The organism is Bacteroides sp. OM08-11 (assembly GCF_003438665.1).
GTDB lineage: Bacteria > Bacteroidota > Bacteroidia > Bacteroidales > Bacteroidaceae > Bacteroides > Bacteroides cutis.
The window spans coordinates 57,672-115,342 of the sequence record NZ_QSTJ01000009.1; the positions used below are offsets into that span (position 1 = coordinate 57,672).

General features: G+C 40.3%; 47 protein-coding genes and 1 pseudogene (2 of these 48 cut by a window edge). 15 read left to right on the plus strand and 33 right to left on the minus strand.

Translation table 11 applies throughout. The annotated features are described in order from the left end of the window. Positions 1–3,659: the 5' portion of a DUF5113 domain-containing protein gene (locus DXC10_RS14570; RefSeq protein ID WP_233519983.1), read on the minus strand. It extends 658 nt beyond the left edge of the window; only the first 3,659 of its 4,317 coding nucleotides appear in the window; its start codon is at positions 3,657–3,659; its stop codon lies beyond the left edge, outside the window. 171 nt (positions 3,660–3,830) lie between these two features. Here DXC10_RS14570 and DXC10_RS14575 point away from each other — a divergent pair, with 171 nt between their 5' ends. After that, positions 3,831–4,769 (plus strand): ribose-phosphate pyrophosphokinase, encoded by a 939-nt coding sequence (locus tag DXC10_RS14575; protein ID WP_180949180.1) that lies wholly within the window; start codon positions 3,831–3,833, stop codon positions 4,767–4,769. Between the two features lie 101 nt (positions 4,770–4,870). Here DXC10_RS14575 and DXC10_RS14580 read toward each other — a convergent pair whose 3' ends face one another. From DXC10_RS14580 to DXC10_RS14600, 5 genes are all read right to left on the minus strand, one after another. Further along, positions 4,871–6,034, minus strand: coding sequence for a phosphatidylinositol-4-phosphate 5-kinase (locus DXC10_RS14580; protein WP_117738208.1), 1,164 nt, complete (start codon positions 6,032–6,034; stop codon positions 4,871–4,873). 80 nt (positions 6,035–6,114) lie between these two features. Then, the gene (locus DXC10_RS14585; protein ID WP_117738210.1) at positions 6,115–7,410 is read right to left on the minus strand and encodes a pitrilysin family protein; all 1,296 of its coding nucleotides are present in this window, start codon (positions 7,408–7,410) and stop codon (positions 6,115–6,117) included. Between the two features lie 16 nt (positions 7,411–7,426). Beyond that, complete coding sequence (gene kdsB, locus DXC10_RS14590) at positions 7,427–8,182, minus strand: 3-deoxy-manno-octulosonate cytidylyltransferase (RefSeq protein WP_101542695.1); 756 nt, start codon at positions 8,180–8,182, stop codon at positions 7,427–7,429. After that, positions 8,182–8,547: a 2-amino-4-hydroxy-6-hydroxymethyldihydropteridine diphosphokinase gene (locus tag DXC10_RS14595; RefSeq protein ID WP_101542694.1), complete on the minus strand. Its 366-nt coding sequence runs from the start codon at positions 8,545–8,547 to the stop codon at positions 8,182–8,184. The genes kdsB and DXC10_RS14595 overlap by 1 nt, the downstream gene beginning before the upstream one ends. Positions 8,548–8,572: 25 nt before the next feature. Beyond that, the gene (locus DXC10_RS14600) at positions 8,573–10,894 is read right to left on the minus strand and encodes a transglycosylase domain-containing protein (protein ID WP_117738314.1); all 2,322 of its coding nucleotides are present in this window, start codon (positions 10,892–10,894) and stop codon (positions 8,573–8,575) included. Between the two features lie 482 nt (positions 10,895–11,376). On the opposite strand from DXC10_RS14600, the gene pyrB reads away from it, so the two are divergent. From pyrB to glyA, 5 genes are all read left to right on the plus strand, one after another. Continuing rightward, positions 11,377–12,318 (plus strand): aspartate carbamoyltransferase, encoded by a 942-nt coding sequence (pyrB, locus tag DXC10_RS14605; protein WP_117738212.1) that lies wholly within the window; start codon positions 11,377–11,379, stop codon positions 12,316–12,318. Between the two features lie 60 nt (positions 12,319–12,378). Further along, positions 12,379–12,849, plus strand: coding sequence for an aspartate carbamoyltransferase regulatory subunit (gene pyrI, locus DXC10_RS14610; protein ID WP_101542692.1), 471 nt, complete (start codon positions 12,379–12,381; stop codon positions 12,847–12,849). 51 nt (positions 12,850–12,900) lie between these two features. Further along, positions 12,901–13,467, plus strand: a complete 567-nt coding sequence (locus tag DXC10_RS14615; protein ID WP_101542691.1) for a flavin reductase family protein — start codon at positions 12,901–12,903, stop codon at positions 13,465–13,467. 5 nt (positions 13,468–13,472) lie between these two features. After that, positions 13,473–14,246, plus strand: coding sequence for a porin family protein (locus DXC10_RS14620; protein WP_370448242.1), 774 nt, complete (start codon positions 13,473–13,475; stop codon positions 14,244–14,246). Positions 14,247–14,349: 103 nt separating this feature from the next. Continuing rightward, entirely contained in the window at positions 14,350–15,630 is a 1,281-nt protein-coding gene (glyA, locus tag DXC10_RS14625; protein ID WP_117738214.1) for a serine hydroxymethyltransferase, read from the plus strand. 85 nt (positions 15,631–15,715) lie between these two features. Here glyA and DXC10_RS14630 read toward each other — a convergent pair whose 3' ends face one another. From DXC10_RS14630 to DXC10_RS14640, 3 genes are all read right to left on the minus strand, one after another. Then, the gene (locus tag DXC10_RS14630; protein ID WP_101542688.1) at positions 15,716–17,386 is read right to left on the minus strand and encodes a formate--tetrahydrofolate ligase; all 1,671 of its coding nucleotides are present in this window, start codon (positions 17,384–17,386) and stop codon (positions 15,716–15,718) included. A gap of 66 nt (positions 17,387–17,452) precedes the next feature. Further along, entirely contained in the window at positions 17,453–18,637 is a 1,185-nt protein-coding gene (locus DXC10_RS14635; protein ID WP_101542687.1) for a TlpA disulfide reductase family protein, read from the minus strand. A 174-nt stretch (positions 18,638–18,811) separates the two neighbouring features. Next, positions 18,812–20,938, minus strand: a complete 2,127-nt coding sequence (locus DXC10_RS14640; RefSeq protein ID WP_117738316.1) for an outer membrane beta-barrel protein — start codon at positions 20,936–20,938, stop codon at positions 18,812–18,814. A 190-nt stretch (positions 20,939–21,128) separates the two neighbouring features. Here DXC10_RS14640 and DXC10_RS14645 point away from each other — a divergent pair, with 190 nt between their 5' ends. The 4 genes and pseudogenes from DXC10_RS14645 (at position 21,129) to DXC10_RS14660 (ending at position 25,067) form a co-directional block, all read left to right on the plus strand. Next, positions 21,129–22,700 (plus strand): sensor histidine kinase KdpD, encoded by a 1,572-nt coding sequence (locus DXC10_RS14645; protein WP_117738216.1) that lies wholly within the window; start codon positions 21,129–21,131, stop codon positions 22,698–22,700. A gap of 6 nt (positions 22,701–22,706) precedes the next feature. Next, positions 22,707–23,431 (plus strand): annotated as a pseudogene (locus DXC10_RS14650) (response regulator transcription factor). Between the two features lie 101 nt (positions 23,432–23,532). Further along, on the plus strand, positions 23,533–24,114 hold the full coding sequence (locus DXC10_RS14655) for an occludin (protein WP_101542684.1): 582 nt from the start codon (positions 23,533–23,535) through the stop codon (positions 24,112–24,114). A gap of 56 nt (positions 24,115–24,170) precedes the next feature. After that, positions 24,171–25,067, plus strand: coding sequence for an NAD(P)-dependent oxidoreductase (locus DXC10_RS14660; protein ID WP_180949179.1), 897 nt, complete (start codon positions 24,171–24,173; stop codon positions 25,065–25,067). Positions 25,068–25,108: 41 nt separating this feature from the next. Here the strand turns inward: DXC10_RS14660 and DXC10_RS14665 are convergent, their stop codons facing one another. The 10 genes from DXC10_RS14665 to atpD all read right to left on the minus strand — a co-directional run bounded on the left by DXC10_RS14665 (position 25,109) and on the right by atpD (position 35,052). After that, positions 25,109–27,328: an HRDC domain-containing protein gene (locus DXC10_RS14665; RefSeq protein WP_101542683.1), complete on the minus strand. Its 2,220-nt coding sequence runs from the start codon at positions 27,326–27,328 to the stop codon at positions 25,109–25,111. Positions 27,329–27,527: 199 nt separating this feature from the next. Next, the gene (locus DXC10_RS14670; protein ID WP_101542682.1) at positions 27,528–28,415 is read right to left on the minus strand and encodes a F0F1 ATP synthase subunit gamma; all 888 of its coding nucleotides are present in this window, start codon (positions 28,413–28,415) and stop codon (positions 27,528–27,530) included. A 114-nt stretch (positions 28,416–28,529) separates the two neighbouring features. Beyond that, positions 28,530–30,113 carry a F0F1 ATP synthase subunit alpha gene (atpA, locus tag DXC10_RS14675; protein WP_101542981.1) on the minus strand — a complete coding sequence of 528 codons (1,584 nt, stop codon included), beginning with the start codon at positions 30,111–30,113 and terminating at the stop codon, positions 28,530–28,532. A gap of 119 nt (positions 30,114–30,232) precedes the next feature. Next, the gene (locus tag DXC10_RS14680) at positions 30,233–30,793 is read right to left on the minus strand and encodes a F0F1 ATP synthase subunit delta (protein WP_101542681.1); all 561 of its coding nucleotides are present in this window, start codon (positions 30,791–30,793) and stop codon (positions 30,233–30,235) included. A 25-nt stretch (positions 30,794–30,818) separates the two neighbouring features. Continuing rightward, a complete protein-coding gene (gene atpF / locus DXC10_RS14685) occupies positions 30,819–31,325 on the minus strand; it encodes a F0F1 ATP synthase subunit B (protein ID WP_101542680.1) in 507 nt (168 codons plus the stop codon). Between the two features lie 9 nt (positions 31,326–31,334). Next, positions 31,335–31,592, minus strand: a complete 258-nt coding sequence (gene atpE / locus DXC10_RS14690) for an ATP synthase F0 subunit C (RefSeq protein ID WP_004290887.1) — start codon at positions 31,590–31,592, stop codon at positions 31,335–31,337. 51 nt (positions 31,593–31,643) lie between these two features. Beyond that, on the minus strand, positions 31,644–32,831 hold the full coding sequence (gene atpB, locus DXC10_RS14695; protein WP_101542679.1) for a F0F1 ATP synthase subunit A: 1,188 nt from the start codon (positions 32,829–32,831) through the stop codon (positions 31,644–31,646). Continuing rightward, on the minus strand, positions 32,815–33,234 hold the full coding sequence (locus tag DXC10_RS14700; protein ID WP_101542980.1) for a hypothetical protein: 420 nt from the start codon (positions 33,232–33,234) through the stop codon (positions 32,815–32,817). Before DXC10_RS14700 ends, atpB begins: the two co-directional genes overlap by 17 nt. Before the next feature lie 47 nt (positions 33,235–33,281). Beyond that, the gene (gene atpC / locus DXC10_RS14705) at positions 33,282–33,527 is read right to left on the minus strand and encodes an ATP synthase F1 subunit epsilon (protein WP_101542678.1); all 246 of its coding nucleotides are present in this window, start codon (positions 33,525–33,527) and stop codon (positions 33,282–33,284) included. 4 nt (positions 33,528–33,531) lie between these two features. Continuing rightward, positions 33,532–35,052: a F0F1 ATP synthase subunit beta gene (atpD, locus tag DXC10_RS14710; RefSeq protein WP_101542677.1), complete on the minus strand. Its 1,521-nt coding sequence runs from the start codon at positions 35,050–35,052 to the stop codon at positions 33,532–33,534. 524 nt (positions 35,053–35,576) lie between these two features. On the opposite strand from atpD, the gene DXC10_RS14715 reads away from it, so the two are divergent. Beyond that, a complete protein-coding gene (locus DXC10_RS14715; protein WP_101542676.1) occupies positions 35,577–36,548 on the plus strand; it encodes a DUF5106 domain-containing protein in 972 nt (323 codons plus the stop codon). A gap of 220 nt (positions 36,549–36,768) precedes the next feature. Here DXC10_RS14715 and galE read toward each other — a convergent pair whose 3' ends face one another. The 9 genes from galE to DXC10_RS14760 form a co-directional block, all read right to left on the minus strand. Further along, the gene (gene galE / locus DXC10_RS14720) at positions 36,769–37,803 is read right to left on the minus strand and encodes a UDP-glucose 4-epimerase GalE (protein WP_101542675.1); all 1,035 of its coding nucleotides are present in this window, start codon (positions 37,801–37,803) and stop codon (positions 36,769–36,771) included. A 242-nt stretch (positions 37,804–38,045) separates the two neighbouring features. Further along, the gene (gene rsxA / locus DXC10_RS14725; protein ID WP_101542674.1) at positions 38,046–38,624 is read right to left on the minus strand and encodes an electron transport complex subunit RsxA; all 579 of its coding nucleotides are present in this window, start codon (positions 38,622–38,624) and stop codon (positions 38,046–38,048) included. A gap of 29 nt (positions 38,625–38,653) precedes the next feature. Next, a complete protein-coding gene (rsxE, locus tag DXC10_RS14730) occupies positions 38,654–39,238 on the minus strand; it encodes an electron transport complex subunit RsxE (RefSeq protein WP_101542673.1) in 585 nt (194 codons plus the stop codon). A gap of 16 nt (positions 39,239–39,254) precedes the next feature. Then, complete coding sequence (locus tag DXC10_RS14735; protein WP_101542672.1) at positions 39,255–39,920, minus strand: RnfABCDGE type electron transport complex subunit G; 666 nt, start codon at positions 39,918–39,920, stop codon at positions 39,255–39,257. Further along, complete coding sequence (locus tag DXC10_RS14740; protein WP_101542671.1) at positions 39,917–40,909, minus strand: RnfABCDGE type electron transport complex subunit D; 993 nt, start codon at positions 40,907–40,909, stop codon at positions 39,917–39,919. The genes DXC10_RS14735 and DXC10_RS14740 overlap by 4 nt, the downstream gene beginning before the upstream one ends. Before the next feature lie 6 nt (positions 40,910–40,915). Beyond that, positions 40,916–42,253, minus strand: a complete 1,338-nt coding sequence (rsxC, locus tag DXC10_RS14745; protein WP_117738217.1) for an electron transport complex subunit RsxC — start codon at positions 42,251–42,253, stop codon at positions 40,916–40,918. 39 nt (positions 42,254–42,292) lie between these two features. Further along, on the minus strand, positions 42,293–43,240 hold the full coding sequence (locus tag DXC10_RS14750) for a Fe-S cluster domain-containing protein (RefSeq protein WP_117738219.1): 948 nt from the start codon (positions 43,238–43,240) through the stop codon (positions 42,293–42,295). A gap of 38 nt (positions 43,241–43,278) precedes the next feature. Continuing rightward, positions 43,279–43,698, minus strand: coding sequence for a SoxR reducing system RseC family protein (locus tag DXC10_RS14755; RefSeq protein ID WP_101542668.1), 420 nt, complete (start codon positions 43,696–43,698; stop codon positions 43,279–43,281). Positions 43,699–43,927: 229 nt separating this feature from the next. Continuing rightward, the gene (locus DXC10_RS14760; protein WP_101542667.1) at positions 43,928–45,370 is read right to left on the minus strand and encodes a DUF3078 domain-containing protein; all 1,443 of its coding nucleotides are present in this window, start codon (positions 45,368–45,370) and stop codon (positions 43,928–43,930) included. A gap of 206 nt (positions 45,371–45,576) precedes the next feature. Here DXC10_RS14760 and DXC10_RS14765 point away from each other — a divergent pair, with 206 nt between their 5' ends. The 4 genes from DXC10_RS14765 (at position 45,577) to DXC10_RS14780 (ending at position 52,711) form a co-directional block, all read left to right on the plus strand. Beyond that, positions 45,577–47,196: a CTP synthase gene (locus tag DXC10_RS14765; protein ID WP_101542666.1), complete on the plus strand. Its 1,620-nt coding sequence runs from the start codon at positions 45,577–45,579 to the stop codon at positions 47,194–47,196. Positions 47,197–47,242: 46 nt separating this feature from the next. Beyond that, positions 47,243–49,090: a membrane protein insertase YidC gene (gene yidC, locus DXC10_RS14770; protein ID WP_117738221.1), complete on the plus strand. Its 1,848-nt coding sequence runs from the start codon at positions 47,243–47,245 to the stop codon at positions 49,088–49,090. 127 nt (positions 49,091–49,217) lie between these two features. Next, a complete protein-coding gene (locus DXC10_RS14775) occupies positions 49,218–50,549 on the plus strand; it encodes an MATE family efflux transporter (RefSeq protein ID WP_101542664.1) in 1,332 nt (443 codons plus the stop codon). A gap of 44 nt (positions 50,550–50,593) precedes the next feature. Continuing rightward, positions 50,594–52,711 carry a S9 family peptidase gene (locus DXC10_RS14780; protein WP_117738318.1) on the plus strand — a complete coding sequence of 706 codons (2,118 nt, stop codon included), beginning with the start codon at positions 50,594–50,596 and terminating at the stop codon, positions 52,709–52,711. An 87-nt stretch (positions 52,712–52,798) separates the two neighbouring features. On the opposite strand, the gene DXC10_RS14785 is transcribed toward DXC10_RS14780, so the two are convergent. From DXC10_RS14785 to DXC10_RS14805, 5 genes are all read right to left on the minus strand, one after another. Next, a complete protein-coding gene (locus tag DXC10_RS14785) occupies positions 52,799–53,386 on the minus strand; it encodes a sugar transferase (RefSeq protein ID WP_117738232.1) in 588 nt (195 codons plus the stop codon). Beyond that, positions 53,386–54,606, minus strand: coding sequence for a DegT/DnrJ/EryC1/StrS aminotransferase family protein (locus tag DXC10_RS14790; RefSeq protein WP_117738234.1), 1,221 nt, complete (start codon positions 54,604–54,606; stop codon positions 53,386–53,388). The genes DXC10_RS14785 and DXC10_RS14790 overlap by 1 nt, the downstream gene beginning before the upstream one ends. An 88-nt stretch (positions 54,607–54,694) precedes the next feature. Then, positions 54,695–55,933, minus strand: coding sequence for an acyl-CoA reductase (locus DXC10_RS14795; RefSeq protein WP_233519972.1), 1,239 nt, complete (start codon positions 55,931–55,933; stop codon positions 54,695–54,697). After that, on the minus strand, positions 55,887–56,978 hold the full coding sequence (locus tag DXC10_RS14800) for an acyl-protein synthetase (RefSeq protein ID WP_233519974.1): 1,092 nt from the start codon (positions 56,976–56,978) through the stop codon (positions 55,887–55,889). Before DXC10_RS14800 ends, DXC10_RS14795 begins: the two co-directional genes overlap by 47 nt. Then, positions 56,975–57,671, minus strand: the 3' portion of a protein-coding gene (locus DXC10_RS14805) for an AMP-binding protein (protein WP_117738240.1). The gene runs 707 nt beyond the window's last position; the window shows 697 of its 1,404 coding nt (coding positions 708–1,404); its start codon lies beyond the right edge, outside the window — the gene reads right to left on this strand; its stop codon occupies positions 56,975–56,977. The genes DXC10_RS14800 and DXC10_RS14805 overlap by 4 nt, the downstream gene beginning before the upstream one ends.

Consider the following 57,671-nt stretch of genomic DNA (forward strand, 5'->3'; position numbering starts at 1 on the left):
TAATAAATTGTTTCATGTTTAATGGTAGACAAGCAATTATCAAGTACCATATTTTGTACATGTAGCAAACTATCTTCCCAAGAAGCACGACGGGCTTCATCCTGGGCTACCTCTATATTCCGGCATTTCATTGCCAACTTGACCACAGCATTAAATACAACAATCGCCACATAACGTGTAATCAATTCCAATAGCAAATGATCCGTTTCCTGCCGAGTACCTTCTCTACGCTCCACACACAGCACACCAATGCATCTGCTCGTTCCCCCCACCTCTACTGTAAGAGGTAACGTCTGTACACTATTTTCAACCAGAAAATTTTCTTGTTCAAAACAACTTTGCATCAATTTCATCCATTCCGGTATCTCTTCCGATGGCTCCTCCGGAGGGTTAGAAACGTAATCCAAACGATGTGTCGCATCATTATATACTGCAATGCTCAAACGGTCTATACTCAACAATTCATTGACAGCATCAAATGCTGCATCCACTATCCGTTGCGGGATATTCCTTAGAGTATCTTCCTCTTGCAACAGTATTTCTTCTTTTTTCGGAACAGAGGTAACAGACACTGTAAATACTTGCTTGTTAATCTCCAATACCTGTTCCAGGTTCCAACGATTTACCAGACGCTTGCGGAAATACAAAATATAATATCCCAAAATCAAGGCGAAGAAAAGAACCGCAAACAGTAAAATACTTACCATTTTATTATTAGTGGAACGTTCCAGTTCGCGACAATACTCTTCCAAAGACTGATCTTCCCCCAATAATTTATACAAAGTAGTATATGCAGCATTATTATAACTATAGTTTTCCCACTGTTTTAAAGCAAGAAAAGCAACGGCCGCTTCGTTACGGATATCCAGTATCACATGGTAATCTGTATTAAACAACTCATTCCACCAGTCCAATTCGGCAGAAGTACCCGTTCCCGTCATAGTCATAAAACGTTTCGGAAGACAGGTATATTTCTTGTAATGTTCGTTCAGGCAAATCATGGCGGAATCTACATATTGCAATGCTATCTCGTACTCACCGTCCACATTACAACAATAAGCTTCATTGGCATAGTCTGAAGCATAATCCAACAAAATTTCATAGTCCTGCTGCAAAGCCAACGACAATGAATCGGGGACAAATTCTTCCGATGTGCTGTCGGCTGTTTGACTACAAGAAGTTACTCCCACCATCGACAAGAAAATTACTAGTATCATCAGAGTCTTACGAACTCCCTTGGGCAAACGAAAGTAAAAACGACTTCCTTTTCCCAAAGAACTTTCCACATTAAACAGGCACACCTTGAAAAGTTCATTCGTTTTACGATACTTTTCAATAATACCTTTACAGTTCATCAACCCGAAACCACTCCCCTTGCTCTTCATCAATTCCTCGCGGTCAGTAGCATCATTCATTCCGATGGCTTTTGAATCATATACTTTCTCACCGACTATATGTTTCACATCTTCCACCGACAAGCCACATCCATTATCTTCAACAGATATTTCTACATAGTCTTCTTTTTGAAGGGCATATATTTTCACAGTTCCTCTCTGCTGTGTATATTTACGTGCATTTTCAGCCAATGTATTGATCATGAAAAGTGTCAGTGCTTTGTCAGCCTTTACACAAGTATCGGTCGGTTCCACTTCCAAGCTGAGTTGTTTCATCTCGAAAGCCCGATTACCCTTCCGGAGCAACTCAAACAATTCTTTCAACTCAAAGGTTTCGATGTTGAGACTCAAGCTTCCTTGTTTCATCTTTATCCACAAAGCCAGAATATCATTATACTCATTAATAGTTGTCACCAATTCATCTATATATTGATATTTCTCTTTTTTAATGGTTTCTTCATTGATATAACCCATTCCGGTCAGTTTATGAACCTCGTTTATAATACGGTCGATGTACGGATGAATACCGTTAACTATGGCAAGACAGGCTTTCTTTACAAGATTTTGACGTTTATTTTCGGCAATATGTTTCTCATGGATGTACCGTTGCTTCTCCAACCTGCGCTGTTCTTCACCCAATGAAATGGACGTCATGCCATTATCAAGTGCCCATTGTATATAAGGAGTTATTACCCGTACCATTGCCCGTTCGTCTTTACTTAAACTTTGCGGAAGAACTAATTGGCCATTCTCGATACAAATATCCTTTGTACCAAACAAATATTCCATTTCCGGACGTACTGAAACCAGAATAGCATCCACTATCTCCTCTTCAGTCTGTGCATCTGCCGGAATGGAAGCTGTTATTTTCTGGCAGATATCAAGCATAGACTGTAAACGATGCAGATGTACTTTGTTTCTGATTTTAGAACGCTTATTGAAAATCCAGAAAAAGAGAAATACAAGAATAAATCCGGCTATTACAAAAAAAAGCATCAGATTTAGTTGCCCGGCTTCCTTCTCCAAAGCCAGAAATCTACTCTCCAACTCTTTATCTTGCCGGGTATCTTCCAAGATATCCAAATAAATATTACGGTTGTAATCAGAGTATTCTTTCATTTCCAACCCTGCATAGGTCACACTCAATTGTTCTCTGATTCGGGAAATCCATTCGGGAACAGTCTTCAATTTAAGCTGCATCCAAGCTTTCTCTGCACAAATTGTATCCCTACGACCATACGTTTTCAGCCAGTCCAGACTATCCTGACAATCATAAAAACGGCGATGATGATTGTTTACACATTCTAAAGCAAGAGTCAACGTATCGAGAGCTTCCTTGTAATTACCATGTGCGTTCAGGTACTTGCCGATGGAGACATAAGCACCAGCAATCTGGTATAAATCATTATACTGTCTGAATTTCTTCAAAGCCAGTTGTCCCAAACGCATGGGCAACAACGAATCTACCTGTTCTCCAAATTGTTTCAGCGCATGCGAACGCCTATTCTGGAAAAATTCATAATTCTCAGGCGAAGCCATCAGGTTAGCTAATCCCTGCACACTATTCCCTTCGAAATACAAATATCCTCGGCGAGATGCAATCTTCCACGTCGTATACAGTTGATCAAATTCATTCAGCCGTTGTTCATCCGGAGTGTCTCCATCACACAATGCGGCAGAACCTTTTATATAATGATAATACAATAACTGATTGGTGTCTGTGGCCAATTCTTCATGTTCGGGTACCTCATTTATTGATGCTAAAGCTTCAGAACGCTGTTGCAAATAATAATAGTATACAGCAGATACAATATAGAATTCCGAACGGGCATAAGTCAGCCGCATCTTCTCATGCCTGTCCACAAAAAGATTATTATCTTCGGCAATACGTTTCATACGACGCAAGGCACTGTTACGATAATCATAAAACTCCTTATTCAGTGCTGTACGTTGATAAACCTTCATCAAACCGATATCCGCAATAAGCAATTCCAGCTCATTCTTGGTCAAGTCATATACTTCCTTATGATATTTTTCCGCTTTTTCGAAATCCATGCGCATAAAAGCGCAAAATCCCAAATTATTACACGCTTCTGCTTTCCCCTGTTCGTAAATTCCTACCTCCTGATAGGCTTTTATTGCCGCATGGCAGGAAGAATCCAAATCTTTGTAACGATAAATATATGCTACTTGATTTAATGAATCCACCCGATGAACTTCTTTCGTAGGTGCAGTACCCATGCACGAAACAGTTACTGTCCCCATCAGGCACAGTAATCCTACTGACAACAATATAAATGAAAGCCGTTTCACAAAGCAAAGCTACAAATAAATCTGGGAAAGAAAAATATTTTTTCTACAATAAGTCTTGTGTTATGTAACGAGAAATTCATACCTTTGCATGCAAATTAACAAATAGGTAACATCTATTACAAAATGAGCGAAAAAGCACCCTTTATGGTATTCTCCGGAACAAATTCGAGATACCTTGCAGAGAAAATCTGTGCCAGCCTTGACTGTCCTCTAGGAAAGATGAATATCACCCACTTTGCCGATGGTGAATTTGCCGTTTCTTATGAAGAATCTATCCGTGGCGCAAATGTATTTCTGGTTCAGTCCACATTCCCTAATTCCGACAACTTAATGGAACTTTTGCTGATGGTTGACGCAGCAAAAAGAGCTTCGGCTAAAAGCATTATCGCTGTTATTCCGTATTTTGGTTGGGCACGTCAAGACAGAAAAGACAAACCTCGTGTTTCCATCGGTGCCAAGTTGGTAGCCGATCTGCTTTCAGTAGCAGGTATTGATCGTTTGATTACTATGGATCTACATGCCGACCAAATCCAAGGCTTCTTCGATATTCCGGTGGATCATCTTTATGCGTCAGCAGTCTTCCTCCCCTATATCGAATCTTTGAAATTAGAAGATCTGGTCATTGCAACACCTGATGTAGGCGGTTCAAAGCGTGCCAGTACATTCTCAAAATACCTTGGTGTACCATTGGTTTTGTGTAACAAAACACGTGAAAAAGCCAATGTAGTTGCTACTATGCAGATTATCGGTGACGTAAAAGGCAAGAACGTCGTTTTAGTTGACGATATCGTAGATACAGCCGGCACTATTACCAAAGCGGCCAATATCATGTTGGAAGCCGGAGCAGCCTCAGTCCGCGCCATTGCCAGCCACTGTGTGATGTCCGACCCCGCATCATTCCGCGTACAAGAATCCGGTTTGACGGAAATGGTGTTTACCGACAGTATTCCTTACTCCAAGAAATGCGCCAAAGTTAAACAATTGAGTATTGCCGACATGTTCGCTGAAACCATTAAGAGAGTGGTGAACAACGAATCTATCAGTTCACAATACATTATCTGATTAATGGAATAATGAAAAAGAGATTGTGTCTAGTTCAAAACGGGAGACACAACCTCTTTTTTATATGGTTATAACCATTAATAGTAATTCTCAATTATCCATCAATTAATTTCCAGCCTTCCCATCTTATAGTTCCCTTTCCGTATTACTTTTCCGTTTTTATCCGTTTCCACAAAAGGACCATCCTTTTTTCCTTGTTTGAAGAAACCTTCATAGCGGTTACCGTTCTTATCTTCCTGAATACCGCTACCCTCTTCCATTCCATTTACAAATCCACCTTTATATTTAGTACCGTCAGTCTGCTTCAAAACACCTTGCCCGTTGAATTTATTGTCCTTCCACTCGCCTTCGTACGAATCGCCTACATTCCATTTATACTTACCATATCCATTGCGCTGGTTGTCTTTCCATTCACCATCATATACGGCACCGTTGGCCCAGGTAAATATGCCACGTCCATCCTGCATACCATTCTTGAAGTTACCTACATATTTATCACCATTGACCAAATAGTAGATACCTTCGCCTGTACGCGTACCTTGCACGTAAGAACCCTCGTAACGGTCACCCGTATGGAAGAAATAAATACCTTTACCATGTTGGATATCTTCTTTCCAATCACCTACATATTTATCTCCATTGGCATATTCAAAAATCCCTTTCCCGTCACGGACATCATTTTTCCAATGACCGTCATATTTACAACCATCGTTCCATACCAACGTTCCGTCACCGTCTTTCTTGTCATTTTTCCAGGAACCCACATATTTGGAACCGTTCTTCCAAGTATATACACCTTGCCCTTCACGCTTGTCGTTCGCCCAGTCTCCCTCATAAATATCACCGTTATAATAGTACATCGTACCCTTTCCATGCTGGAAGTCCTGATACCACATGCCGTCATATCGGTTATTATTCATAAAATAATAAATACCCCGGCCGTGCTGTTGGTCTTGAAACCATTGCCCATCATATCTCTCGCCATCGGGAAAAGTATAAACGCCATATCCTTCACGCTTACCTTTTACATATTCTCCCTCGTACACATCCCCATTCTTGAAGACCGTTCTGCCTTTCCCATTGGGCTTACGACCTTTTATTTCGCCAGTGTACACCGAACCGTCCTTAAACGTATAAGTTCCGATTTTTATCTCCGACGAGAAAGTACTTTTTATTTTATCAAAGAAGCCACCTTTTTTCTCTTGGGCTGTGACACCACCCTGTGACAGGAATACCAGAATAAGTGCAGTATATAGATATTTCATTTTGGGTTACAAGTTTCTAAAATTAGGATTTGGACAAAGATACAATTTATCTGCTAAAATATTGGGAGACTTTCCGCTTTTTATGATATTTTTTTGCCGGATATGACTTCTTTTAAATTCTCTTTGCACATATGCTTTCCGGCAAGATCACGTATTTCTTCCGGCGTAACCTCCCGTATAGCATCCAATATATCGGTAAAATAGGTATCCTGAAGTTTTGAGACTTGTACGAATATCCACGAATCTGCCAAAGAAAAAGCCGACTCATAACTACGGCAGGTATCGCCAAGCATATAATTTTTCACCATGGTAAGTTCTTCATTGGAGACAAGTTCATTCTGTAGTCGGTCTATCTCGTGATAAACTTCACCGATAAGAGGTTCTACAAATTCATTGGTGGTTTCTGTATTCACCACCAACAACCCTTTTCCCGGATAAGGTATTATTCCTGCCGATATCCCATAAGTATATCCTTTCTCCTCACGAATATTCGACATCAGCCTGCTTCCGAAATAACCTCCGAATAAAGTTACCAGCACACGTGCTTTCAAATAATCAGGATGATTGCGCTCCATGGAAAGCATACCCATACAGACGGCGCTTTGCATGGCGTCAGAACGCTCCACAAATATACGTTTTTCATCAGAGGATAGCGGCATATAGTCTTTTTTATCCGGTTTACGCCCCCCCCTACCGAATGATTCGCTTCCAAAGAAATGTTCTACCCAACGGATACAGTCGTCATTCACTTTGCCGGAAAGATAAATACTACAATTCGCCGAATGATAATGGCGGTCATAAAATTCCCGCAAAACCGCAGAGTTTATACGATGATAATCTACCTCTTCCACCAAGCGTCCCGTAGGATGCTTTTCACCATACACAGCTTTCACCAATGCCCGATGAGCTAGAAAATCTACCTTAGAGGAGTTGACTAAGAATTGCTGGATATTATTATTGACAATCACATCCAATTCCTTTTCAGGAAAAACGGGTTCCTTTACAATGGTTTCCAATACATCCAGCGTTTGGGGCAGATATTTATTTAATGAATAAAGTGTGATATACGCATGCTCCGAGGCACTGGACAATTCTAGCCATGCTCCATAATAGTCCAATCGTTCGGCTATCTCCGAAGCACTAAAACGCAATGTGCCCTCACGTAACATGCGGTTGGTAAAAAATGCCTGCAACGGTTGCGACTGCTGCCAACGTCCTCCTTCCATCAGCAAGTCAATACGTACAACTTCATTTTCACCGCTATTGAGTACATTTAGCGATATGCCATTAGGCATAACGATCCGCAGAGGTACTTGCACGGCTAGTTGGTCTACATTCCTCACCTTAGGTTGAATCGTTCTGTCTGGAAGCATCATCCATTAATTCCTCCGATTATCGGCATTGCGATTTCAAAAACAATTCCGCATATTCCAAATCTTGTGGAGTATCTATACCAATAGTTTCCACTTCGGTAATGCCTACTTTGATGGTATATCCATTCTCCAGCCAACGTAGTTGCTCCAATGATTCTGCCAATTCAAGGACTGACTGAGGTAGTGAAGTTATTTCTTTCAGTACTTCCACACGGTAGGCATACAATCCTATATGCTTGTAATATGTATGATTCTTCAACCAGTTTTTTTTCTGCGCATTACGTTGATAAGGAATAATAGAACGGCTGAAGTAAAGGGCATTCATATTTCTATTCAGCACTACTTTAGGAGAATTTACATTCTCTAAAGCCTCGAAACCATTATCGACCGTGAAGGGTTTTACAAGTGTTGCGATTTGTGTAGTAGGATCATCAAAACAGGCTTTCACCGTCTCCAGTTGGGAAACCTGTATAAAGGGTTCATCCCCCTGAATGTTCACCACGATATCGAAATTTCCACCTATCTTTGTACATGCTTCATAACAACGATCCGTACCACTTTTATGATGTACGGAAGTCATGACAACTTTACCGCCAAAGGCTTTTACAGCAACTTCAATGCGTTCGTCATCAGTAGCCACATAGGCATCGTCCAGAATGCCCACTACCTGCTCATACACCCGTTGTATCACGGTTTTACCACCTAACATGGCTAATGGCTTGGCCGGAAAGCGCGTTGATGCGTAACGGGCAGGGATAATTCCTAAAAATTTCATTATAACAGTTGTTTCAATCCTCGTATTATATAATCTCGCTTCAAATCCTCCGGTTTATAAATTGTTTCATCACAAGACAAAAGATCAATATCCAACCGGACAATTTCTTGTAACTTCTCTTCAGGCTTTCTTCCGGCCTCACGCTCAATACTTTTCAAATGTGAAGAAACCTCTCCAACCTGTTTACTCGAAACGAAGCGCGCTATCTGATTGGAAAACAAAACCGACCTCCTGAAAAACAAAGGCTTCGTCTCTTCTTCTTTAGAAAAACGAATTCCCGGAAAAAGTTCGGATAACCTTTTACGTGCCAATGCCAGATTGTCTTTTCTCTGCTCATTACTTCCAATGCTGATAGTATAGACCATTTGAATGGATTAATTGACAATGCCGTTAATCAAATAAATCATCCAAACCCATGTCCGGAGTCGGCTCACTTTCTTCTTCTCCATTATCTTTGCACGGATCAAACCCCTCAGGCAACTTGAAAGTCTCTGTTTCATCATACCCCAAAGATTTGTCACCATATACTTTCACCATATATTTTGTCCAAATAGGAAGTGCCATGGAAGCACCCTGACCATGAAGCATTGTATCAAAATGGATATCGCGGTCTTCACCACCCACCCAACAACCGGATACCAGTGACGGGGTAAAACCCATAAACCAACCATCGGCGTTGAAGTTCGTCGTACCGGTCTTACCTCCCATATCGGTCTGTACACCCAAACGCCGGACACGTACACCTGTACCTTCATTAATCACAGCACGCAACATCACCAGCATCTTGTAAGCGCTGGATGCACTGATTACTTCCTGCATTTCCGGTGAAAAAGTAGCCAATACGTTTCCATCATTATCTTCAATCCGTGTCACAAATAACGGAGCTACCCGGATACCTTTATTGGGGAATGCCGTATAGGCACTCACCATTTCACCTACAGAGATTTCGCAAGGTCCGAGACTCAATGAAACGGAAGGTACAATTTCACGGTTTCGTACTCCAAATGTTTGTATCAGGCGTTTCAGATTATAAGGGTTCAGTTTGCTCATCAGATACGCAGTTATCCAGTTGTCCGAATTCGCCAGTCCCCACTTCACAGTAACCATTTCACCATAACGTTTCTTATTGGCATTACGCGGTGTCCATGGTTTACCGTTTTCATCAAACAAAGTATATTCCACATGACGTACCTCATCACACGGGGAGAAACCATTCTCCATCGCCAAAGTATAAAGGAAAGGCTTGACAGTAGAACCTACCTGGCGACGTCCCACCATAGCCATATCATACTGGAAATAATGATAATTCGGTCCGCCTACATACGCTTTTACATGTCCATTGCGCGGATCCATAGACATGAAGCCAGCACGTAAGAAAAATTTATAATAGCGTATGGAATCCATCGGAGTCATAATGGTATCCTTATCTCCTTGCCAACTGAATACGGACATTTCTTGAGGAGTATCGAACGCTCTCTTGATTTCTGCTTCCGATGCACCCGCATTCTTCATAATGCGGTAACGGTCGGACTGACGCATCGCACGCCCCAGAATTTCATCCACCTGTTGTTGTGTCAACCTGAATGTATAGGGTGCTTTTTTCGCACCCTTCTTTTCCTTGAAGAAATAACCTTGCAATTCTTTCAAATGTTCAGTCACTGCCTCTTCCGCATACTTTTGCATACGCGAGTCGATGGTAGTGTAAACTTTCAATCCATCCGTATACAAATTGTATTTGGTACCGTCTTTCTTGGTATTCTTTTCACACCATCCATATAACGGATTGTTTTCCCAATCGAGCGAATCTTCGTAATACTTCTGCATCTGCCAACCGCGATAATTACCCTTTTCCGGTTTTTTAGCGTTGAGTACTCCACGCAGATATTCGCGGAAATAAGTAGCGATTCCTTCTTTATGGTCTACACGATTATATTTCAGTTTCAATGGCAGAGCCTGTAAAGAATCACGTTCTTGCACCGTGATATAACCGGCTTTGCGCATCTGGTCGAGCACTACATTCCGACGTTTGCGGACACGCTCGTTATAGCGCACCGGATTGTAAAGAGAAGGATTCTTGCACATTCCTACCAAAGTAGCAGCTTCTTCTATTTTTAAATCCCTCGGTTCGCAACTAAAATAGGTGAATGCAGCTGTTTTTATGCCTACCGCATTGTTCAGGAAATCAAACTTATTAAGATACATAGTCAGGATTTCCTCTTTGGTGTAGTAACGCTCCAATTTAACAGCAATTACCCATTCGATAGGTTTCTGAAACAAACGTTCCATAATATTGTCAGCACTGGGCGAATAAAGTTGTTTTGATAACTGTTGAGTGATAGTACTACCTCCACCGGCATTTTTCTGCATCAATAATCCACGCTTTACAATTGCACGAAACAAAGCAATGGCATCAATACCTGAATGTTCGGTAAAACGAACATCTTCCGTTGCTATCAAAGCATTGATAATGTTGGGGGATAAATCCTGATATCCCACAAATACACGATTTTCCTCAGTATAAGAATAAGTACCCAATACTTTTCCATCTTCGGAAAACACTTCAGTTGCAAATTTATAATTAGGATTTTCCAGGTCTTCTACGGGAGGCATATAACCTATCCAGCCTTTCGCTATAGAAAAAAATATGATGATGCACACCAGTACAATAAATGCGATGAAAATCCAGAGTGCTGTAATGACTTTCTTTATCATGTTTGGTTCCAAATTCATTCAATAATGTGACAAAGGTACGGAAATATATTGGATAGGCCTATGACTTTCTACATCTTTTTCAATAGTTAAAAGATATTTGTTCATATTTTAATTCTATATTTTAGCCTTGAAAAGCATTGAAAATCCTCAAAAAAGATACTGAAAACAGCTACTTTTTATGTTAAAAGCGTTCCAAATTGTACATTCAACTCAAATACAACATGTTATATATCACAGATAATCAACAAAAAACTTTTTTCATCTTATTAAATATAATATAAATAATAATATCAGAAAAATAAATAAAGACAACACTAATGGTACTTTTTTGCTAATTACGCTTTATCAATTATATAATTTATACAATCGGGAAATTTATCTGCCAAACATATTTTTTGCTAAAAAACTTCCTCACAGATTTCCATTCCCCGTAGTTTTTCCATACCTTTACACTCTCGAAAAGTAAAACGAATATCAACAATATGGAAAACAGAAGTTTAGTTACCATTGCCGAATATAGTAAGGAAAAAATCCTCTACATGCTCGAAATGGCTAAAGAATTTGAAGCAAAGCCGAATCGTCACTTGCTCGATGAAAAAGTTGTCGCTACTCTATTTTTCGAGCCATCCACTCGTACCCGCTTAAGTTTTGAAACCGCCGCCAACCGTCTGGGAGCACGTGTCATCGGCTTTAGCGATCCAAAGGCAACCAGTTCATCCAAAGGAGAAACTTTAAAAGACACTATCAAGATGGTGAGTAACTATGCAGATATCATCGTAATGCGCCATTTTCTGGAAGGTGCAGCTCGCTATGCCAGTGAAGTTACTACCATTCCCATTGTCAATGCCGGAGACGGGGCTAACCAACATCCCTCACAGACAATGCTTGACCTCTACTCCATCTACAAAACACAGGGGACGCTGGAAAATCTAAATATCTTCCTGGTAGGTGATTTAAAATATGGCCGTACCGTGCACTCCCTATTAATGGCTATGCGTCATTTCAATCCAACTTTCCATTTCATAGCCCCCGATGAATTGAAAATGCCGGAAGAGTATAAAATTTACTGTCGTGAACATGATATCAAGTTCGTAGAGCATACGGATTTTACAGAAGAAATCATTGCGGATGCCGATATTCTTTACATGACCCGCGTACAACGCGAACGTTTTACTGACCTTATGGAATACGAACGGGTGAAGAACGTTTATATTCTGCGTAACAAAATGCTGGAGCACACCCGTCTCAATCTGCGTATTCTCCATCCCCTGCCTCGTGTCAACGAGATTGCTCTTGATGTAGACGACAACCCTAAAGCCTATTACTTTCAGCAGGCACAAAACGGACTTTATGCCCGTGAGGCAATCCTTTGCGATGTATTGGGCATCACGTTGGATGATGTGAAAAAAGATGCCTGTCGCTGAATAATACGCAGAGTATTTTTCAATCGTAAATCGTTAAATTGCTAAATAGTAAATATCAAGATGTCAAGCAAAAAAAAACAAGAATTACAGGTTGCCGCTTTAGAAAATGGCACTGTTATCGACCACATACCTTCTGAGAAACTTTTTACAGTAGTTTCACTGCTCGGATTAGAACACATGAGTAATAATATCACCATCGGCTTTAACCTCAAAAGCAAAAAGCTGGGTACAAAAGGTATCATAAAGATTGCCGACAAGTTCTTTTGTGACGAAGAAATCAATCGTATCGCTGTGGTTGCCCCTAATGTAAAACTGAACATTATCCGTGACTATGAAGTAGTAGAAAAACGGGAAGTGCGCCTACCTGATGAGTTGAAAGGTATTGTGAAATGCGCCAATCCGAAATGTATTACGAATAATGAGCCTATGGCAACGTTATTCCATGTAATAGACAAGGAAAATTGTGTTATCAGATGCCATTATTGTGAGAAAGAACAGATAAGAGAAAACATTAAATTAATGGATAATTGAAAAAAGGATATCTCAACAAATAATTATCAATTGTCAATCATTATTCAAGATATGAAAGAAGATTGGAAACCCGGTACAATGATATATCCGTTACCAGTTGTATTGGTAAGTTGCGGAAGTACACCGGAAGAACATAATATACTGACAATTGCATGGACGGGAACGATATGCACAAATCCACCCATGTGTTATATTTCCGTACGTCCCGAACGTTATTCTTACGATATTATTAAAAGAAACATGGAATTTGTTATCAATCTGACTACGAAAGAGATAGCACGTGCTACAGACTGGTGCGGTGTCCGTTCGGGCAAAGATTATAACAAATTCGAAGAAATGAATCTCACACCCGGTAAATGTACTGTGGTTAACGCTCCTCTCATAGAGGAATCACCGCTTTGTATTGAGTGTAGGGTAAAAGAAATCGTAGCCCTCGGTTCGCATGATATGTTCATTGCCGATGTAGTAAATGTACGTGTAGATACTGCCTATTTAAATTCTGAGACCGGAAAATTAGAGCTGGCGGAAGCAAATCCATTAGTATATGTACATGGTGGATATTATGATCTGGGAGATAAAATCGGAAAGTTTGGTTGGTCGGTCGAAAAGAAGAAGTAATGAAGATGAAGCGGGGAATGTTTATAATCAGTCTGTGTTTGTCTATCTTTTCTACCTCCATGCGAGGACAACAAATTACTATGTCCGGAACTCTCGAAGCCGAGATAGCCCACAAACAAGACCACCCCGTGAACTTTGGTATTAAAGGTGGATTTACTTCCTCTCTTTTTCTTGTTTCCGACCTAATTTTGAATGGCACTATCGTCAATGAAGTACAAAACAACTACAAAATCGGCTATTTCGGTTCGTTCTTCATGCGAATTAATTTTGGCCGCCATTTTCTACAGCCGGAAATTTCATACACTATTAACCGCTGTAATATTACATTCGAAAAACCCCAACCAGAAGATATGTCCGAAAACAACACGTCTGAAATGGCTTCTATAACTTCCTCCATTCATAGTTTCGAGGTTCCGGTTATTTATGGATACAATATTATCAAAGAAGGACCTTACAGCCTTGCAGTATTTGGCGGTCCAAAAATTCGTTATATTTGGGATAAGAAAAGTAAAGTGACATTTGAAAATTTCGACCAACAAAATATTAAAGAAGATTTATATCCTTTCAACCTGAGTTTTACTACCGGCGTGGCTGTAACCATCTCACGCATTTTTTTCGATTTCCGTTATGATATCGGTTTGCATAATATATCCAAACGTATCAGTTACCAAGCGGCAATTCAGGAAGGAGATAATAATGAAATAATTGTTCCCACCGATCAAATCCGTTTCCATCGACGTGACAATGTACTCAGTTTTTCGTTCGGCGTGTTCTTTTGATAGGAAAATTCTTCCTCTTCTTACAATTTATTCATTTATTTCCCCTAAATTTGTACGCTTAATAAGAGAATACAGATTTATCAAACTTATCTAATAAGCAATAATGAAAAGAGACGATTTAATTTTCGACATCATCGAGAAAGAACATCAACGTCAGCTCAAAGGTATTGAACTGATTGCATCAGAGAACTTCGTAAGTGACCAGGTTATGCAGGCAATGGGTTCCTGCCTCACCAACAAGTATGCCGAGGGTTATCCAGGCAAACGTTATTATGGTGGTTGTGAAGTGGTAGATCAAAGCGAACAAATTGCTATTGACCGTTTGAAGAAAATTTTTGAAGCAGAATGGGCTAATGTACAGCCTCACTCAGGAGCACAGGCGAATGCAGCCGTATTTCTCGCCGTTCTAAATCCAGGTGACAAGTTCATGGGATTGAACCTTGCACACGGCGGTCACCTCTCTCATGGTTCATTGGTGAATACTTCAGGTATCATCTATACCCCTTGCGAATATAATCTAAATAAAGAGACCGGACGTGTAGACTATGATCAGATGGAAGAAGTAGCATTGCGTGAAAAGCCTAAAATGATTATCGGTGGCGGTTCAGCCTATTCTCGCGAATGGGATTATAAACGTATGCGTGAAATTGCGGATAAAGTAGGCGCTATCCTAATGGTTGACATGGCACACCCTGCCGGACTAATTGCTGCCGGTGAATTGGATAACCCTGTAAAATATGCTCATATCGTAACCTCTACTACCCACAAGACCCTGCGCGGTCCTCGCGGTGGCGTTATCATGATGGGTAAGGACTTTCCTAATCCATGGGGCAAGAAAACTCCGAAAGGCGAAATTAAAATGATGTCCCAGTTACTCGATTCGGCTGTATTCCCCGGTATTCAAGGTGGCCCGTTAGAACATGTTATTGCTGCTAAAGCTGTTGCGTTTGGTGAAATTCTGCAACCGGAATGGAAAGAATATGCCAAACAAGTTAAAAAGAATGCTACTGTATTGGCACAGGCTTTGATAGACCGTGGTTTTACAATCGTTTCCGGCGGTACGGACAATCATTCCATGTTGGTTGACCTGCGTAGTAAATATCCTGATCTGACCGGTAAGGTTGCCGAAAAAGCACTGGTTTCTGCCGATATCACTGTAAATAAAAATATGGTTCCATTTGACAGCCGTTCTGCTTTCCAAACTTCGGGTATCCGTTTGGGTACTCCTGCTATTACGACTCGCGGGGCTAAGGAGGATTTGATGTTGGAAATTGCTGAAATGATTGAAACTGTTCTGTCTAACGTAGACAACGAACAAGTAATTGCTGGCATTCGTGCACGAGTAAACAAAACAATGGAAAAATATCCGTTATTTGCATATTAAATATTGTATTCCCATTAAGAAAAGCGTTCCGGTATATTTTACCGGAACGCTTTTCTTATATAATATTCTTTTTGTAATGGTATGTTTAACTCAATCCTTCTATATTACCATCAATAATATCAATACGTTCCGCTTGAGGTGACTTGGGCAAACCCGGCATACGAAGAATTTCTCCGGCAATGGCTACAATCATTTCAGCACCATTATTAATAACAATATCCTTGATATGAAACTCGAAGTTATTGACGGCACCATAGATTTTCGGATCGGCAGAGAAAGAATACTGGGTTTTAGCGATACAGATAGGATAATGGGCAATCCCCATTTCTTCAATGAGTTTCATCATCTTACGTGAGGCACTGCTATACGTCACTACACTGGCACCATAAAGATTGCACGCCACTTTTTCTATCTTACGTTGCACCGGATCATTTTCTTCATAAGTATAATGTAATGGAACAGAAGGATTTTTCTCAATGGTTTCCACTACCAGATTAGCCAAGTCTATGGCACCCTCTCCACCTTCGGCAAAAGCATTGTTAATGGCAAAACCAACCTTTAAATCTTCCTCACAATGACGGCGGATGGCTTCCAGTTCTTCATCCGTATCACTGGCAAAACGATTAAAAGCAACTATTATTGTCTGACCGAAAGAACGTAGGTTCCTTATGTGTTTGTCTAGATTACCGAAGCCCTCTTTCAATCCTTCCATATTGGGGTCTTTGATACGGTCGAGACTGACCCCTCCGTGCATCTTCAAACCTTGAGCAGTAGCTACAATGACTGTCAACTTGGGTTGCAAATCACTTTTACGGCACTTAATATTGTAGAATTTCTCAGCTCCCAAATCTGCGCCGAAACCAGCTTCCGTCACTACATAATCTCCAAACGTCATCGCCATTTTAGTAGCTAAAATAGAATTGCAACCATGTGCAATATTAGCGAATGGGCCACCATGAACAAAAGCAGCTGTTCCTTCGGTAGTCTGTACTAAATTAGGATGGATAGCATCTTTCAACAGTACCGTGATTGCTCCTGCCACCCCTAAATCTTTAACAGTAAATGGTTTACCATCATATCTAAAACCAAGAATAATGTTTTCAATACGTCTGCGAAGGTCTTCTGTATCTTTTGCCAGACACAAAATAGCCATAATCTCCGAGGCGGGAGTAATATCAAATCCCGATTCCTGAGTTACCCCGTTGGTACGTGGTCCAAGTCCTGTAACGATGCTACGCAAAGAACGGTCGTTTACGTCAAGCACCCGACACCAGATTATTTCCTTTAAACCGAAACCATCTGCTTGATGCTGGTAGATATAATTATCCAATAAGGCGGAAATCATATTATGGGCGGATGTAATAGCATGGAAATCTCCCGTAAAATGTAAGTTTATTTTCTCCATCGGAAGTACCTGCGCATAACCGCCTCCGGCAGCTCCACCTTTCATTCCGAAACAAGGTCCCAAAGAGGGTTCACGCAATGCGACAATTGCTTTTTTCCCTATCTTATTCAACCCTAAAACCAAACCGATGGAAACGGTGGTCTTTCCGATACCTGCTTTTGTTGCCGTAATGGCGGTTACCAAGATAAGGTTACTTTGCTTTACCTTTTCCTCATCAATCAGATGCTCGGGTATTTTAGCGATATATCGTCCGTAATTCTCTACTTCGTCACGTGGAATACCTACTCCTTCAGCAACCTGTTTTATCTTTCTCAGCTCTATGCTGCGTGCTATCTCAATGTCCGATTTCATACAAGGTTTTTTCTTTAAATAACAACTTTGATTTTTGAAAGTTGCAAAAGTACAAAAAATCCCCTACTACTTCACCAGTTTTTCCAGTTTCTTCAACAAACTACCTTTTCCATAACCGGACCACATTTCAACCACCTCTCCCTCTGAAGACAAAAAGACATAACGAGGTATGGCGTCTGAGCTATATTTAGCATACAAACCATGATTACCCTTCAAGTCATTCAAATTCCACCAACTGATGTCATGGTGCCGTGAGGCTATTTCCCAATTGGTTTTATCATCAATGCTTACGCTTACTATTACCAGACAACCTTCGTATTTTTTACTGATTTCTTTCATTTCCGGTAACGCCATAAGACAAGGACCGCAACCACGACTCCAAAAATCTATCAACACTGGTTTTCCTTTAAAATCTGACAAACGATGCACATTCCCTTGTAAGTCAAACAAGTCACCGTCTGCCGCCTTTTCCTGTACAGTTACCGTCTTGGCAGGAAACAGGTATGCCTGGATATCCAACCCTTCCGGTGTCTGACGCTGTACCTCAGTCAGTCCGGCATACAATTCCTCCACTTCTTTGCGGTAAGGATAATCTTTTGTGTATTTCACTCCTATTGCCAGACTTTTCAGTTTATCCATCCAGATTTCTTCTATCGGTAATTGCTTCATACGGACTATTATATTGGAATCGATACGGATTTCTAAATCATTCTTTATTTTCTCCAAACTGTCACGCAAAGCAACAACCTTGGCCAACACTTCTTTATTTTCCGGTTTACGGGGATATTTGCGTCTGAACCGCATCTGTTCCATATAATTTTCTTGCATGAGATTCCATAAATCACGCGAATCATCTACAAAAAACTGCCATATCTTCTGTTGCGGCACTTCACTTTTCACTTGCCAAGTATAGATATTAATATCTTCGCCTATCAAACGGATATGTGAACCTGCCTTCGCCCATAAATGTAACCCCATGGTATACAGATTTCCGTCACGAATCTGTAACATCAAACGGTCGGTATCCGTACCCGAAAAAGGTACTTCAAAACGAAAACTGTCTCCTCGCAGAGTGTCCACAGCAATACTACTACCTACACTTCCTTCCATCCGGAATAAATTTAAACATACACCCTCCTTCACGTTTTTTACTTTCCCTTCAATAATAAAAGTGTCTTGCGCTTGTATCCCGCCACTTGATAACAAGAAAAGTATACAGCTAACCAATACTCTAAAATTCAGATTTTTCATATTTTCTTTTTAACAGTTATGTTCGTGTATATTAAATACAATATTAATAAAGATTATTTTCAATTACGAAATATCCGTAAATCATTTATTCTTATTTAACTACACAGAAGCAAAATAATTATCATAAGAAAAATACGGAACAATACCTTTCTACAGATATACAAGCATTCCCGATTACTTAAACCGTGACGTATCTACTCCCTCTCTTTGTTTCTCTTTATATCCACCAAATTTGTAAGTAATCGAAACTCCGAACTCACGAAAACATGAATAGTGATTAGTGACATTTTGTGTCTTGAAACGAATGTGCGGAGAAATTTGTGCGGATTCAAAGATATCGTTACAATAAAGATTTAAAATACCTTTTCCTTTGGCAAAACCGTAACGTAAGGTGGCATTCAGTCCCCCTGAAGTAGGTAAATCATATATCCCTTGAATAGCATCACTATGGACCATACCGATTATCTTCAGTTTCAAATCGGGCTTGGTAGCAAGAGTAATGGTATGAGTCATTTGGGCAATTCCATAACATTTCTTCCGATTAAAAGGAATATCCCAGAAATCATCATCCTTTTCGTGATGCCATACACCGATAAAAGTGATCCGTGAATTTAACCATTTATTTATATTAAATGGTATAGAAGCCTGTAAACCTGACTGTTGCTGAAAGTCAAAATTCAGGTATTTATAGATTTCCACAAGACATTGCGGTGATTGATATAATGTCTGAGTAGAATAGTCCTTAGTATGGTTGAACCATGTGCTAAAGATATATTTCCCCTTTAAAATATAAGTCATTTTAAGTTCATAACTCTGCGCCGGTTTCAAAAATGGATTACCGTGTATTTCTGAGTAACCACCACCGATATAGGATATGGCATCTTGCACAGCCCAGTAACCAGGATATTCTTTATCACTACTCAATCCTAATTGAAAAATATGCCCCGGTACAGGTATATAAGTCAAATTTATAGTAGGATATATATCCCACTGATTCCAAACCGCCGTCTTGTAATGTTCTACAGCTAAAGAAACATCCATTGACACCTTATTATTAAAACTTTTTTTGAAACCTGCATAAAGATTGAGAGTCTGTTCCCGTTTACGGGATTTCATACTACTACTCTGTTCATTGCTTTCTACATCATCATAATACTGATAACTATTATCAAGACTGGTAGTATAAACAATGCCATAATTCACCCCCAAATCCTGTTTCAAATTATGTTCTTGTGTCAAAAATACCTTCCAACGATTGATACGCTGACAATCTTTAGTAAAGAAATTGAGTTTTTCTTCCCACATTTGACTATAGAGCAATTGGCTTGATGGAGAATTGTAATAAGTCAATTCTACCCCAGTTTTCAGCCCGAAGGGTGTATGATAATCGATACGTCCATTATGTAACCAGTCGGTACTGTTACTGTGGGTTACGGACTGTTGTGTACCCATAATATTTGTCTTGTTGTGATAGGTATTATAATTTCCGTTATATACAAAACTCAACTGATGTTTTTTTGCAATATTGTAATCCGCCTCTACGCGAAAACTATGTGTATGCGAACGTCCACGGCTCACCTCATCATTATTTATGAGATGAATCGTGCCGTCCGACAATGTGTGCACAGCATCCTTGTTCGTCGTGCTGTAATTACGACCGTGTTTGTGTGAGTAAAGAAAATCTGCGGAGAATTTATTTTTATTGTAAAGGAGACTGGCACGTTCTTCAAAACGCTCGTAATACTTTTGAGTAGCCTTATTATATACTTCGCCTTGCCAGGAAGAAGACTCATCCGTGGTCTGCTTCAACCGAATATTGATAAGCGCACCACGTACCTGATAACAAGCAGGCGCATTGTACATTACTTCCGCCTTTTCAATGCGGCTTGCCGGAATATTTTTCAATAAAGTATACAGTTGTTCTGTAGTAAGTGTAGTTACCTTACCATCAATAATAACGGTAGTCCCCTGCCCTCCTAACTGGAGTATACCATTTATTTCGGTTACACCGGGAAGTTCTTTCACGGCATCATAAGCGTTATCTACAGGCATATCATGAAGAATTCTCGGCAAGTCATATACTAACTTACCCTGTTCGGCTTTCACTACAGGACGTTCACCGGTAATCATAATTTCCGGAAGACTCTGATAAAGACTATCCAACCGTGAATCAGTTGTTATAAGGCTGTCGGCACTGAGAATACGTTCTTTATCAATATTAGGATCATCGATCTTCTCTTGTGCAAATAAAACTGCACTTAATACACTAAATACCAAAGAAAGATAATAAATTCGTTTCATGTTCAATATGTTTTGAGAGTTTATTTACATTTCGATGGTACAAAGTACGGTAGAAATTGTGAAAGTCTGTGTTATCATGAACTTACCGAGTGTTATCTACTGTTATTGGAACTGTTATTTAGTCTTATCAGATGGTACAGTACATCGGATAACTCCTTATCTTTGCCCACATAAGTATTCAAAGAAAACAATGAAACTACCATTCAAATATATTGCCATACTTGTCATTATTTCATTGACAGGTATTTTTCTTTACCAGACATACTGGCTTACTGGCTTGTATCAGACAATGCGTAGCGATATGGAACAAAATATCGTGGAAGCCATGCGCATCAGTGATTATAATGAAATGATGTTCCGTGTAAATTCATTGAAAAAAGATGATAAAGACCATGGAGAAGTAAGTGTAGAAGCCGGTTATCACGATAATGGTCATTCTTTTGTCCGTAGTAGTGCCAGTATTACACGTCCAGGTGAACCAGACACGACAAGAATATTATATATCGACCGCCGTGAAAATACCCCAAAAGTGCAATGGATGGAACTGGACTCGGCACAACAGGAGATGAAACAAACTCTTAAAGATACCATTACGCCCAGTTCTGCTCTAAGAGCAAATGGCAGTTTAGACATGATATTACGAGATAAAAACACAATGCTGGAATTGGCAACCTATTTCCAGCGAGGATTGCACGCCGGACTTGATATTATCATGGAACCAGATATTATGATCTTTGATAGTTTGTTGACCATACAGTTGAAAGAGAAAGGTATTTCTCTTCCTCACCGGTTACTGCAAATCCATAAAGGAAGTACTCCCGATTCAACTTTTACATATATAGATACGTTAGCAATAACAGGAACTACAGGCTATATTCCCAGTCCGAAGGCAGTACTATACGATTATTCATTCGATCTAAACACTAACCAAAGTTATCGTCTTTGGATAGAACCGATTACCATGTTGGTATTACACCAAATGTTAGGAATTCTCACTACTTCATTCATTGTATTGATTATCCTTATTTTTGCTTTCTGGTATCTCATCCGTACTATTCTACGACAAAAGACACTGGAAGAGATGAAAAGTGATTTTACCAATAATATTACCCACGAATTGAAAACCCCTATTGCCGTTGCTTACGCTGCTAACGATGCTTTGCTCAATTTTAATCAAGCTAAAGAAAAAGCCAAACGAGATAAATACCTGAGAATTTGCCAGGAACAGTTACAACGACTCAGCGGACTTGTAGAACAAATATTATCTATGAGCATGGAACACAGAAAGACGTTCCGGCTTCATCCAGAAAATCTGAAAGTGCGAGAAGTTCTTGATAAACTCGTCGAACAACATAAGTTAAAAGCCGATAAACCTATAACAATTACTCTCAATGTAGAGCCGGAAGATTTGACTGTTACTGCCGATCGTACTCATTTTAGTAACATCCTTAGTAACTTGATAGACAACGCCATCAAATATTCGCATGAAAGGGCAAGAATAGATATTCACTGCCGGACGATACTTACTGATTCAGGCAAAAAAAACGAAATATCCGTCCATGACTATGGAATCGGAATTTCCATTGAGAAACAAAAACATGTATTCGACAAATTCTATCGAGTACCCACGGGTAATCTCCACAACGTAAAAGGGTATGGTCTAGGACTGTTTTATGTAAAGACCATGACTGAGAAACACGGTGGAAGTGTATCAATCAAAAGTGAATTGGGAAAAGGAAGTGTATTTACAATCATAATATAATTACCTATGTCAGACAAAATAAAAATACTTTTAGTAGAAGATGAAGAGACGCTTGCCATGATTATCAAAGATACATTAGAAGGACAGAATTTCATTATCCAGACTGCCAGTAACGGTGAAGAAGGTCTTCGTTTGTTTTTCGATTTACGTCCCGACGTATTGGTAGCAGATGTTATGATGCCCCGTATGGATGGCTTTGAAATGGTACGTCGCATCCGACAGACAGACAAACATACTCCCGTACTATTTCTCACGGCACGTTCCGCCATCAATGATGTGGTCGAAGGATTTGAACTCGGTGCTAACGATTACTTGAAAAAGCCCTTTGGTATGCAAGAACTCATTGTCCGTATCAAGGCATTGGTTGGTAAAGTCTTTTCATTTACCGAAACAATCCCAGAAGAAAAGACTGGCTTCGAAATAGGGAACTATCGTTTCAATTCTGTCACCCAAAAGCTCAACTACATCGGTACAGCTGTCTCTCCACATATTAATACGGAAATGGAACTCTCCTACCGTGAATCGGAAATATTGAAACGGCTTTGTGAAAATCAGAATCATGTTGTCAATACTCAGAATGTTTTGCTGGATCTCTGGGGAGATGACAGTTTTTTCAATTCACGTAGCTTACATGTTTTCATCACCAAGCTACGCCATAAATTGTCACAAGACAATAGCATACGTATCGTAAATGTACGGGTATAGGATATAAGTTGATTGTAAATAGTTAACGGTTTTATAATGATTTGCTTAATACTCCAAAATAATACAAAGAAATTTCAGGAAATTGGATGAAACAACTATCTTTGTTGAAATAGAATGAGCAAAAGATATGAAACGATTTCTTTTTAGTATAATCATATTGCTTGCAGGTTTTTCGTCAGTATTTGCACAAAATGAAATATCCGTAGATAGTTTGCATACTAATATATTCCCCAAAGGAGGTACTCAGGAAGAGACAGTTCTGCCTGAAGTAAAGAACTACGATGGATTTCTATTGGACATGAGCCTGATGAAGATGACACCTCCACAGTTACCTAAATTCACACTAGAAATACCTGATGCCAGTAAAGATTATAGTAGTATTTTTCGGTTAAATCCAAATACCGCTTATTCACAAGGATTTTCTAATAAATTTTCTTTAAGTAATTCCATAGTATACAGTATGAATCCTTTTGGGCTGACAGACTTTTGGTCTACTCCTGATAATCTGCAAATGGGTAGTTTCAAATTGAAAAACGGAATGCAGATTAACACTTATGGAGAATATAATAAAGACGGCTGGAGAGTCCCCAACCCTTCTGTATTGCCGTGGAAAAAGAATAACTTCAAAGGAGCATTCGAACTAAAATCCGCTAACGGTGCGTTCGGTTTCAGTATAGAGGTACGGCAAGGGAACAAAACACTATTCTAAACATTGTCACTTCAGGTATAATAAAGAAAAAGATAAGAATTTCAAGTTACATGATTATGAGAAAGAGAATATTGTTAATCGGAGCTAATGGTTTTACGGGACGACGGATATTAAATGATTTGTCACATAATCTTTCCTATCAGGTTACGGGTAGTTCCATGCATGATGACTGTTGCCCTGGTTCAGGAAACTATCATTATATACAAGCTGATATCTGTAATGTCCAGACTCTGAAAGAATTGTTCAAGGAAGTATACCCTGATACAGTAATCAATACTTCCGCTCTCTCTGTACCTGATTATTGCGAAACACACCATGAAGAAGCGGATGCAATCAACATTACCGCTGTAGCCAATCTTGCTAAATATTGCCATAAATATGGAAGTCGGCTCATCCATCTATCCACAGATTTTGTATTCAGCGGAAATGCCAACCGTCTTTATACAGAAGAAGACCTCCCTGCCCCTGTAAATTATTATGGTTATACTAAATGGGAAGGTGAAAAGCACATAGTTGCTCTTTGCCAAAATTATGCTATCGTACGCGTAGTCGTTGTGTATGGTGCCGCACTGCCGGGACAACACGGAAATATCTTACAACTGGTAGTTAATCGATTAAGAAGCAATATAGAAATCCATGTTGTTTCTGACCAATGGCGTACTCCAACTTTTGTAGGTGACATATCCTGGGGAGTAGAAAAATTGATATCTCATCCTCAAAGTGGTGTCTATCACCTTTGTGGAGGTGATTGCCTGACTATTTCTGAAATAGCATATCGTGTAGCCGATATACTGAATTTGGATCGTTCACTTATCATTCCCGTCACTACAAAGGATATGAAAGAAACAACACCTCGTCCCCGCTTTAGCGGACTGAGCATTGAAAAGGCGCGTAAAGAGTTGGGATATAAACCGCATACGTTGGAAGAAGGGATTAAGATAATGTTTGAATGAAAAACTTAGCTACGTTATACAAGCATGCCACATGGTAATTCTTAATTCTTCATATCTCCTTCCCTTTCCTTTCCCTCTCGGTAAACACGTACCATTTCAAGAATACTATCCCCGTACTTCTCTACCCCTTTCTTTCCAAAATAGGGAATACGGACGAGTGCCTTTTTGTCTGATGGTAAAAGATTACTTATGCCGAGAAGAGCTTTCTGCTGAATAACGATATAAACAGGTACCCCCAATCGGGTAGCTTCCGTATTTCTCCACACAATTAGTCGCCTGTATAGTTCCGGGTGCAAAAGATCCGAAGGTATCTCAATTGCAGTAGCCCGTTGCCTACTTTCACGAACTTTATTCTTTTGCCCTTTCTCTCCTTTCTTCTGGCTGTCCTTATCTGATAAAATTATTTCTTTACCTTTTGTTTTCTCTTTAACAGATGTATCATCAATCGAAAGTACCGCTTTCTGCTTCAAATACTCATTGACATGGAAACCATTCCGGATAACAAACTCCAACAAGTTTTCCTTCAGCAGATAAACATCCGTCAGTTCCTTATCCGCTTCTTTCAATTTCTTTTTCAAGTCTTTATTGTCTGTAACAAGTCCCCCCTTACTTATAATCATATTCAGCGGCTTCAATTGCTCCTTAAAGTATTGCGCTCCCAGATGAATACGCTCTTGTAGTGTTTTGTCCGAAGCATAATCATTCACAGCATCTATCAGCCGATTATATTGCAAACTGAATTTCTGGGCTACCTTAATCACTTTTACATGAAAACGTTCCACCTCCTCTTTATAGATTACCAACTGCTTCGGATAAAGCTTGTACAAATGCTCATCCACCAGTCTGACATATCGTTTTAAGGCCAATTCTAACGGCAAGAAATCGAACAAGCCGGATAATAATTCATGGAAATAAGCCTGTTGCAACGAATGGAACCGCTTCTCATCCGGTGTACTCCTGCGTGCAGTCTCAGTAAAAACATCGACTGCATGATCGCTGATAACGGTCTTTGTAGAGAGCGGGGCACTCAGCACCAGTCCTTCCAGAGTTTTGCAACGGCTCAATGCTACATAAGTTTGTCCATGTGCAAAAGATAAGCTGGCATCAATGATGGCACGTTCGAACGTTAAACCCTGACTCTTGTGTATTGTGATTGCCCATGCCAGTTTTAAAGGGAATTGCTGGAACGTGCCTTCGATATCTTCCGTAATCTCTTTAGTTTCCTCATCAAGCACATATTTGGCGTTCGTCCATTCTTCCTCTTGGAGCGAGAAAGTTTCACCACTATCCTTACTGCGTACCGCGATATTATCTGAAGACACTTCGGTCACTATCCCAATCATACCATTATAATAGCGATGCTCACCCGAAGAATCATTTTTTACAAACATCACCTGAGCACCTTTTTTCAATTCAAGTACCTCATCTGTAGGATAAGAATATTCAGGAAACTTTCCGTCAACTGTAGCACGAAAAGTATAAGTATGACCTGGTAACTGTTCCAACTCATAGTCGTTGATGCGCTGTGCCTGATAATTATGGGTAACAAGTCGGATATAACCTTCCTCTTTCCGAGGAACAAAACCCGCTATATAACGCCGATTCAATGTATCCAGTACTTGTACATCGCATCGGTTTTCACGAATACGGTTCAGTAATTCGAGAAAAGTCCCATCACTTTGCCGATAAACAGTTTTCAATTCGATGGTACAATATTCCGTTTGCCTTAATACCTGGCTAGAGAAGAAATAGGGAGTATCATAATAAGACTTCAACATCTGCCATTCCTCATCCTTCACTACAGGAGCCAACTGCTGGAGATCACCAATCATCAACAGTTGTACACCACCAAACGGTTTATGGTGGTCACGGAAACGACGAAGTATACCATCTACCGCATCCAGCAAATCAGCACGTACCATACTGATTTCATCAATCACAAGTAAGTCTATGCTGCGTATAATGTTAAGCTTTTCTTTACTAAAACGATAACGATAGGATACTTTGCTATTTGCACTGAACGAACTTTCGGGCACAAAAGGAGCAAATGGTAACTGAAAAAAAGAATGAATAGTTACACCACCCGCATTAATCGCCGCAATCCCTGTAGGTGCAAGGACTACCATCCGTTTAGGACTTTCACTTTTCAGTTTCCGTAGAAAGGTTGTTTTTCCGGTACCGGCCTTACCGGTCAAAAATAGATGAGTACCTGTGTTTTCTACAAATTGCCATGCAAGCGCTATTTCAGGGTTTTGATCCATTACTATCCAGATTATTTACAATTTGTAAAGGTAACACTTTTATCCAGATAAAAAAGAATATGCCGTAAGCAAAAAATTAGAAGATTATTATTGAAACACAAATAAACACAGATTTCCTCAGATTATAAAATGCACTATTTTAAAAATAAAATTCTTTACGAAAATCTGCATTTATTCGCATTTCAATGAACTCCCTGTATTATTTCAAGCTTCCCCCAATAATATCTAGCAACTCATTCGTGATAGCTTGCTGACGACTCTTATTATACTGCTTCGTCAAGTCCTGAATCAACTCATTCGCATTGTCCGTTGCCGTCTGCATGGCAAGTGTACGAGCAGCATGTTCAGAAGCGTTAGAGTCCAACAAAACCGTATAAAGTTTTTGACTTAACACCTTGGGAAGAAGACCAGCTATCAACTCAGGAACAGAAGGCTCTACAATATAGTCATTGTTGAAACTACGCATCTCCGAAACAGCTTCATTAGCTTCTTCTGTTACTTTTTTTAAGTCAATAGGCAGATATTCATCTCTTGTCAGTACTTGTGAACCCATAGATTTGAAATGATGATAAATCAGTTCCACCTTATCTACGCGTTTCTCTAAAAAATCATTCATCAGCGAACCGGCAAGTTCATAAGCCTGCACGTACGAAGGTTTATCCGCCATAATTTGATAACTACCTTGCGGCGTATATCCCATCTTTTTCACAGCATCTTCCACCTTCCTACCCACAGGATAAATCATGATATTCTCCTGCCCTAACGATTTATAATCATTCACCGTTTTTTCCAACATCTTCGCCACGTTGGAATTAAAAGCGCCACAGAGCGAAGTATTGGACGAAAACACGACTATCGCCACCTTAGTCACAGAACGAACATCAGTATAGGGTGACTCGAATGTAGCATCCGTACGCAGAAAATTCATCAGGATTTCGTTCAGCTTCCGTTGATAAGGTAGCATATTTTCAATCCGCCCCTGTGCTTTATGCAATTTGGCAGATGCCACCATCTTCATCGCCGACGTAATCTGACGTGTACTCTTGACGGAGTTAATTCTATTTTTTACCTCTTTCAGTGAAGCCATTTCTATTTATGATTTAATTATTTACGATTTACGATTGGAAATACTCTTTTTTATAAGACTTATTCACTCTTTACAACCAAAAGCAACCTCAATCATAAACCGGTCAATTGCAAATTATGAAAATTGTTTCGCCACCGTTTCCGCTGTTTCCTCAATTTTCTTGCAAACTTCATCATCAATCACCCCCATCTTCAATACATTGAGCACATCTTCACAATGATTAATCTCAAGATATTCCAAGAAGCTACGTTCAAATTCACTAACTTTATCTAAAGGAACATTCTTCAACAAACCATGCGTACCACAATAAAGAATAGCAATCTGTTTTTCTACAGGAATTGGACTATATTGAGCTTGCACCAATAAACGGGTATTTTTCTGTCCTTTATCGATAGTCAACGCTGTCACAGGGTCCATATCACCGCTAAATTTGGTAAATGCTTCCAGCTCACGATACTGTGCCTGGTCTATTTTCAATGTACCCGCCACCTTCTTCATTGCCTTAATCTGAGCATTACCACCTACACGGCTTACAGAGATACCTACATCAATAGCCGGACGATTACCCTGATTAAAGAGGTTTGTATCAAGGAATATCTGTCCGTCGGTAATAGAAATTACATTTGTGGGAATATACGCAGATACATCACCTGCCTGTGTCTCGATGATAGGCAATGCAGTCAACGAACCACCACCTTTTACTTTACCCTTCAGGCTTTCCGGCAAATCATTCATTTCACGAGCCACTTCTTCCTGATTAATAATCTTTGCTGCACGTTCAAGCAAACGAGAATGTAAGTAGAAGATATCACCCGGATAAGCTTCACGTCCCGAAGGACGACGTAAAATCAAAGATACTTCACGATAAGCTACTGCTTGTTTGGACAAATCATCATAAACCACCAGCGCATGGCGACCGGTATCACGAAAATATTCACCAATGGCAGCACCCGCAAACGGAGCATAATACTGCAAAGCGGCCGGATCACCAGCTGTAGCAGCTACAACAATTGTATAGTCCATAGCACCATATTCGCGCAACGTATTCACGATAGACGCCACCGTAGAACCTTTCTGCCCAATTGCAACATAAATACAATACACAGGATCTCCCACTTCAAAATTAGCACGCTGATTAATAATAGTATCAATAGCGATAGCAGTCTTCCCCGTCTGTCGGTCACCGATAATCAACTCACGTTGCCCACGCCCGATAGGAATCATGGCATCCACAGCTTTCAATCCCGTCTGCAACGGTTGATTTACCGGCTGGCGAAAAATAACTCCCGGCGCTTTCCGTTCCAACGGCATTTCACAAAGCTCACCACCTATCAGTCCCTTTCCGTCCAACGGTGCTCCCAGCGGATCGATAACACGTCCCAACATACCCTCACCTACCATGATAGAAGCAATACGTTTAGTACGTTTTACCACATACCCCTCTTTAATTTTATCCGTAGGTCCCAATAACACGGCACCTACATTGTCTTCCTCAAGATTCATTACAATGGCTTTAATACCGTTGTCGAATTCCAACAACTCGTTTGCTTCGGCATTGCGCAATCCATAGATACGAGCCACACCATCACTGACTTGCAGCACCGTACCGATTTCATCTAGTTGCACACGGGTATCAATCCCTTCCAACTGCTTACGGAGTATATCGGAAACTTCGCTTACTTTTATATTTCCAGACAACATTTTATTTACAATTTAATTATTTACGATTTACAATTGACATTACTCTTTTCTATCAGACCGATTCACTTTTTACAACCAAAACTTTAATTATAAATTGCAAATCTTCCAATCGTAAATCACACAATTCTTCTATTCTTATCAATGAACTGTTGTTTCACTTTTTTAAGCTGAGTAGCGATACTTGCATCCAGACGATAATCATTGATATCGAATACAAAACCACCTTCAATGGACGGATCTACTTCGGTTTGCAACTCCATTTCAGCATGCAGCAAATTAGAAGCACTATTTCTGATACGTTCCCAAACATCCCGGCTCACAGGCACAGCAGTTATCAACTTTGCTACACCAATATGCTTGTCATTGCGGTAAAGTTTCAGGAAGCTCAAAGCAATATACTGAAGAAAAGACTCGCGCTTGTTTTTCAACACCAAAGTAATGAAACGAATAAACTCACGTCCGGCAGGGGCATCCCCCACAGCAGCGGTACAAATGAGCGTAAACTTCTCTCGTATCGTTAAAATGGGATTATCCAATGCTTCACGCAGGTCAGGATGTTTTTCGAAGCTTCTCGTCAACATACGCATTTCAGCGTACATTATATCTTCTGTCCCCATACTCTTGACATACTCCATAAGTGCTTTTGCATATCGCATCGAAACAATTCCTATATCCACTTTTGTAATGTTTAATGATGAATGTTTAATTATTCTCCTTTGCTGTCAGCATTTCATCCAGCATCCGGTCAATCATTTCCATCTGCTCATGCTTCTCATCCAGATTTTTACGGATTACCTTCTCTGCAATATCTACTGAAAGCACTGCTACTTGACGACGAATGTCGCGGATAGCTTCTTCCTTCTCCTGCTGTATCTGTTTTTTCACATCATCCAGTTCCTTCTGCGCAGCGACTTCCGCCTGTTTACGCGCTTCGACGATAATCTTGTCACGCTCGTGCATCGCCTCCCGCAGAATACGTCCCTGCTCTTTGTTTGCAGCAGCAATCAATGCCTCACTCTGCTCTTTCAATTTGGAGAGTTGGGCATTTGCTTCGCGTGCCACCTCCATGGATTGGTCTATGTAGGTCTTACGACCTTCCACCATCTTAGTGATGACGGGGAAACCGTATTTTGCCAACACAACAAACACCACACCAAATGAGAGGAGCATCCAGAACAACAAACCACTATCGGGTAATAACAATGACATAATTTTATGTTATAAGAAGAATACTAACAAACAAACGACAACTGCCAGCAAAGCAACACCTTCAATCAAGGCAGCGGCAATGATCATGTTCATACGGATATCTCCAGACGCTTCCGGTTGACGGGCAATAGCTTCCATGGCAGAGCCACCGATTTTACCAATACCCACACCAGCACCAATTACAGCTAAACCAGCACCCAGTGCTGCTCCCAACTTACTAACTCCAACACCTGCCGCAGCAGCTTGTAATAATACAGATAGTAACATAACTTTCAGATTTTAAATGATTATTTTTATTAATGTTTATATTCTCAATTATCACTTCATAATTTTATCATCTCTCATCACCTTCGCTCCCGCCTTTTCCTGATGTTCTTCCTGCGCCAATCCGATGAATACAGCTGACAACATTGTGAACACATATGCCTGGATAAATGCGACCAACAGTTCCAATGCATTCATAAAAATATTGAACAACACTGAGGCAACTGTCAATGTACCGTTTAAAGCAGGTCCCATACTAGCGGAAATAAAGATTAAACACGTAAGCACCAACATCGCCATATGTCCCGCCAGCATATTGGCGAAAAGACGAATCATCAAAGCAAACGGCTTAGTAAATATTCCAAAGAACTCAATGAACGGCATCATGGGTATGGGCACTTTCAACCACCAAGGCACATCCGGCCAAAAAATATCTTTCCAATAGGTTTTCGTTCCGAAAATGTTTACGGCAAGGAAAGTACAAATAGCCAACACCATCGTGATAGCGATATTTCCCGTTACATTAGCACCACCCGGAAAGAATGGAACCAACCCCATCAAATTATTGATAAAAATAAAGAAAAATGCCGTCAACAAGTAGGGTGCAAACTTACGGTACTTAGGACCTACGCAACTCTTGATGATATCATCATTCACCATCATAATAAACATTTCCATAAATCCTACAAATCCACCGGGAGCTGCACTACCTTGCGGATGCTTACGATACCACTGAGCCACACTCAAGATGATGACAAGCAACAAAACACTATTGATAAGTAATGCCAACGTCACTTTTGTAATAGAAATATCTAAAGGTCTTACTTCATTTCCTACAGCATCATACTCCACCAGTTTTCCTTCATGCTTACTCCCCACAGGAGCCAGTGAAAAGCCTTCATAACTACCTCCATTTTCTTCAAGGCGTGAAGAAAGGAACACATGCCATCCCGAAGAACGACTATATAAAATCACAGGCAATGGAATAGTGATATGTGCTTTTCCCCAAGTCGTGATGTGCCACTCATATGAGTCACCGATATGTCCGAAAACAATTTCCTTCACGTCCACCGTATTTTCTTTTTCTTCGGCAGCCGTCACGTTATCATGCCGGGCAATGCTATCTAAGTCCGCTTTGAACTCTTCTATGGTAACAGGGATACTGTCAGCCCGCATCGGGACAGATAGTGACAATCCCAATGCCAACAGCACTCCAATCAGTATGTTACGCAATTGTTTCATTTTCTTTTTTCTTTTTCAATCTTCGGTTCGCTTCAAAGGTGAAGAAAAACCAGGTATCATAAGTCAAATATATCACATAATTCACGATAAACGTCAACAGAAATTCTTTAGCCTCCTTACGTACAATGATACAATAAATCAACATCACAATAATAGAGAGCAACATCCTCATGACCCGCATCAACAAGTAAATCTGTAACATCCGTTTCGGCATTCTATGGCGGCAATTCTCCACCATGCTAATCATAAATGCACCGAAAACAAAATAGTAAATTGGTATCAACGGATAACCACCAAAATAATGGTACGGAAAAATTGAAAAATATATCCATCCGCCTATCCCTCCTATCAATACCGTCAAAAGTGCTGTATGCAACAAATAATTCCGTTTTGTAATACTAATAATCACGTCTATCCGATTTTATTTATAAATCAAAATAAAAGAAAAAATCAATCGATACAAACAGAAACCTTGTTACTGCTCATTTCAATAAAACCGCCTTTGATATCCAGTGTATGTTCTTCGTCATCAGGTGTCAGATATACTAATCTGCCTGCTACCAACGACGAGACCACGGGTGCATGCTGTGGCAAGATAGTAAACGAACCTATCGTTCCAGGCAATGTAACACTGTTTACTTCACCATTAAAGATTTCCTTGTCAGGCGATATAACATTCAAATGCAATTCTTTCATTCTCTTATTTTTTTGCTTGTTCCAACAACTTCTTACCCTTCTCGATAGCTTCATCAATCGTTCCGACATTCAAGAAAGCCGGTTCAGGCAAATAGTCTACTTCACCATCAAGAATCATCTTAAATCCTTTGATAGTATCCTCTATGGAAACCATAGTACCAGGAACACCCGTAAACTGCTCAGCAACAGCAAACGGCTGCGACAGAAAACGCTGTACACGGCGTGCACGGTTTACCAACGTACGGTCTGCGTCCGAAAGTTCTTCCATACCAAGAATGGAGATAATATCTTGCAATTCCTTGTTACGTTGCAAAATTTGCTTTACACGCTGTGCTACTTCATAATGTTCCTGTCCCACAATATGCGGATCAAGAATACGAGAGGTAGATTCCAACGGATCTACAGCAGGGTAGATACCAAGTTCAGTAATCTTACGGCTCAACACCGTTGTAGCATCCAAATGCGTAAAGGTAGTAGCAGGTGCAGGGTCAGTTAAATCATCAGCAGGTACGTACACGGCTTGCACGGAAGTAATGGAACCGTTACGAGTAGAAGTAATACGTTCCTGCATGGCACCCATCTCTGTGGCTAGCGTAGGCTGATAACCTACTGCCGATGGCATACGTCCCAACAATGCTGAAACCTCAGAACCTGCCTGGGTGAAACGGAAAATATTATCAATAAAAAACAAGATATCGCGTGGACCATTATTATCCGCTCCCATATCACGGAAAGATTCGGCAACCGTCAAACCAGACAATGCTACCGACTGACGTGCACCAGGAGGTTCATTCATCTGTCCGAAGATCAAGGATACCTGAGATTTCGCCACTTCATTATAATCTACCTTAGACAAATCCCAGTTACCTTCTTCCATGCTCTTTTTGAATTCTTCACCATAACGAATAACACCAGATTCAATCATTTCCCTCAGCAGATCATTACCTTCACGAGTACGCTCTCCTACTCCGGCAAACACTGAAAAGCCATTCAATTTCTTGGCAATATTATTGATAAGCTCCTGAATAAGCACAGTTTTTCCTACACCAGCACCACCAAATAAGCCTATTTTACCTCCTTTGCTATAAGGCTCCAGCAAGTCAATAACCTTAATACCTGTATACAAAACTTCCTGTACAGTGGTTAAATCTTCGAATTTAGGAGGTTCACGATGAATAGGATAAGCACCAGCACGATCCAACTCTTTCATTCCATCTATAGAGTCACCTACTACGTTCATCAAGCGTCCTTTTATCTGTTCTCCTATCGGCATAGTGATAGGCCCCCCTAATGGATAAACCTTCATACCTCTTTGCAAACCATCCGTACTATCCATAGCTACAGTACGCACAGTATTTTCACCAATGTGCTGTTGTACTTCCACAATTAATCTTTTACCATGACTTCTTTTTATTTCCAGTGCGTCGTGAATACTCGGCAGCATCAATTCTGTCTCCGTACCTTCAAAATAGACGTCTACAACAGGCCCGATAACCTGTGAAATATGTCCGACAATCTGTGACATAAGCAATCTTTTTATATTCAGTTTTTCTTAATTATTATCAGGTAAAGTTGTGAGTTGTCGCGTAGTATCCTCAAATTAAGTTCAGCCCAGTCGCGTCGTTTCATCAAAACTCAATCTATGTTTATACGAATAACATTTACAGATGACTTTTGTTCATCCAAATGGTTACATAAACAACTTCGCAAATGTATAAACAAAACACGTCCTATTGTTCTCCTCTATAGCTTTTTTTCTATAAATTATACGATTTTGAACGATTAATATTACAATTAGAACAATTTGTTACAGAAAAGGTAACATTGGTTAACAGTTAGTAAGAGGTGGCTATTATCCAACCTCTTAAATAGATAACAAATAAAACAAAATAACAGATATCATTGTCTATATTATCTACTTCTACTCTACTATTTAATATGCTTGTCTGCATACTTTGTCATGTCAGGTATTTATAAAAAAATCACCATATAACAAACCTTATCATTATCTTTGTATTCCATAATCATATCACAAAATCTGAAATTAAAATGAAATACAAATCGTCTTCTCTACTATTGCTGTTCAGTCTCTGTACTGCTTGCGGAAACGGCAAGATACATTCCGGTACACAGACAGATATATTGTCTGATACTATTACTACATTTGTACTACCAGCTATTCCACCTATGTTGAATACTCCTGAACTTCGTGCAGATTATCTAGTACGCCATTACTGGGATCATGTGAATTTCGCAGATACAAACTACATACATCATCCAGAAATAACGGAACAAGCATGGGTAGACTATATTGACATACTGAAGATTGTTCCGGCAAAAAAGGCCGATACTGCTTTGAAAGAAGTATTTGTACAAGCTGAAAAAGAGAAGAAGTTTTATCTGTATATGACAGACTTAGCAAACAAGTACCTGTATGATCCCAATTCACCCATGCGGAATGAAGAATTATATATTTCTGTATTGGATGCAATGTTGGCTTCTCCTATCCTAAATAATACAGAGAAAATCCGTCCACAAGCCCGTCGGGAACTTGCACAGAAAAATCGCGTAGGTACTAAAGCTTTGAATTTCAGATATACTCTTGTATCAGGAAAGGAAGATAGCCTTTACGGAGTAAATGCTCTTTATACTCTATTATTCATTAACAATCCTGGATGCCACGCTTGTACCGAAACCATTGAAACCCTAAAACAAGCATCTGCCATTAACCAAGCCATTGCCCAGAAACAACTACAAATTCTTGCCATCTACCCAGATATAGATTTAGAGGAATGGCATAAGCATCTTTCCAACTTTCCTAAAGAGTGGATAAACGGATATGACAAAAAACAAGTGATAGAGACCCAACATCTTTATGACTTGAAAGCTATCCCGACTCTTTATCTATTGGATAAGAATAAAGTTGTAATACTGAAAGATGCAACGGTAATGGAAATTGATGATTTTTTAACCAGACAACAATTGAAACAGAATCCATTCATGATGGGCGAAAAAAAATAAGCCCTGTCTCGCGACAAGGCTTATTCACAACACAAACACAAAATAAAACACGACAAAACTACTATGCAATCTTACCTGTCTATGCCGGGGAGGCATACGTACCAATTACGGATATTCACATATACATAAACAGCTTCAGGCTGATTTGCACAATATAAACAAATGCGGGGATGCATTTGTTTATTTCTTATTTGTTAAAAAACACAAATTCAAAATTTACTTACTGAATACCTCTCTCACGAAGTTTCAACTGCCAATTCCATGCAGAACGTAAAGTATCTTCAATACCGACTTCTGCCTTCCACCCTAGCTCATTATTAGCCAGCTCGGGATCAGCCCACACCTTTACAATATCTCCGGCACGACGTCCTACAATCTGATAATTCAATTTCACACCTGTTGCTTTTTCAAAAGCATTAATCAATTCTAATACAGAAAGACCACGACCTGTACCAATATTGAATACTTCTACTTTTTCTTTTTGCTTCTTTTCAAGAATACGACGAATAGCCACGACATGTGCCTTTGCCAAATCAACTACATTGATGAAGTCGCGAATACAAGAACCATCAGGAGTATCGTAATCATCACCAAATACACTCAGTTTCTCACGAATACCGATAGCTGTTTGAGTGAGATAGGGTATCAAATTCTGTGGAACTCCGTTAGGCAACTCACCGAGTAATGCAGTAGGGTGTGCGCCAATCGGATTGAAATAACGCAACAAAATAGCATTGATAGGAGCACCAGAAGCAACGGTATCACGTACGATTTCTTCATTAATCTGCTTCGTATTACCGTAAGGAGATTCCGCTTTTTTAATAGGAGCTTTCTCTGTTACTGGAAGCTCATCAGGCTGACCATATACAGTACAGGAAGATGAAAATACGATACCTGTTACTCCATGCTTCGGCATCAACTCAAGCAAATTAATCAAAGAAACCAAGTTATTACGATAATAAAGCAATGGTTTTTGAACCGATTCACCTACAGCCTTGCTAGCAGCAAAATGGATAATTGCTTTAATACCTTTATATTTGGTAAACACAGCGTCAAGACCGGCAAAATCCAAACAATCCAACTTTTCAAATGCAGGACGGATACCCGATACTTTTTCAATGTTATCTACAACATCTGCGCTAGAGTTTGACAAATTATCAACAATAACAACTTCATAACCTGCGTTTTGAAGTTCTACTACAGTGTGTGAGCCAATATAACCGGTTCCACCAGTAACCAAAATCTTTTCTTTCATATAAATAGATAATTTAGCTTTATAGGTTATCTCTACGCCACAAATGTAAGGAAATAAATTCAGAATATACTCAATATAGAAGAAAAAATTAACTAAAAAGCGTAACTATATTACCGTGTGCGATAACTATGATTGTCCACTACAGAATATACAAAATCCTATAGAGATTTTTCTTTCACGGATACCATATAAAGAAAGAAACCTCTATAGGACTCTTATAAACTATAGTGAATTATTTCACCTTAAATTTTCACTACTCCCGAGAATCCCATAAATGCCATTGCCAGCAAACCTGCCGTAATCAAAGCGATAGGAGTTCCCTGCATACCCTTCGGAATACTGACAAGACTCATCTGTTCGCGCAAACCGGCAAACAATGTAAGTGCCAGACCAAACCCAAGAGCTGTAGAAAATGCATAAACCACACCTGTTAGCAAATCATAGTCTTTTTGAATAACAAGAATAGCAACACCAAGAATACAACAATTAGTTGTAATTAACGGCAAGAACACACCCAAAGCTTGGTATAAAGAAGGAGATACTTTCTTCAGGATGATTTCTACCATCTGTACCAATGCAGCAATCACCAGAATAAAAGTAATTGTCTGCAAATAACCTAAACCAAAAGCATCAAGTACATACTTCTGAATAAGGAATGTTACGATAGTAGCAATGGTGAGCACAAAAGCTACCGCAGCCGACATACCTAACGCTGTCTCTACTTTCTTGGATACGCCCAGAAACGGACAAATTCCCAAGAATTGCGACAATACGATGTTGTTTACAAAGATTGCCGAAATAAATATTAATATATATTCCATAATATCAATTACTAATTATGAATTACAAATTATGCTTTCTTGAAACTGTTGACCAGTGCAATGAGATATCCCAATGCGATAAATGCACCCGGTGCAAGGACAAACAACAACATACCATATTCTTCGGGAAGAAATGTTATGTTAAAGATTTTGCCTGTACCTAAAAACTCACGAACAGCTCCCAGCAATGTCAATGCGATAGTAAAGCCCAGTCCCATACCTAAACCATCAAAGAAGGAAGATACCGGATTGTTTTTGGCAGCGAATGCTTCGGCACGTCCCAATACGATACAGTTTACTACAATCAAGGGAATAAACAGCCCTAGAGTGGCATAAAGAGCAGGAACATATGCTTGCATAATCATTTGCAATAATGTTACGAAAGAAGCAATCACCACAATAAACGAAGGGATACGTACCATGTCAGGTATCAAATTCTTGATGGCTGAAATAACCACATTAGAGCAAATCAATACGAACATTGTCGCCAAGCCCATACCCATACCATTGACAGCAGAAGAGGTTGTACCCAACGTAGGACACATACCAAGCAGGAGCACAAACGTAGGATTTTCTTTGACAATCCCGTTCATCAATACTTTAAAATTATTCATATCTTCTACTCCTTTCTTATTTTACGCTGAGAGTATCTGCAACTTCAATTGTTGCAGTATCAGCAGGTTGTTCAACATTCTTCTGGGTAGCCCCGGTAGCACCATCAGCTGTATTCTGACCGGCATATGCGGCATATGCAATATTAACAGCATTCAGGAAAGCCCGAGATGTAATTGTAGAGGCTGTAATAGCATCTACTTTACCACCATCTTTACTTACAACCAATGGAGATTCACCCGGATTCAGCCCCGTAATATCCCCCTTGTTACCTTTCTTAAACCAATCAGCAGCTTTGGAACCAAGCCCCGGAGTTTCTGCATGTCCTAATAAGGAGTAGTCAATGATTTTACCTTCAGCATCAAAACCTACCAATACTTTCAGTTCACCACCGAATCCCATTGAAGTAGCTTCAACAGCAGCACCAATATACTGTCCTTCTTTTGTAGCAGGATATACGGCATATTCAACACCATTCACCTCTTGCATTTTCTTTTCAGCAATCGGGTCGTTATCAAAACCTGGTACCACTGCACTGACTGCATCACTCAATGTCTTTGCATTAGCCTGCGCAATAGGTTCCTTTGTCAGTTCATTAACATAAGCCAGTAATGCTACGGAAATAGCAGTAACCCCCGTAAGTACCAGCAACATATTCTTTAAGGATGATTCTAACTTTTTCATTTCTTCTTCGCTACCTCCCCAAAGCGTTTTGGTTTAAAATACGTGTTAATCAGCGGAGTGAACGCATTCATGATCAGAATAGCGAACGACATACCTTCGGGATATGCACCGAACAAACGGATTATCACCGTCAACAAACCGATGCAAACACCATAAATCAACATACCCTTATGGCTCATCGGTGAAGTGACATAGTCCGTAGCCATAAAAACGGCACCAAGCATCAGACCACCGGAAAGTAACTGCAATACCGGAGAAACATAGAGTTCGGGATTGACCAGATACATAATACCAGAGAAAATGAATACCGTAACCAGAATAGATACAGGGATATGCCAGGTTATGATTTTCTTCCATAACATATAAGCCAAACCCAGCAATAGAGCCAATGCACTGACTTCACCAAGACATCCGCCATTATTACCAATCAAAAGATCCAATGATGTAGGAAGATCACTCAATGAATACCCCGGAGCTCCACTGATAACCCCCTTCATAATGGCAAGAGGAGTAGCGGCCGTAGTAGCATCCGTATATGCAGTCAACTGACCGACGGCAGGCCAAGTCGTCATCTGCACCGGAAATGACAGCAACAGAAATACACGTCCTGCCAATGCTGGATTGAAAGGATTACAACCCAAACCACCGAATGACATCTTACCTACACCGATAGCAAACAAAGCACCAAGGATAATAATCCAAATAGGCAAATTAGAAGGTAAGTTGAATGCCAACAACACACCAGTAATGATGGCAGATCCGTCACAGATGGTTGTAGTTTGTTTTTTCATCAAAAATTTGCCAATAGCCCATTCAAAGAACAAGCAGGCAGCTACAGAAGTAGCTGTAACAATCAGTGCACCCAGTCCAAAAAAGTAAAGCGAAACGAGGAATGCCGGTATCAACGCAACGAGCACGCCGTACATATTCTTCTTCACGCTGTCTCCGCCATGAACGTGGGGCGAAAGGGATACGATTAATCTATTCATATTTCGTTATTTTTTAGCTTGACGTGCACGTATCATCGCCCCGACTTTACCTTTACCCAAACGGATGTAGTCCAACATCGGACGATTGGAAGGACAAGTGAACTGGCATGAACCACATTCAATACACGACATGATATCTTCTTTCTCTACTCTTTCAAAATCTCCATGAGCCGATACAGTGGCAAGCAAGTAAGGTTCCAAGCCCATCGGACAAGCACCTACACACTTAGCACAACGGATACAAGGCTGTATCTCTCCACGCTTGGCTTCCTTGTCATTCATAATCAGAATACCCGAACTGCCTTTAGCAGTAGGCACATCTGTATTAACCAAGGCTTTACCCATCATGGGACCGCCACCGATAATCTTACCCGTATCTTCGGGAAGCCCACCACAAGCATCAATCAGTTGCTGCATTGGCGTACCGATACGTGCCAGAAAATTGGATGGTTTAGCCAAGGACTTACCTGTTACGGTAATGACACGCTCAAACAATGGTTTATTCTTCTGAACGGCCTGATAAACAGCGAATGCCGTACCAACATTCTGAACTACAGCACCAGTAGAAATAGGCAATGCACCAGCAGCTACCTGGCGATTGATAACAGCATCAATCAATTGTTTTTCACCACCTTGTGGATATTGTACTTTCAAAGGAACGACCTCGATACCCGCATAACCGGCAGCTACTTTCGTCATCAATTGGATAGCATCAGGCTTATTATTTTCAATACCAATAAATGCCTTATTAACCTTTACAGACTTCATGAGAATAGATACACCTACCATAATTTCCTCGGCATGTTCTAACATCAGCTGGTGATCAGCAGTCAAATAAGGTTCGCACTCTACGGCATTGATGATAACACATTCTGCCTTGAATGCAGGAGGAGGACACAGTTTGACTTGTGTAGGGAAACAAGCTCCCCCCAAACCTACGATACCGGCATCAGCAATTTTTTTCACAATTTCCTCTGAAGAGAGGTTACACTCTTTTACCAGTGTGTCTGTACGGTCAATGCTTTCCTCCCACTCATCTCCCTCTACATCAATAAAAATAGCAGGTTTGGCATAGCCGCTGGCATCGACAATCGTGTCAATCTTTGCGACTTTTCCGCTGACAGATGAATGGATAACTGCTGATACGAAGCCACCGGGTTCGGCAATCTTTGTACCCACTTTCACAACATCGCCTTTAGCCACGATAGGCTTTGCAGGAGCACCGATGTGCTGTCCCAACAGGATTACAGCTTTAGCTGGAACCTCTGCTTTAATAATAGGCTGATGTGCTGAAAGTTTATTTTCCTGTGGATGAACTCCACCAATTGAAAATGTTTTCAACATACAATTCTGTATTTTTAATCGTTTATTTACTCATTAATATTATGCCTCTGCCTCCGGTACATTGGTAACAGAAACTTCAGAAGCTTCAATCACCTTAGGAGCGTCAGTTTTCGGTACTTCCACTTTTTTAGAGGTAACTACCGTAGCATCGCCTTCTACTTTTGGTTTACGTGGTGGAAAATTAAGCGCAACAATAGTACCTTGCGGACAAACCTCCTCACACTTACGACAAGATTTGCACTTACTCGGATCGATGTAAGCCAGATTATTTTCCAATGTAATAGCTTCGAAAGGACATACCTTCACACACTTACCGCAACCTATACAAGAAACGGTACAAGCCTTGCGTGCTACGGCCCCCTTATCTTTATTTACGCATTGTACATACACACGACGAGACTTCTTACCCTGAGGACGGATTTCAATAATATTTTTCGGACAAGCCTTAGCACAAGCTCCGCAGGCCGTACACTTCTCCTCGTCTACTTCAGGAAGTCCTGTTTCGGAATTCATATGGATAGCATCGAACTGACAAGCGGCCACACAGTCACCACAGCCCAAGCAACCAAAGCTACAGCCTGTTTCACCACCATAAAGAGAGGCTGCAATAGCACAACTCTTCGCTCCATCGTATTGATTAATACGTGGACGGTTGGCACAAGTCCCGTTACATCTCACTACCGCAACCATCGGTTCGGAAGCTGCAGCATCCAAACCCAGAATTTCAGCTACTTTTGTCATAACGGGCTGTCCACCCACCGGACAAAGTTTACCTTCCAGCGAACCGGCTTTTACACAAGCATCAGCAAATCCGCTACAACCCGGGTAACCACATCCACCGCAGTTTGCTTGGGGCAAAACTTCTGCCACCTGTGCAATTCGCGGATCTTCATACACGGCGAATTTCTTAGAAGCTACATAAAGAATAACCGCCGATACCAGCGCTATAGCCCCCAATGAAATCACTGCAATCAGAATTACATTCATAAATTAGTTGTTTATTAATTATTTATTTTATGTATTAGTTAGTTCATAGGTTTAATTGAAAAAGAGAACTTCTTCTTCAACCGCGATTTATTCAGCCACAATATATAATAATAAGGTATAAGAAGTACTAACGAGCAAAGTGCGGAAAGCAACTCGTCATTCCAAATAGCCATAAAGATGAAAAGAGAAAATATAACAATAAAAAAAGGTAATATGAATGCGTATAATACTGCCATTGCTCCCATAGAAAGTTCTCCTATAACCCATACCCGATCACCGGGTTGATAAACATAAACACCGGTATCGGTTATATCAATGAGTTTTTCTTTTGTATCGGCCGAACTGCAATGTCCCTTGACACTGCACGAAGCACATGCTGAAGTTTGAATGATCCTCACTTGAAGATGAGAACCGTTTATGTTTTCCACAATACCTTGATGTCTTATAGTATTCGCCATTTTGCAAAGTGTGCATTACAAATCGCGGCAAATTTACGCATTATTTGCGAACTGCAAGGGATAAGACGTCTTTTTCTGTGTACGTAAACATTCTTTTTCTATGTTTTTATACTTTTTCATCCTGTACAGGCTACAAAAAGACAAAAAACAGACGATCTGCTGAAATAAAAACAGACCGTCTGCCAAATTTATGTAGATGCTCCGTCTGTTCTGAACAGACCATCCACTTTTACCATTTATAATTAATACCAAAACTCAATAACTCTTTTACTTGGAAATAACTATCCCCTTCAGTCGGTTTAGCGCTATCATCAAAACGGGCATGCACATAGAGTTTAGTAGAAAGGTAGCGGTTTAAAACAAAATTTACGGTGTTTTCCCATTCAACACGTGTCCATTCATAACTGGTCTGGAAATCCAGTCGGGAATTCAAAACAATAGAAGGAATGATAGTCCATTTAATAGTAGATTGCACTTGAGAACCAAAATTATGCATTACAGATTTTCCTTCATCCAAACCAAACTTAACCTCATTAACCTCTTTATTACCAACATAGCGCATCATGTGGGTCAACGGAGCCATAAAGACAGACAAATTGAATTTTTTCTTATTCAATTTATAATCCATACCAATACTAGACGACCAGTCGGCCGGAGCAAAAAATGCCGAGACAAGTTCTTCACTGTTAGCCTTGTATCCATGACAGAACTGAGTCTTAAATTCTGTAGAAATCGTATAGTACCACTTTGAAGCAGCCTGAATACCTATTTTACTGTAGATACGCAGTTGATCCGTATTAATCAGATAATCGTGATATTTATCTGAAGGAGTAGAGCCAAAACCTAATTTTGCATCCAAAGAATTTTCCCATTGAATTTTTTCACGGTCATTATAATTGGCATATAAGTGCAAATTTGCAAGCAAAGTAGTATTACTTTCACCACCTTTATACCAGTTATCCGATATATAATTTTGCGTAATTTGTAACGAACCACTTCCACCTGTTACCCACCAGTTGGGCTTATGTATTACAATTCCGGCTTCCTCTTTCACTCCTACTATTTCTTCCTTGGCAAAAAGCTTCGCTACAGAAGGTTTGGAAGATACCTCTTTTTCTATATTATCTTTGAAAACTTTAGCCTTTTTAATTTCATCTTCAGTCATCACTACAAAATCTGGATGATTGATATATGTGTCAAGCATAGTGCGGTCTACAATCTCATTCACTCTTTTCTTCGACACAAAACTCTGGGTATCGAACGGTAAAAGTTCATTTATTAATGCAGGAAGCGTATCTCTCTCCCCCTCGAAACTCCAATTTAGTTTTGAAAAACGTTCCATCGGAGAATGATAATAGGTAACAGGAATAAACATTTTGTAAAAATCAGGATTAGAAGGTATATATCGTTCAGGGGTAGCAGGATCATTCAAATAATCCAAAACCCCAAGATATTTCTCATACAATATTGAGACTGTGTCCATTCTGAACGTATCTTCATACGGTTTTAACTTCAATATCCAATATTGTTTCCAAATCCCCGACAATGTGTCAGTACCTGCTGTTGTTGTCTGCTTCGTTGTCTCGAGCACGGCTTTTGTCGAATTCTGGGCCATAACCGATGATGATAATAATACGGCAATACCCCATATAAAAAGGTGTCTATTCTTCATATATGTTTAATATATATATTCGGATACAAAATTAATTCAAAATGTTTAGATAACAAAAGACAAGAAGTGAAAGTTTAATAGCCCCCATCTAAACACACTAATTTCTTTTTTTATAATTGTTTTCACTAAACTGTTATGTACTTCCTCATTTTTTTCATAATTTTGCGCTTTAATTTTTAGAAAGAACATTTTAAAACAGTATAGCTGTGGGAGAAACAAAGTATATTTTCGTCACCGGTGGTGTTGCCTCCTCATTAGGTAAAGGTATTATTTCATCATCCATCGGTAAGTTATTGCAAGCAAGAGGTTATAAAGTAACCATTCAAAAGTTTGACCCGTATATCAATATCGACCCGGGCACATTGAACCCTTATGAACACGGAGAATGCTATGTAACGGTAGACGGTCACGAAGCCGATCTTGACTTGGGACACTATGAGCGTTTCCTAGGCATTCAGACTACTAAAGCAAATAACATCACTACGGGACGTATCTATAAGAGCGTTATTGATAAAGAGCGCCGGGGAGATTATTTAGGTAAGACAATCCAGGTTATCCCTCATATTACGGATGAAATTAAACGCAATGTGAAATTGCTGGGAAATAAATACAAATTTGATTTTGTTATCACCGAGATTGGTGGTACGGTAGGTGATATCGAATCCCTTCCGTATTTAGAAAGTATTCGCCAATTGAAGTGGGAGCTGGGTAAGGATGCTTTGTGCGTACATCTTACATATGTACCCTATCTCGCCGCTGCCGGTGAATTGAAAACCAAACCGACTCAACACTCCGTTAAGGAATTGCAAAGTGCCGGTATACAACCTGATGTGCTTGTACTTCGTACAGAACATGAATTAAGTACTAATCTGCGTAAGAAAGTTGCCCTGTTCTGCAATGTAGATGAAAATGCTGTTGTGCAGAGTATCGACGCACCGACTATCTATGAAGTACCTATCTTGATGCAGGCACAAGGACTTGATGAAACTATTCTAAGAAAAATGGGACTTCCCGTTGGCGATACTCCAGGACTTGGTCCATGGCGCAGTTTCCTGGAACGTCGTCACAAAGCAGAAAACACTGCACCGGTACATATCGCATTGGTAGGTAAATATGACTTACAGGATGCTTATAAGTCTATCCGTGAAGCTCTATCACAGGCAGGAACCTACAATGACCGTAAAGTATCGGTAGACTTTGTAAATAGTGAGAAACTGACGGATGAAAATGTAGCCGAAGCGTTAAAAGGTATGGCAGGTGTTCTTATCGGACCAGGATTCGGTGAGCGTGGCATTGCCGGTAAGTTTGTAGCTATAAAATACGCACGTACGCACGATATTCCTACATTTGGTATCTGTTTGGGTATGCAGTGCATCGCCATCGAGTTTGCTCGTAATGTATTAGGGTTAACAGATGCCAATTCCCGTGAAATGGACGAAAAGACGCCGCACAACGTTATCGATATCATGGAAGAACAGAAGTCCATCACCAATATGGGTGGAACCATGCGTTTAGGTGCATACGAATGTGTATTACAAGAAGGTAGCAAGGCATATGAAGCATATGGTACCGAACACATCCAGGAGCGTCATCGCCATCGCTATGAGTTCAATAATCAATATAAGGCCGAATATGAAACAGCCGGAATGAAATGTGTAGGTATCAATCCGGAATCAGATTTGGTAGAAATCGTAGAGATACCGAAATTGCAATGGTATGTAGGTACTCAGTTCCATCCAGAATACAGTAGTACGGTATTGCATCCACATCCGTTGTTCGTTGCTTTTGTGAAAGCCGCTATCGAAAACGAAAAGAAAAATAAGTAATTTCGTAACTTGAAATTTGTAATTAATAATTTGTAATTAACATAGAATGGATAAAAACACCATCACAGGTCTTGTTTTAATAGCTATTTTGTTAGTGGGATTCAGCTTCTTGAGTCGTCCGAGTAAGGAACAACTGGAAGCGCAACAACGGTACTATGACTCTATAGCTCTGGTGCAACAGCGTGAAGCCGACCTGAAAGCTAAAGCAGAAGCAGCCCTTGCCAATGAAAAGGAAACCGGAACTCTAGATTCAACTTCCCTTTTCTTTAACGCCCGTCAAGGGGCCGACTCATTGATTACTATCCAGAACAATCTGGTAGAACTGACAATTAGTAGTAAAGGTGGAAGTATTTACTCAGCTACTCTGAAGGAGTATATGGGACAGGATAAGCAAACACCTGTCATGCTGTTTAATGGTGACGATGTTTCCATGAATTTCCTTTTCTATAATAAAAAGGAAACCATACAAACTGACGAATATTATTTCACGGAAGTCAATCGTACAGACAGTACTGTAACTATGCGCCTGGCAGCAGACAGTGCAAGTTATATCGACTTTAAGTATGCTATGCATAGCGATACCTATCTGATAGATTTTACTATCGACGCCGTTGGTATGGAAAATAAACTTGCTAGTACCAAATACGTAGATATCGAGTGGTCACAACGTGCTCGACAGATAGAGAAAGGATATACCTACGAGAATCGTTTGGCTGAACTGACTTACAAAATTGCCGGGGATGAAACAGATTATTTATCTGCCAACAAGAATGACGAAAAAGAAGTTCCCGAACGTTTAGATTGGATTGCCTTCAAAAATCAGTTCTTCTCCTCTGTGTTTTTGGCGGATACGGATTTTGAAAAGGCGAAATTGAATTCAAAGATGGAAGTTCAAGGCAGTGGTTATATCAAAGATTATTCTGCCGAAATGAGTACAGCTTTTGACCCGACCGGTAAAACTCCGACTCAGTTATTCTTCTATTTCGGTCCTAACCACTACAAAACTCTGACTGCACTTGATAAAGGTCGTACTGAAAAGTGGGAACTGAATCGCCTGGTATACTTAGGATGGCCACTTATCCGTTGGATAAACAAGTGGTTTACTATCAATATTTTCGACTGGTTATCCAGTTGGGGATTGAGTATGGGTATCGTTTTGCTCTTGATGACATTAATTGTGAAGATTGTCGTATTCCCAGCAACTTGGAAAACTTATATGTCATCTGCTAAGATGCGTGTGCTAAAACCGAAAATTGACGAAATAGGTAAAAAGTATCCCAAACAAGAAGATGCTATGAAAAAACAACAGGAAGTTATGGGATTATATAGCCAGTATGGTGTCAGCCCAATGGGTGGTTGTTTACCTATGCTGATACAATTCCCTATCCTAATGGCATTGTTTATGTTCGTGCCGAGCGCTATCGAGCTCCGTCAACAGAGTTTCTTGTGGGCAGACGATCTTTCCACGTACGATGCTTTTATCAACTTCCCGTTCCATATTCCATTCTTGGGTAGTCACCTCAGTTTGTTTTGCGTACTGATGACAGTGACGAATATATTGAACACGAAGTACATGATGCAACAGCAAGATACAGGCGCTAATCCGCAAATGGCGGCTATGAAATGGATGTCATACCTGATGCCTATTATGTTCTTGTTCATATTGAACGACTATCCTTCGGGATTGAACTATTATTACTTCATTTCAACGTTAATCAGTGTGGTGACAACTCTTATACTACGTAAAACTACTAATGAAGAAAAACTTCTTGCCCAGCTTGAAGCCGGCAAGAAAGATCCAAAGAAGATGAAGAAAACCGGTTTTGCTGCTCGTCTGGAAGCTATGCAAAAACAACAGGAGCAAATGATGAAAGAAAAACAGAACAGGAAATAATCCCCCGTTCGAGATATTTTTCAGAGAAAGCCGGACAATGTAGATTGCCCGGCTTTGTTTTCCGATAGAAAGAAGGAAAAAATTATCATTTACCTTCAAATAATCAGATATCAAAAGAATAATAAATATGCAAACTAAATACACCTATAAAGAAATCTGGCTTATAGCCTATCCTATTCTTATCAGTCTGCTTATGGAGCAAATGATAGGTATGACCGATACAGCCTTTTTAGGACGTGTCGGTGAAATTGAATTAGGAGCTTCTGCCATCGCCGGCATTTTCTATATTGTAATGTTCATGGTGGCATTTGGATTCAGTATCGGAGCACAGATACTCATTGCCCGTCGTAATGGCGAGCAACAATATAAAGAAATAGGTAACCTGTTTTATCAAGGTGTTTACTTTCAGTTGGGAATGGCAGCAGTCATGTTCCTACTCTGTTACAGCCTTGCCCCTATGATATTGGTGCGTCTTGTATCATCCGAACATATCTATAACGCCGCCATCAGTTACCTTAACTGGCGTGTTTTTGGTTTCTTCTTCTCCTTTACGGCAGTAATGTTCCGTGCATTCTTCCTGGGAACGACACAAACCAAAACGCTTACGCTCAACTCCATTGTAATGGTATTGAGTAATATTATATTCAACTACATCTTGATATTCGGTAAATTCGGAATGCCGGCCCTCGGCATTGCCGGTGCAGCTATCGGTTCATCATTGGCTGAATTGGTATCGCTAATATTCTTTATCCTCTACACCCGTTTCCATATTGATATTCATAAATATGGACTGAACAAGATACCCGGACTTAACCGAAGCATATTGAAACGGATGCTCAATGTGTCTTTTTGGACAATGGTACAGAATTTCTTGTCTCTTTCCACCTGGTTTTTACTCTTCCTGTACGTGGAACATTTAGGCGAACGTTCCCTGGCAATCACCAATATTATCCGTAATGTATCGGGTATCCTATTTATGGTAATGATGGCGTTTGCTTCAACCTGTGGTTCACTGGTAAGTAACCTCATCGGCTCTGGAAACATAGACTGTGTACCTGGCACGATACGCCAGCATATACGCATAGCCTACGCCCTCGTACTGCCTCTGGCTATCTTTTTTACCCTATTTCCCAGGTTGATATTGAGTGTTTATACCGATATACCCGAGTTGCAGGAAGCTGCGATACCGTCGTTATGGGTACTCTGCTCCGCTTATTTATTCCTCGTACCTGCCAATGTCTATTTCCAGTCAGTATCAGGAACGGGAAATACGCGTACAGCGCTTGGATTGGAAATGATAACATTGGCAATATATACCTGTTATATCACCTATATCGTTGCTTATTTGAAACTAGACGTAGCTTTCGCTTGGACATCAGAGCACGTATATTCTATCGGAATTCTGATACTTTCTTATTTCTATATGAAGAAAGGGAAGTGGAGTCAGAAGAAGATTTGAATTTATTCCCTATCTTCGCTACCAAAACAAAATTTCAAACATATATGAAACAATCAAATCTATTACTTATGTCGGCAACAATCATGTTGGCATCCTGTGGTGGAACCAAAGACACAGGACAAAAAGATCAGGCACTCATCGGACAATCGGACATCAAGATCGAAGGCAAGCGCATGACTCCCGAAGCACTTTGGGCAATGGGACGTATCGGTGGTGTATCCGTATCGCCCGATGAGAAACAAATAGCCTATTCGGTGGCTTATTATAGCATACCGGAAAATAAAAGTAACAACGAACTGTTCATCATGAATGCCGATGGTAGCAGTAACACGCAAGTTACTCATGACAACTGGCAAGAAAGCCAACCCACCTGGATCAAAGAGGGCAAGAAGCTTGCTTTTCTCTGTAACGAGAGTGGTAGCAGCCAGGTGTGGGAAATGAACCCTGACGGCAGTGGCCGCAAACAACTCACTCAATATGATGGGGATATCGAAGGCTTTTCCTTCTCTCCCGACGGTAAGAAATTACTTTTCATCGCCCAAGTAAAGACTGTAAAAAGCACCGTCGACAAGCATCCAGACTTACCGAAGGCAACAGGTATCATCGTCACCGATCTGATGTACAAGCATTGGGACGAATGGGTGACTACTGCCCCTCACCCGTTTGTGGCGGACTTCGACGGTAACGGCATCAATAACGTAAAAGACATTCTTGAAGGCGAACCTTACGAAAGCCCGATGAAACCTTGGGGAGGTATCGAGCAGTTGGCATGGAGTCCTTCTTCCGACAAAGTGGCCTATACTTGCCGCAAGAAAACCGGATTGGCATACGCTGTCTCTACCAACTCCGATATCTATATCTACGATCTTACCACTCGAAAGACAAAAAACATCACCGAAGAAAATAAAGGTTATGACACTAATCCTCAGTACTCTCCCGACGGTAAATACATTGCTTGGCAGAGTATGGAACGCGATGGTTACGAAGCCGATTTGAACCGTCTGTTCATCATGAATCTCGAAACCGGTGAGAAACGTTTTGTAAGCCATGCATTCGAGTCAAACGTAGATAATTTCCTCTGGAACAAAGACTCTCAAAGTATCTATTTCATCGGAGTATGGCATGGTGAAACACAGATTTATAATATCAATCTGGTCGATAACGATAAATTGGTACAGCTTACCGATGGAATGTACGACTACGCTTCTCTTGCACTCTGTGGTGATAAAGTGATAGCCAAACGTCACTCCATGAGTATGGGCGACGAAATCTACGCCGTAAACAATGCACGTAGCGGCGAAACCATTGCCGAAGCCAAGCAGTTGACGTTTGAGAACAAACAGATTTACGACCAACTGGAAATGGGTAAGGTAGAAGCCCGCTGGATGAAGACCACCGATGGCAAACAAATGTTGACGTGGGTTATCTATCCGCCCCAATTCGACCCGAACAAGAAGTATCCTACCCTGCTCTTTTGCGAAGGCGGTCCTCAAAGTCCTGTCAGCCAGTTCTGGAGTTACCGTTGGAACTTCCAGATTATGGCAGCCAACGATTATATCATCGTAGCTCCCAACCGTCGCGGTCTTCCGGGCTTTGGTGTGGAATGGAACGAGGCTATCAGCGGTGATTATGGCGGCCAGTGTATGAGAGACTATTTCACTGCCATCGATGAAATGGCAAAAGAACCGTTTGTTGACAACGACCGTCTCGGTTGTGTAGGTGCCAGCTTCGGCGGTTTCTCTGTCTATTGGCTTGCCGGACATCACGACAAACGTTTCAAGGCGTTTATTGCCCATGACGGTATCTTCAACATGGAAATGCAATATCTGGAAACCGAAGAGAAATGGTTTGCCAATTGGGATATGGGTGGTGCATACTGGGAAAAGGACAATGCCACTGCTCAACGTACTTTTGCCAATTCTCCCCATAAGTTCGTTGATAAATGGGATACTCCTATCCTCTGCATCCACGGTGAGAAAGACTTCCGCATCCTTGCCAACCAAGCAATGGCAGCTTTCGATGCCGCCGTCATGCGTGGTGTTCCTGCCGAACTGCTCATCTATCCCGATGAAAACCACTGGGTGCTGAAACCACAGAATGGTATCCTCTGGCAACGTACTTTCTTTGAATGGCTGGATAAATGGCTGAAACCGGCTAAATAAATAAAGCCAAAGTATAAAAACAATCGTCCCCGGCACTTCATTGAAGAACCGGGGACGATTCGCTTTATTTATAAACCATTCGACTTATCAACGTAGAATACTCCGGAATGTCAGAAAGATTATCTTGAAATATTCCTTGATGGAACGGTTATCAATATACCTCATATTATACCGTATCTTATCAGGCATTATCTGCTCCTGATATGCTTTATCCGCATCTTCCGCCTGACCTAATATCCTGTTTTCATCCACATATTCTATCGAAGCGTAATCGGTGATACCCGGACGAACCGATAAAACTCTCCTCTGCTCATCCGTATACAAGTCTACATACTTACGAACTTCAGGACGAGGTCCTACCAAACTCATATCCCCTTTCAATACATTGAACAACTGAGGTAATTCATCCAGCTTATATTTTCTGATAAAATAACCGATACGTGTTATTCTGGGATCACGCCCACCCACAGTTATCAAACCCTGCCTGTCAGCCCCCACACGCATCGAACGGAATTTATAGACATAAAAGTCCTTTCCATAACGCCCCACACGCTGCTGACGATAGACACCACCCCCTTTACTTTCCAGACGGATAGAAATATACAGAATAAGAAAAACAGGAGAAAGCAGCAGAATTCCCAAAAGGGAAAATAGAACATCAAAGCAGCGAATCATTACTTAATACTTACAACCGACTGATAAGCCGCCATTACAGTCTTAATGATAAAATTCAACTTCTCATCGTCCAACTGGGGATAGATGGGCAAAGATATTTCACTCTTGAAATTCTCGTATGCCTGAGGATACCCATTGATATCATATCCCAAAGATTTAAAGAACGAGAGCATAGGCATCGGAATAAAATGCACATTCACGGCAACCTCGCTTTTAGCAATTTCATCAATCATCCGGTCGCGTTGTTCTTCCGTAAAGGCCTTGATGCGCAATGCATAAATATGGTAAGAGCTCTCTTTCTCCCCCTCTATCGAAGGAGGAACGATTGCCCAGTCACATTCCTTGAAAGCTTCCGTATAAGTATCGAATACTCTCTTACGTTCCTTCAGCAGCTTCGGATATTCCCGTATCTGGGCAAGTCCGATGGCAGCATTCACATCCGCCATATTTACCTTCATCCCCAATCCTACAATATCGTAACGCCAACCACCGGCCTTTGATTTAGAGAAAGCATCTTTTGTCTGGCAATTCAAACTCATCATCCGCAACTCCTTATAAAGTTCCGAATTATCAAAAGGCGCAGGCAGGTTCAAACAAATAGCTCCACCCTCGGCAGTCGTCACATTCTTCACCGCATGAAGTGAGAAGATAGCGACATCCGTCTCACAACCTGTACGTTGATTCTTACTATAATAAGCCCCCAACGAATGTGCGGCATCATTCATCACAAGAATACGTCCCAGTTTCTCCTGTACAGCACTTTCAGCTTTGAACATCTTCCGTATTTCAGGTTCATTCACCAGTTTCATAATCTTGTCATAATCGCAAGGAAAACCTGCTATATCCACCGGAATAATTGCCTTTGTTTGGGGAGTAATCGCCTTACGGATAGCATCTACAGATATATTGAAGTCCTTACCCGAGTCCACCATAACAGGCTTTGCACCCGCATGGAGCACAGCCAATGCCGTAGCACTATATGTGTAAGCCGGAACAATTACTTCATCATCCGCTTTCACTCCCAGCCAACGAAGCATCATAATGGCTCCCGAAGTCCAGGAATTCACACAAAGCACTTCTTTCGCACCTGAGAAAGATTTTATTTCTTCCTCTAAAGCTTTTACTTTAGGACCGGAAGTAATCCAGCCCGAACGTAATGAATCAACCACCTCATTGATGACAGTATCATCAATGTAAGGAGGAGAAAATGGTATTTTCATGATTAAAAAAAATATGTATTGATTAGGGCTATCCCGGGGAGGGATAGTCTATAAAAGAGAAATCAGGAAATAAATATATAATACTTCATCATAAAACACTAGGAAGCCTACTAAACGTATCTATCAAATTATATCCATCCCAAGTCAATGCAAAATTCGTAGTTTCACCTATGGGTACTATACGATCAAGACCTAAAAAGCGATTACGTCGAACAAAATCAACAAGTTCTTCCTTTTTAAAACCATAGTATCCAAGAGTTTGATATTTGACGGTAACAATTGATGCTATTTCGTCAATTGTCCCAATCGTTTTCTCTGAAAAATAGCCACAGGCGCAACGGAACTCTTCAATATTCTTTGGTAACTCGCTTAATTCTGTACGGAACACCAGATTATCAGGCATATCTTGCATCTTAACATTCATACATATAGCCTGACGATAGAAAGCTGTGAGCTTATCAACACTCATGACTGCCTGCAACTGATACTTGGATGAAACATAGTCATGAAAAATATTCCAAAAACGTTCTTTGGCTACTTCCAGACAATCTGCAGAAAGCCAAAAAATAGTATGGGGAGCAGAACAAGCATTCTGGTCAAACAGATATGTGTCATTATAAAATGCTTCTGCAAGTCTCTTCATTTCAACATCTGTAGCCGACATTATAGCTGTTGGATTTATAGCCGCAATAGAATATCTATCAGCAAAACAAACATCAAAAGAACGTGCAGGTAGTGCATTCTGACGAATTGTAGCTATAGTTGTATCCCCTCCCCAAATCACACGCACATTGGCAATAGATGAAAAGTATGCACTTGCATCTGAAGTTCGGTCGTAGCGTACCAAAACAATACGACTAGCAACTTCATCATATAACTCACTTTTCAGTATCTCATACAAATGTTTGATAATTAAATCTACCTGCGGGAATTGTTTTGAGCTCACACGAACAATATTGGTATTACCGGATAAAAGACCTGCTACCAATGAATAACCAAAATTAATAGGAACATTGGATGGTGCAATATGAAAGAGAAGCCCTCTCCCTAAACGCAATTCATCCTTACGAACGTATTCACTCATCAATTTTTGCAGATTTGCCTTTCTGCAGAAAAAAGCAAACGTAATTACATCCGGATACAGACGACTACTACGATCTTTGAGCAATGCTCCTGACAATATATTCAGAAACTCAATAACTTTATCTGAAAATGGTATATCCGGACGATATTCCAAAAACTTCTTCCAATCAATCTGAGCAGGATAAAGCAATGTAAAATTAGAATTTGGCAGCATAGGTATCACTACATCCGCGGATTTCCGCATTTTTAATTCGACCTTCTATTTTGAAATACTTACCTTTAAGTCCACACGGACAATCATCCTCACCTAAAATCATCCCTTCATCTTCGGTTAAAAGTACATGACCCGGATATGATTCTGGAAGTGTACTTACCACTTCAATCAGACCTTTCTCTCCAATTTCAGCCAATGAAAAATCAAAAGGCCTACGAATCAACACATCACTGAATATACTTGTATGCAGATGACCATACTTGCATTCCATATAAATACAACCGGTTTGTTCAACCATGCCGTAATAGTCATGTACATTATCAGGCAAGATTCCACACACCTCATTCAGACTATTCTTGTATTCTTCCGGAGAGACCTTCTCCGTTACAAGCTTCTTCCAACCGCCACCATGAATCAGGATTCCCTTACTCAAATCAGGCTTATATCCACTCTCAAGCAGCTTCTTATAAAAGTGCTGCCAAATCATAAACGTGAAACCGAACATAAAGATCGTTTCTCCTTTGTTAGCTTCGAGAAATTCTTTCATTCCCTCAACATCAAGTTCCATATCTTCGTTGAGTGCATATTGACGTTTGTTTCCGAACATGGAAAAACCAAGTATACCAGCACCACGGGCAGAGAACATATTGCGGTTTTTAACAACAGCTGTAGAATCAAGGATCAACATCGGAACACGCTTTGTTCCAAGGAAATGACTCACAATCTTTGTCAGACATTTCTGTTGTGCGCTACTGGTCTCACGGTCAAGAAAAATACGTGAGACTTGTTGACCTGTAGTCCCACTGGAAGTCATAGTTTTGACTACCTCGCTTTTCTCACACGAACGAAGTTCAAACTCTTTAAATAATCGTACCGGTAAATACGGCAACAGCTCATAGTCAGGCAGATTACTTATATCCAACCCACGAGCATCCACCATTCTACGATAAGCCTCACACTGATTATAATGCTTACGTGTAAGCTCACGCAAGCGTTCGTTCAAAAGTTGATGCTTCTGTCCTCTGTCCAGTGAATACGGAGCTATTTCAAGTATTTCATTTATGTTCATTATCATAGCATTTTCTGAAGCTCAGGATAATCTATTTTTCCATTTGTTTTAACAGGTATAGTATCAATCTTTTTTACAGTAAAAGCACGCGGATTAAAACCAGTCTTCTCTACGAGTAAAACCTTAATTTTCTCCTCAAGTCCATTTTCTGTCACAAAAACAGTAATCAAATCATCCACCCCTCCACAAGCGCAATTAGGAGTTATGGCTTTTACCAATTGCTCAATGGCATCAAGATTAGTCCGATTCCCCAAAATTTTCACGAAACGCTTCATGCGGCCGGTAATGTAGAAAAAACCATCTGCATCAAATTTGGCAATGTCACCTGTATGAAGTTCACCACAATTTTCATCACCTTTTCCAAGATCCATACGTTCTTCCGCATAACCCAAGCAAACATTCGCACCTTTATATACAAGTTCCCCTTCCACTTCCGGCTCTTTTATACTTTTGCCATTAGTATCCACTATACAAAGCTGCCCTCCTGGTATGGCAATGCCGATTGAAGCATTCTTCTCAATCGCCTTATCAAACGGCAGATAAGACATTCTTGGAGCTGCCTCTGTCTGCCCATACATCACAATGAATTCTTTATTATTCTGTTTGGCAAAATCTACATATTCTTTCACGTAAGTAGCATTCAATTTACCTCCTGCCTGAATCATTGTCTTCAATTCCGGTAATTCCATACGGAAAAAA

Excerpts from the sequence above, each read along its gene's own strand:
- DXC10_RS14575 (WP_180949180.1), top strand. The coding sequence starts at position 3,831 with ATGAGCGAAAAAGCACCCTTTATGGTATTCTCCGGAACAAATTCGAGA.
- DXC10_RS14580 (WP_117738208.1), bottom strand. The coding sequence starts at position 6,034 with ATGAAATATCTATATACTGCACTTATTCTGGTATTCCTGTCACAGGGT.
- DXC10_RS14585 (WP_117738210.1), bottom strand. The coding sequence starts at position 7,410 with ATGATGCTTCCAGACAGAACGATTCAACCTAAGGTGAGGAATGTAGAC.
- kdsB (WP_101542695.1), bottom strand. The coding sequence starts at position 8,182 with ATGAAATTTTTAGGAATTATCCCTGCCCGTTACGCATCAACGCGCTTT.
- DXC10_RS14595 (WP_101542694.1), bottom strand. The coding sequence starts at position 8,547 with ATGGTCTATACTATCAGCATTGGAAGTAATGAGCAGAGAAAAGACAAT.
- DXC10_RS14600 (WP_117738314.1), bottom strand. The coding sequence starts at position 10,894 with ATGATAAAGAAAGTCATTACAGCACTCTGGATTTTCATCGCATTTATT.
- pyrB (WP_117738212.1), top strand. The coding sequence starts at position 11,377 with ATGGAAAACAGAAGTTTAGTTACCATTGCCGAATATAGTAAGGAAAAA.
- pyrI (WP_101542692.1), top strand. The coding sequence starts at position 12,379 with ATGTCAAGCAAAAAAAAACAAGAATTACAGGTTGCCGCTTTAGAAAAT.
- DXC10_RS14615 (WP_101542691.1), top strand. The coding sequence starts at position 12,901 with ATGAAAGAAGATTGGAAACCCGGTACAATGATATATCCGTTACCAGTT.
- DXC10_RS14620 (WP_370448242.1), top strand. The coding sequence starts at position 13,473 with ATGAAGCGGGGAATGTTTATAATCAGTCTGTGTTTGTCTATCTTTTCT.
- glyA (WP_117738214.1), top strand. The coding sequence starts at position 14,350 with ATGAAAAGAGACGATTTAATTTTCGACATCATCGAGAAAGAACATCAA.
- DXC10_RS14630 (WP_101542688.1), bottom strand. The coding sequence starts at position 17,386 with ATGAAATCGGACATTGAGATAGCACGCAGCATAGAGCTGAGAAAGATA.
- DXC10_RS14635 (WP_101542687.1), bottom strand. The coding sequence starts at position 18,637 with ATGAAAAATCTGAATTTTAGAGTATTGGTTAGCTGTATACTTTTCTTG.
- DXC10_RS14640 (WP_117738316.1), bottom strand. The coding sequence starts at position 20,938 with ATGAAACGAATTTATTATCTTTCTTTGGTATTTAGTGTATTAAGTGCA.
- DXC10_RS14645 (WP_117738216.1), top strand. The coding sequence starts at position 21,129 with ATGAAACTACCATTCAAATATATTGCCATACTTGTCATTATTTCATTG.
- DXC10_RS14655 (WP_101542684.1), top strand. The coding sequence starts at position 23,533 with ATGAAACGATTTCTTTTTAGTATAATCATATTGCTTGCAGGTTTTTCG.
- DXC10_RS14660 (WP_180949179.1), top strand. The coding sequence starts at position 24,171 with ATGAGAAAGAGAATATTGTTAATCGGAGCTAATGGTTTTACGGGACGA.
- DXC10_RS14665 (WP_101542683.1), bottom strand. The coding sequence starts at position 27,328 with ATGGATCAAAACCCTGAAATAGCGCTTGCATGGCAATTTGTAGAAAAC.
- DXC10_RS14670 (WP_101542682.1), bottom strand. The coding sequence starts at position 28,415 with ATGGCTTCACTGAAAGAGGTAAAAAATAGAATTAACTCCGTCAAGAGT.
- atpF (WP_101542680.1), bottom strand. The coding sequence starts at position 31,325 with ATGTCATTGTTATTACCCGATAGTGGTTTGTTGTTCTGGATGCTCCTC.
- atpE (WP_004290887.1), bottom strand. The coding sequence starts at position 31,592 with ATGTTACTATCTGTATTATTACAAGCTGCTGCGGCAGGTGTTGGAGTT.
- atpB (WP_101542679.1), bottom strand. The coding sequence starts at position 32,831 with ATGAAACAATTGCGTAACATACTGATTGGAGTGCTGTTGGCATTGGGA.
- atpC (WP_101542678.1), bottom strand. The coding sequence starts at position 33,527 with ATGAAAGAATTGCATTTGAATGTTATATCGCCTGACAAGGAAATCTTT.
- atpD (WP_101542677.1), bottom strand. The coding sequence starts at position 35,052 with ATGTCACAGATTGTCGGACATATTTCACAGGTTATCGGGCCTGTTGTA.
- DXC10_RS14715 (WP_101542676.1), top strand. The coding sequence starts at position 35,577 with ATGAAATACAAATCGTCTTCTCTACTATTGCTGTTCAGTCTCTGTACT.
- galE (WP_101542675.1), bottom strand. The coding sequence starts at position 37,803 with ATGAAAGAAAAGATTTTGGTTACTGGTGGAACCGGTTATATTGGCTCA.
- rsxA (WP_101542674.1), bottom strand. The coding sequence starts at position 38,624 with ATGGAATATATATTAATATTTATTTCGGCAATCTTTGTAAACAACATC.
- rsxE (WP_101542673.1), bottom strand. The coding sequence starts at position 39,238 with ATGAATAATTTTAAAGTATTGATGAACGGGATTGTCAAAGAAAATCCT.
- DXC10_RS14735 (WP_101542672.1), bottom strand. The coding sequence starts at position 39,920 with ATGAAAAAGTTAGAATCATCCTTAAAGAATATGTTGCTGGTACTTACG.
- DXC10_RS14740 (WP_101542671.1), bottom strand. The coding sequence starts at position 40,909 with ATGAATAGATTAATCGTATCCCTTTCGCCCCACGTTCATGGCGGAGAC.
- rsxC (WP_117738217.1), bottom strand. The coding sequence starts at position 42,253 with ATGTTGAAAACATTTTCAATTGGTGGAGTTCATCCACAGGAAAATAAA.
- DXC10_RS14750 (WP_117738219.1), bottom strand. The coding sequence starts at position 43,240 with ATGAATGTAATTCTGATTGCAGTGATTTCATTGGGGGCTATAGCGCTG.
- DXC10_RS14755 (WP_101542668.1), bottom strand. The coding sequence starts at position 43,698 with ATGGCGAATACTATAAGACATCAAGGTATTGTGGAAAACATAAACGGT.
- DXC10_RS14760 (WP_101542667.1), bottom strand. The coding sequence starts at position 45,370 with ATGAAGAATAGACACCTTTTTATATGGGGTATTGCCGTATTATTATCA.
- yidC (WP_117738221.1), top strand. The coding sequence starts at position 47,243 with ATGGATAAAAACACCATCACAGGTCTTGTTTTAATAGCTATTTTGTTA.
- DXC10_RS14775 (WP_101542664.1), top strand. The coding sequence starts at position 49,218 with ATGCAAACTAAATACACCTATAAAGAAATCTGGCTTATAGCCTATCCT.
- DXC10_RS14780 (WP_117738318.1), top strand. The coding sequence starts at position 50,594 with ATGAAACAATCAAATCTATTACTTATGTCGGCAACAATCATGTTGGCA.
- DXC10_RS14785 (WP_117738232.1), bottom strand. The coding sequence starts at position 53,386 with ATGATTCGCTGCTTTGATGTTCTATTTTCCCTTTTGGGAATTCTGCTG.
- DXC10_RS14790 (WP_117738234.1), bottom strand. The coding sequence starts at position 54,606 with ATGAAAATACCATTTTCTCCTCCTTACATTGATGATACTGTCATCAAT.
- DXC10_RS14795 (WP_233519972.1), bottom strand. The coding sequence starts at position 55,933 with ATGCGGAAATCCGCGGATGTAGTGATACCTATGCTGCCAAATTCTAAT.
- DXC10_RS14800 (WP_233519974.1), bottom strand. The coding sequence starts at position 56,978 with ATGATAATGAACATAAATGAAATACTTGAAATAGCTCCGTATTCACTG.